Annotated in this window: 56 protein-coding genes and 7 pseudogenes (1 of these 63 only partly in view); 31 read left to right on the top strand and 32 right to left on the bottom strand. The window is 69.5% G+C overall.

What is annotated here, in order from left to right; genetic code table 11:
- Window positions 1-7, top strand: a pseudogene (locus tag ACGFT2_RS06455) (transposase) (its annotated part extends 343 nt beyond the left edge of the window); the annotation flags it as partial.
- Between the two features lie 22 nt (window positions 8-29).
- Here ACGFT2_RS06455 and ACGFT2_RS06460 read toward each other — a convergent pair.
- The 3 genes from ACGFT2_RS06460 to ACGFT2_RS06470 form a co-directional block, all read right to left on the bottom strand.
- Window positions 30-1,319, bottom strand: coding sequence for an MFS transporter (locus tag ACGFT2_RS06460; protein WP_393274101.1), 1,290 nt, complete (start codon window positions 1,317-1,319; stop codon window positions 30-32).
- 272 nt (window positions 1,320-1,591) lie between these two features.
- Window positions 1,592-2,479 carry a GNAT family N-acetyltransferase gene (locus ACGFT2_RS06465; RefSeq protein ID WP_393274103.1) on the bottom strand — a complete coding sequence of 296 codons (888 nt, stop codon included), beginning with the start codon at window positions 2,477-2,479 and terminating at the stop codon, window positions 1,592-1,594.
- A 107-nt stretch (window positions 2,480-2,586) separates the two neighbouring features.
- On the bottom strand, window positions 2,587-2,715 hold the full coding sequence (locus ACGFT2_RS06470; RefSeq protein WP_393274106.1) for a hypothetical protein: 129 nt from the start codon (window positions 2,713-2,715) through the stop codon (window positions 2,587-2,589).
- Between the two features lie 213 nt (window positions 2,716-2,928).
- On the opposite strand from ACGFT2_RS06470, the pseudogene ACGFT2_RS06475 reads away from it, so the two are divergent.
- A pseudogene (locus tag ACGFT2_RS06475) lies at window positions 2,929-3,156 on the top strand (ATP-binding protein); the annotation flags it as partial.
- A gap of 242 nt (window positions 3,157-3,398) precedes the next feature.
- Here ACGFT2_RS06475 and ACGFT2_RS06480 read toward each other — a convergent pair.
- On the bottom strand, window positions 3,399-3,929 hold the full coding sequence (locus ACGFT2_RS06480) for a hypothetical protein (RefSeq protein WP_393274110.1): 531 nt from the start codon (window positions 3,927-3,929) through the stop codon (window positions 3,399-3,401).
- A 348-nt stretch (window positions 3,930-4,277) separates the two neighbouring features.
- Between ACGFT2_RS06480 and ACGFT2_RS06485 the strand changes: the two genes are divergently transcribed.
- Window positions 4,278-4,748, top strand: a complete 471-nt coding sequence (locus tag ACGFT2_RS06485; protein ID WP_393274113.1) for a hypothetical protein — start codon at window positions 4,278-4,280, stop codon at window positions 4,746-4,748.
- A 205-nt stretch (window positions 4,749-4,953) separates the two neighbouring features.
- A pseudogene (locus ACGFT2_RS06490) lies at window positions 4,954-5,262 on the top strand (IS701 family transposase); the annotation flags it as partial.
- A gap of 587 nt (window positions 5,263-5,849) precedes the next feature.
- Here ACGFT2_RS06490 and ACGFT2_RS06495 read toward each other — a convergent pair.
- The 3 genes from ACGFT2_RS06495 to ACGFT2_RS06505 form a co-directional block, all read right to left on the bottom strand.
- Complete coding sequence (locus ACGFT2_RS06495; protein ID WP_393274116.1) at window positions 5,850-6,167, bottom strand: hypothetical protein; 318 nt, start codon at window positions 6,165-6,167, stop codon at window positions 5,850-5,852.
- Window positions 6,168-6,540: 373 nt separating this feature from the next.
- Entirely contained in the window at window positions 6,541-7,014 is a 474-nt protein-coding gene (locus ACGFT2_RS06500; protein WP_393274119.1) for an ATP-binding protein, read from the bottom strand.
- 214 nt (window positions 7,015-7,228) lie between these two features.
- Window positions 7,229-7,465 carry a hypothetical protein gene (locus ACGFT2_RS06505; RefSeq protein WP_393274122.1) on the bottom strand — a complete coding sequence of 79 codons (237 nt, stop codon included), beginning with the start codon at window positions 7,463-7,465 and terminating at the stop codon, window positions 7,229-7,231.
- Between the two features lie 632 nt (window positions 7,466-8,097).
- Here ACGFT2_RS06505 and tap point away from each other — a divergent pair.
- From tap to ACGFT2_RS06535, 6 genes and pseudogenes are all read left to right on the top strand, one after another.
- Window positions 8,098-10,320 carry a telomere-associated protein Tap gene (gene tap, locus ACGFT2_RS06510; protein ID WP_393274124.1) on the top strand — a complete coding sequence of 741 codons (2,223 nt, stop codon included), beginning with the start codon at window positions 8,098-8,100 and terminating at the stop codon, window positions 10,318-10,320.
- A 13-nt stretch (window positions 10,321-10,333) separates the two neighbouring features.
- A complete protein-coding gene (gene tpg, locus ACGFT2_RS06515; RefSeq protein WP_393274126.1) occupies window positions 10,334-10,891 on the top strand; it encodes a telomere-protecting terminal protein Tpg in 558 nt (185 codons plus the stop codon).
- Between the two features lie 469 nt (window positions 10,892-11,360).
- Entirely contained in the window at window positions 11,361-11,840 is a 480-nt protein-coding gene (locus ACGFT2_RS06520) for a hypothetical protein (RefSeq protein WP_393274129.1), read from the top strand.
- 65 nt (window positions 11,841-11,905) lie between these two features.
- Window positions 11,906-12,225 (top strand): annotated as a pseudogene (gene tpg, locus ACGFT2_RS06525) (telomere-protecting terminal protein Tpg); the annotation flags it as partial.
- Window positions 12,226-12,482: 257 nt separating this feature from the next.
- Window positions 12,483-12,812, top strand: a complete 330-nt coding sequence (locus tag ACGFT2_RS06530; RefSeq protein ID WP_393274131.1) for a hypothetical protein — start codon at window positions 12,483-12,485, stop codon at window positions 12,810-12,812.
- 410 nt (window positions 12,813-13,222) lie between these two features.
- Window positions 13,223-13,486 (top strand): annotated as a pseudogene (locus tag ACGFT2_RS06535) (IS5/IS1182 family transposase); the annotation flags it as partial.
- An 18-nt stretch (window positions 13,487-13,504) separates the two neighbouring features.
- On the opposite strand, the gene ACGFT2_RS06540 reads toward ACGFT2_RS06535, so the two are convergent.
- Window positions 13,505-13,933 (bottom strand): VOC family protein, encoded by a 429-nt coding sequence (locus tag ACGFT2_RS06540; RefSeq protein ID WP_393274133.1) that lies wholly within the window; start codon window positions 13,931-13,933, stop codon window positions 13,505-13,507.
- 320 nt (window positions 13,934-14,253) lie between these two features.
- On the opposite strand from ACGFT2_RS06540, the gene ACGFT2_RS06545 reads away from it, so the two are divergent.
- Window positions 14,254-14,775: a Ku protein gene (locus ACGFT2_RS06545; RefSeq protein ID WP_393274135.1), complete on the top strand. Its 522-nt coding sequence runs from the start codon at window positions 14,254-14,256 to the stop codon at window positions 14,773-14,775.
- Between the two features lie 65 nt (window positions 14,776-14,840).
- Window positions 14,841-15,649 (top strand): IS5 family transposase gene (locus tag ACGFT2_RS06550; RefSeq protein ID WP_393274926.1). Its coding sequence is split into 2 segments (ribosomal slippage): window positions 14,841-15,180 and window positions 15,180-15,649, totalling 810 coding nucleotides; the frame shifts between segments, so codons are not numbered across the junction.
- A gap of 9 nt (window positions 15,650-15,658) precedes the next feature.
- On the opposite strand, the gene ACGFT2_RS06555 is transcribed toward ACGFT2_RS06550, so the two are convergent.
- The 4 genes and pseudogenes from ACGFT2_RS06555 to ACGFT2_RS06570 form a co-directional block, all read right to left on the bottom strand.
- Complete coding sequence (locus ACGFT2_RS06555; protein ID WP_393274138.1) at window positions 15,659-16,186, bottom strand: GNAT family N-acetyltransferase; 528 nt, start codon at window positions 16,184-16,186, stop codon at window positions 15,659-15,661.
- A 367-nt stretch (window positions 16,187-16,553) separates the two neighbouring features.
- Window positions 16,554-16,652: pseudogene (locus ACGFT2_RS06560) on the bottom strand (VOC family protein); the annotation flags it as partial.
- Window positions 16,653-16,702: 50 nt separating this feature from the next.
- Window positions 16,703-17,287, bottom strand: coding sequence for a dihydrofolate reductase family protein (locus tag ACGFT2_RS06565; protein ID WP_393274141.1), 585 nt, complete (start codon window positions 17,285-17,287; stop codon window positions 16,703-16,705).
- A gap of 84 nt (window positions 17,288-17,371) precedes the next feature.
- Entirely contained in the window at window positions 17,372-17,713 is a 342-nt protein-coding gene (locus ACGFT2_RS06570) for a hypothetical protein (RefSeq protein ID WP_393274144.1), read from the bottom strand.
- Window positions 17,714-17,774: 61 nt separating this feature from the next.
- Between ACGFT2_RS06570 and ACGFT2_RS06575 the strand changes: the two genes are divergently transcribed.
- The 5 genes from ACGFT2_RS06575 to ACGFT2_RS06595 all read left to right on the top strand — a co-directional run bounded on the left by ACGFT2_RS06575 (window position 17,775) and on the right by ACGFT2_RS06595 (window position 22,074).
- Window positions 17,775-18,509, top strand: coding sequence for a MerR family transcriptional regulator (locus tag ACGFT2_RS06575; protein WP_393274147.1), 735 nt, complete (start codon window positions 17,775-17,777; stop codon window positions 18,507-18,509).
- A complete protein-coding gene (locus ACGFT2_RS06580) occupies window positions 18,506-19,345 on the top strand; it encodes a hypothetical protein (protein ID WP_393274149.1) in 840 nt (279 codons plus the stop codon). The genes ACGFT2_RS06575 and ACGFT2_RS06580 overlap by 4 nt, the downstream gene beginning before the upstream one ends.
- 1,271 nt (window positions 19,346-20,616) lie before the next feature.
- Window positions 20,617-21,516 (top strand): NADP-dependent oxidoreductase, encoded by a 900-nt coding sequence (locus ACGFT2_RS06585; protein WP_393274151.1) that lies wholly within the window; start codon window positions 20,617-20,619, stop codon window positions 21,514-21,516.
- A gap of 121 nt (window positions 21,517-21,637) precedes the next feature.
- Complete coding sequence (locus tag ACGFT2_RS06590) at window positions 21,638-21,880, top strand: hypothetical protein (RefSeq protein WP_393274154.1); 243 nt, start codon at window positions 21,638-21,640, stop codon at window positions 21,878-21,880.
- Window positions 21,877-22,074 (top strand): hypothetical protein, encoded by a 198-nt coding sequence (locus tag ACGFT2_RS06595; protein WP_393274156.1) that lies wholly within the window; start codon window positions 21,877-21,879, stop codon window positions 22,072-22,074. Before ACGFT2_RS06590 ends, ACGFT2_RS06595 begins: the two co-directional genes overlap by 4 nt.
- A 228-nt stretch (window positions 22,075-22,302) precedes the next feature.
- Here ACGFT2_RS06595 and ACGFT2_RS06600 read toward each other — a convergent pair whose 3' ends face one another.
- From ACGFT2_RS06600 to ACGFT2_RS06610, 3 genes are all read right to left on the bottom strand, one after another.
- Entirely contained in the window at window positions 22,303-23,130 is an 828-nt protein-coding gene (locus tag ACGFT2_RS06600) for a maleylpyruvate isomerase family mycothiol-dependent enzyme (RefSeq protein WP_393274157.1), read from the bottom strand.
- A 241-nt stretch (window positions 23,131-23,371) separates the two neighbouring features.
- Window positions 23,372-23,821, bottom strand: a complete 450-nt coding sequence (locus ACGFT2_RS06605) for a ricin-type beta-trefoil lectin domain protein (RefSeq protein WP_393274160.1) — start codon at window positions 23,819-23,821, stop codon at window positions 23,372-23,374.
- Between the two features lie 399 nt (window positions 23,822-24,220).
- Window positions 24,221-25,444, bottom strand: coding sequence for a hypothetical protein (locus tag ACGFT2_RS06610; protein WP_393274162.1), 1,224 nt, complete (start codon window positions 25,442-25,444; stop codon window positions 24,221-24,223).
- A 716-nt stretch (window positions 25,445-26,160) separates the two neighbouring features.
- Between ACGFT2_RS06610 and ACGFT2_RS06615 the strand changes: the two genes are divergently transcribed.
- Window positions 26,161-26,694: a GNAT family N-acetyltransferase gene (locus ACGFT2_RS06615; protein ID WP_393274165.1), complete on the top strand. Its 534-nt coding sequence runs from the start codon at window positions 26,161-26,163 to the stop codon at window positions 26,692-26,694.
- A 283-nt stretch (window positions 26,695-26,977) separates the two neighbouring features.
- Here the strand turns inward: ACGFT2_RS06615 and ACGFT2_RS06620 are convergent, their stop codons facing one another.
- A complete protein-coding gene (locus ACGFT2_RS06620) occupies window positions 26,978-28,246 on the bottom strand; it encodes an MFS transporter (RefSeq protein WP_393274167.1) in 1,269 nt (422 codons plus the stop codon).
- 132 nt (window positions 28,247-28,378) lie between these two features.
- Here ACGFT2_RS06620 and ACGFT2_RS06625 point away from each other — a divergent pair, with 132 nt between their 5' ends.
- Entirely contained in the window at window positions 28,379-29,314 is a 936-nt protein-coding gene (locus tag ACGFT2_RS06625; RefSeq protein WP_393274168.1) for a LysR family transcriptional regulator, read from the top strand.
- A 133-nt stretch (window positions 29,315-29,447) separates the two neighbouring features.
- Here ACGFT2_RS06625 and ACGFT2_RS06630 read toward each other — a convergent pair whose 3' ends face one another.
- From ACGFT2_RS06630 to ACGFT2_RS06650, 5 genes and pseudogenes are all read right to left on the bottom strand, one after another.
- Window positions 29,448-30,152: a hypothetical protein gene (locus ACGFT2_RS06630; protein WP_393274171.1), complete on the bottom strand. Its 705-nt coding sequence runs from the start codon at window positions 30,150-30,152 to the stop codon at window positions 29,448-29,450.
- Between the two features lie 434 nt (window positions 30,153-30,586).
- Window positions 30,587-31,111, bottom strand: coding sequence for a GNAT family N-acetyltransferase (locus tag ACGFT2_RS06635; protein ID WP_393274173.1), 525 nt, complete (start codon window positions 31,109-31,111; stop codon window positions 30,587-30,589).
- 184 nt (window positions 31,112-31,295) lie between these two features.
- Window positions 31,296-31,502: a cold-shock protein gene (locus tag ACGFT2_RS06640; protein ID WP_393274175.1), complete on the bottom strand. Its 207-nt coding sequence runs from the start codon at window positions 31,500-31,502 to the stop codon at window positions 31,296-31,298.
- Between the two features lie 378 nt (window positions 31,503-31,880).
- Window positions 31,881-32,087 (bottom strand): annotated as a pseudogene (locus tag ACGFT2_RS06645) (amino acid ABC transporter substrate-binding protein); the annotation flags it as partial.
- Window positions 32,060-32,308, bottom strand: coding sequence for a hypothetical protein (locus tag ACGFT2_RS06650; protein ID WP_393274177.1), 249 nt, complete (start codon window positions 32,306-32,308; stop codon window positions 32,060-32,062). The gene ACGFT2_RS06650 and the pseudogene ACGFT2_RS06645, both read right to left, overlap by 28 nt.
- A gap of 835 nt (window positions 32,309-33,143) precedes the next feature.
- On the opposite strand from ACGFT2_RS06650, the gene ACGFT2_RS06655 reads away from it, so the two are divergent.
- The 6 genes from ACGFT2_RS06655 to ACGFT2_RS06680 all read left to right on the top strand — a co-directional run bounded on the left by ACGFT2_RS06655 (window position 33,144) and on the right by ACGFT2_RS06680 (window position 39,210).
- Window positions 33,144-34,781, top strand: a complete 1,638-nt coding sequence (locus ACGFT2_RS06655) for an FG-GAP-like repeat-containing protein (RefSeq protein WP_393274180.1) — start codon at window positions 33,144-33,146, stop codon at window positions 34,779-34,781.
- A 190-nt stretch (window positions 34,782-34,971) separates the two neighbouring features.
- Entirely contained in the window at window positions 34,972-35,352 is a 381-nt protein-coding gene (locus tag ACGFT2_RS06660; RefSeq protein WP_393274182.1) for a hypothetical protein, read from the top strand.
- A 534-nt stretch (window positions 35,353-35,886) separates the two neighbouring features.
- Window positions 35,887-36,405, top strand: a complete 519-nt coding sequence (locus tag ACGFT2_RS06665; protein ID WP_393274184.1) for a toxin-antitoxin system HicB family antitoxin — start codon at window positions 35,887-35,889, stop codon at window positions 36,403-36,405.
- Between the two features lie 108 nt (window positions 36,406-36,513).
- Window positions 36,514-37,356, top strand: coding sequence for a DUF4097 domain-containing protein (locus ACGFT2_RS06670; protein WP_393274186.1), 843 nt, complete (start codon window positions 36,514-36,516; stop codon window positions 37,354-37,356).
- Window positions 37,357-37,420: 64 nt separating this feature from the next.
- Window positions 37,421-38,425 carry an ATP-binding cassette domain-containing protein gene (locus ACGFT2_RS06675; RefSeq protein WP_393274189.1) on the top strand — a complete coding sequence of 335 codons (1,005 nt, stop codon included), beginning with the start codon at window positions 37,421-37,423 and terminating at the stop codon, window positions 38,423-38,425.
- Window positions 38,422-39,210: an ABC transporter permease gene (locus tag ACGFT2_RS06680; RefSeq protein ID WP_393274192.1), complete on the top strand. Its 789-nt coding sequence runs from the start codon at window positions 38,422-38,424 to the stop codon at window positions 39,208-39,210. Before ACGFT2_RS06675 ends, ACGFT2_RS06680 begins: the two co-directional genes overlap by 4 nt.
- Before the next feature lie 289 nt (window positions 39,211-39,499).
- Here the strand turns inward: ACGFT2_RS06680 and ACGFT2_RS06685 are convergent, their stop codons facing one another.
- On the bottom strand, window positions 39,500-40,429 hold the full coding sequence (locus ACGFT2_RS06685) for an NADP-dependent oxidoreductase (protein ID WP_393274195.1): 930 nt from the start codon (window positions 40,427-40,429) through the stop codon (window positions 39,500-39,502).
- A 110-nt stretch (window positions 40,430-40,539) separates the two neighbouring features.
- Window positions 40,540-41,178 (bottom strand): HD domain-containing protein, encoded by a 639-nt coding sequence (locus ACGFT2_RS06690; RefSeq protein WP_393274197.1) that lies wholly within the window; start codon window positions 41,176-41,178, stop codon window positions 40,540-40,542.
- A 164-nt stretch (window positions 41,179-41,342) separates the two neighbouring features.
- On the opposite strand from ACGFT2_RS06690, the gene ACGFT2_RS06695 reads away from it, so the two are divergent.
- On the top strand, window positions 41,343-42,287 hold the full coding sequence (locus tag ACGFT2_RS06695) for a GlxA family transcriptional regulator (protein ID WP_393274927.1): 945 nt from the start codon (window positions 41,343-41,345) through the stop codon (window positions 42,285-42,287).
- A 265-nt stretch (window positions 42,288-42,552) separates the two neighbouring features.
- Entirely contained in the window at window positions 42,553-43,077 is a 525-nt protein-coding gene (locus ACGFT2_RS06700) for a VOC family protein (protein WP_393274199.1), read from the top strand.
- Between the two features lie 115 nt (window positions 43,078-43,192).
- Here the strand turns inward: ACGFT2_RS06700 and ACGFT2_RS06705 are convergent, their stop codons facing one another.
- The 5 genes from ACGFT2_RS06705 to ACGFT2_RS06725 all read right to left on the bottom strand — a co-directional run bounded on the left by ACGFT2_RS06705 (window position 43,193) and on the right by ACGFT2_RS06725 (window position 48,133).
- Complete coding sequence (locus ACGFT2_RS06705; RefSeq protein WP_393274202.1) at window positions 43,193-44,479, bottom strand: MFS transporter; 1,287 nt, start codon at window positions 44,477-44,479, stop codon at window positions 43,193-43,195.
- Window positions 44,476-45,015 carry an ArsR/SmtB family transcription factor gene (locus tag ACGFT2_RS06710; protein WP_393274205.1) on the bottom strand — a complete coding sequence of 180 codons (540 nt, stop codon included), beginning with the start codon at window positions 45,013-45,015 and terminating at the stop codon, window positions 44,476-44,478. The genes ACGFT2_RS06705 and ACGFT2_RS06710 overlap by 4 nt, the downstream gene beginning before the upstream one ends.
- A gap of 354 nt (window positions 45,016-45,369) precedes the next feature.
- A complete protein-coding gene (locus tag ACGFT2_RS06715) occupies window positions 45,370-45,888 on the bottom strand; it encodes a transglycosylase SLT domain-containing protein (RefSeq protein WP_393274208.1) in 519 nt (172 codons plus the stop codon).
- A gap of 446 nt (window positions 45,889-46,334) precedes the next feature.
- Window positions 46,335-46,913, bottom strand: coding sequence for a Type-2Aa cytolytic delta-endotoxin (locus tag ACGFT2_RS06720; protein ID WP_393274210.1), 579 nt, complete (start codon window positions 46,911-46,913; stop codon window positions 46,335-46,337).
- Between the two features lie 209 nt (window positions 46,914-47,122).
- Window positions 47,123-48,133, bottom strand: coding sequence for an NADP-dependent oxidoreductase (locus tag ACGFT2_RS06725; protein WP_393274212.1), 1,011 nt, complete (start codon window positions 48,131-48,133; stop codon window positions 47,123-47,125).
- A 113-nt stretch (window positions 48,134-48,246) separates the two neighbouring features.
- On the opposite strand from ACGFT2_RS06725, the gene ACGFT2_RS06730 reads away from it, so the two are divergent.
- A complete protein-coding gene (locus ACGFT2_RS06730; RefSeq protein WP_393274215.1) occupies window positions 48,247-48,840 on the top strand; it encodes a TetR/AcrR family transcriptional regulator in 594 nt (197 codons plus the stop codon).
- Window positions 48,841-49,182: 342 nt separating this feature from the next.
- Here the strand turns inward: ACGFT2_RS06730 and ACGFT2_RS06735 are convergent, their stop codons facing one another.
- Window positions 49,183-49,920, bottom strand: coding sequence for a class I SAM-dependent methyltransferase (locus ACGFT2_RS06735; RefSeq protein WP_393274218.1), 738 nt, complete (start codon window positions 49,918-49,920; stop codon window positions 49,183-49,185).
- Between the two features lie 655 nt (window positions 49,921-50,575).
- Between ACGFT2_RS06735 and ACGFT2_RS06740 the strand changes: the two genes are divergently transcribed.
- Window positions 50,576-50,707 (top strand): hypothetical protein, encoded by a 132-nt coding sequence (locus ACGFT2_RS06740; protein ID WP_393274221.1) that lies wholly within the window; start codon window positions 50,576-50,578, stop codon window positions 50,705-50,707.
- Window positions 50,708-51,426: 719 nt separating this feature from the next.
- On the opposite strand, the gene ACGFT2_RS06745 is transcribed toward ACGFT2_RS06740, so the two are convergent.
- On the bottom strand, window positions 51,427-51,771 hold the full coding sequence (locus tag ACGFT2_RS06745) for an ANTAR domain-containing protein (RefSeq protein WP_393274224.1): 345 nt from the start codon (window positions 51,769-51,771) through the stop codon (window positions 51,427-51,429).
- Window positions 51,772-52,109: 338 nt separating this feature from the next.
- Window positions 52,110-52,466 (bottom strand): helix-turn-helix transcriptional regulator, encoded by a 357-nt coding sequence (locus ACGFT2_RS06750; RefSeq protein WP_393274226.1) that lies wholly within the window; start codon window positions 52,464-52,466, stop codon window positions 52,110-52,112.
- Window positions 52,467-52,597: 131 nt separating this feature from the next.
- Between ACGFT2_RS06750 and ACGFT2_RS06755 the strand changes: the two genes are divergently transcribed.
- Complete coding sequence (locus ACGFT2_RS06755; RefSeq protein ID WP_393274228.1) at window positions 52,598-53,107, top strand: STAS domain-containing protein; 510 nt, start codon at window positions 52,598-52,600, stop codon at window positions 53,105-53,107.
- A 359-nt stretch (window positions 53,108-53,466) separates the two neighbouring features.
- Window positions 53,467-53,709, top strand: coding sequence for a hypothetical protein (locus ACGFT2_RS06760; RefSeq protein ID WP_393274230.1), 243 nt, complete (start codon window positions 53,467-53,469; stop codon window positions 53,707-53,709).
- Between the two features lie 272 nt (window positions 53,710-53,981).
- On the opposite strand, the gene ACGFT2_RS06765 is transcribed toward ACGFT2_RS06760, so the two are convergent.
- Entirely contained in the window at window positions 53,982-54,935 is a 954-nt protein-coding gene (locus ACGFT2_RS06765; protein WP_393274232.1) for a GNAT family N-acetyltransferase, read from the bottom strand.
- Between the last annotated feature and the right edge of the window lie 203 nt (window positions 54,936-55,138).

The raw sequence follows: 55,138 nt of genomic DNA on the forward strand, positions 1-55,138 counted from the left end.
GCGATAGCACTTCCGAGCGGCGGTTGATGTCAGCGGCACCTCAGTCCTGTTCGGTCGTTTCGGAGCGGGCCCGAGGTCAGACCTGTGAGCCCCACACCGACGAGCATGACGGCACAGGCGACAACGATGACGGTGGCGCCCTGAAGGTCGACGAGGACACCAAGCACGTTGTTCATCAGCAACAGGGCCAAGCTCTGCACGAGTACCAGCACCGCCTGGATCCGCGACAAGTGGGAGTCAGGCGATGACGCGAGAAGCAGCGGCGCGATGTGCGCGGAGAAGGTCCCGTTACCGATTCCGATGACCAGGCCGGCGGCGACGGCTACGGTCGCACTGGGAGAGAGACCGAGTGCGAGCACGCCCACACCCGCCAAGATCAGCGCGTTCGCCGCCATCAGACCAGGCCGCCCCAGCGGGCCGCGCTTCACCACCACCAGGGTGACCGCCACCATGCCCACGCCCTGCGCTCCGAGCACCAGCCCGGCAGCTCCCGCGCTCCACTCCTCCTCGCGTGCGAGCAAGGGTAGTAGCAGCGACAGCACGGGCAGCAGGAAACCGGCCGCTGCCCCCGTGAGCCACAGTCCTGGGCGCAGCGCCGGATGGGAGAAGGCCACCTTCACGCCGCTCAAGGCTTCCTTGAGGAGACCGTCCGTCTTCGGAGCCGGAGGCACGTCGTGCTGGGGCCGGACGGTAATCAGGACAACCAGAGTGAGGGCGAAGGTGACTGCGTTGACGAAAGCGGCGCCCCCGAACCCGGCCAGGCCGACCAGCACGCCGGCCAGCGGACTGCCTCCCATGTCGATCACCTGGCCGCCGACCTGCCTGAGGGACAACGCACGAGGCAACTGGGCCTTGGCCACCAGTCGGCGGGGCATGGACCCCGAGGCTGGCAGATAGAACGCGTCGACGACACCGACGACAACGCCCGTTGCGATGAGCAACAAGGGCGGAGTCCCCAGGTAGTAGGCGAGGGTCACGAGAACGAGCGAGAAGATCAGCATCGTCGCGTCGCCGGTGATCAGCACGCGGCGTGCGCTGATGCGGTCGCTGACCGCTCCTCCGACGAGGAGGAGGAGAACGCGGGGCAGTGTGATCGCGCTCAGGGCCAGCGCGGCGAAGCTCCCGCCGTACTCGCTGGCCGCCCAGCCGAGGGCGAAGTAGAAGACCGTGTTGCCCACGAGCAACACCAGGATGCCGACGAGCCACAGCGTGTAGGCCCGAGGCAGCCGGTCCTGGCCCTGCTTCTCCTCGCACACCTCTGAGACCAGGACGCCGCCAGCTTCCACAGTCTCTTCGGCAGCCTCATCACTGGCCGACATTGGGCCCCCCGATCGATCCGACGATGACGATGATCACGGGGCCGACAGTGCCACACGGCACTGACATCGGGCCCGCTCGTCGTGGTGGCCCGCCTCGGGGGGGGGTGGGGGAACTGCTGTACACCGCTGGAGATTTGCTCGCTCTGGTCAACCCCCAGGTCAATTCGTTAGGAGTTCTAAGCAGGTGTTTTTCTTTCTCCCCGCTGTGACGGCAGAGCGGCGTCCGCGGTGTAGCTCCCTGACAGCAGGTGCGTCTGGCGCCAGTCGTGTCCCTAACCGGCTTCTGGGGTGCCGAACGAGAACTTGTATCCGGTGAAGTCTGCGAGACGGACGTAGCCGATGCGCTGGTAGAGGGCGTTGCTGGTGGGATTGGCCGGATCCGTGAACAGAACGACGTCCGTCGCGCCTGCGGCCAGCGCGGCCCTGTTCACCTCGACCGTCACGGCGCCCGCATAGCCGCGGCTGCGGAGGTGGGCCGGGGTGTAGACGGGGTCCACCCGGACCATCCCGCCGACGATCGATGTCGCGGCCGCCATGGAGACGGGGGTGCCGTCCGGGGTCTCCCAGAACGTGAAGTGTCTGTCGCCGAAGCGCGAGTCTGCCCAGGAGCCGGCGTCAATCAAGTCGACGGAGGCCTGTTCCCCGACAACGACGCAGAACTCACGACACCAGCGCACGACTTGCTCGTGGTCCTGTGCGCCCGTCACGCGACCCCGGCCCTGAGCCTGCGGCTGCGGAGGGGTCAGCGTGCCGAGACGATAGAGATGCGTACGCCAGAAAGGATTCAGCGCTGCACCCGTCTGTCGTTGCCATGCATCCGCGAAGGCTGTGGCGGTGTCGTGGTCGGCGAGGACTCCTGTGGGAGAGTGGCCGAGGTCGGCCAGGTGAGCCGCGAGGGCGCCAGTCGGCTCGGCAGCAAGGGGAGTGATCCACAGGTCTCCGCGCGGCCTGCGATAAAAGATGGCACGGACCTCACCCCCCGACTCCAGCCGACCGAAAAGGTTGGCTTCGGCACTATGGGCGCCAGTCTCGCGTGTCCGCAATTTCTCGATGTCCGTCAACGGCGTGTTGTGCAGGGCAGGCCGTGAGCGCAGGAAGTCTCCGGCTCGGGCGAGGAAGTCGTTGACGTCTTCAGTGAGGTGCCAGTCGTCCGGGAGCATGATTCATGATCTCGGAAGTGCTCGACTCGGGGAGCAGTTCGTTCGAAGGTGTTGTCGCCACCGCGGCCGATGCCACGCCTTCCAGTCACGTGACGAGCTGCTCCTGATCAGGCACGGATCTTCCTCGCCCACTCGCTGGTGCGGGGGCTCTTGCGGGTGAGGCGTCGCGTCAGCACAGTGATGAGGGCCCAGTTCAGGTGGGCTTCGGAGTGCTGGGGCAGGCGTTCGGAGAACATGCGGCCCTCCGACGTGTCCAGGTGATCGGGGTCAGGTTCTCTGCGGCGACGACATCGCGGACGTGCCGGATTCCTCGGCTGATCTGCCAGCGGGTCAGACGGGTCGCAGCCATGAGTTGGTAACTGTGCAGGCCCGCGGGACGTGCTTCCATCAGGGCGACGCGGACCAGGTCGCCGTAGTACTCGCCAGCGACCGAGCCTCCCGGCGCCGCGGGCTACATGGAACTCGGCCGGCACGGCGCCGAACTGCCGTTCCAGGTGCTGCCCGAGCGGGAGGAGAAGAACGGCGTCGCCATCGCCTTCAACGAGTCCTTCGGCGGCTGGACCAAGCCCTGCACCGACCCACGCCTCTGCGCGGCCATCGCCGACCGCCTCACCTTCAACAGCACCGTCATCGAAACCGGCACCGACTCCTACCGCCTCGCCAGCACCCGTGCCTGAGCCGAAGAACCTGGCCAAGGCCGGCTGATTCACTGGAAGTCGACTCGGCCAACGGTGCATCTGGCCCGGGGATAGGGTCGGCGGATGCGGCAGTTCACGGATAGTGAAGCCTTGTCGGGGATCGTGCATGAGGCACTCGGGGCGGAGGCCCGCGTCGTCGGAGCTGACCGGTTGCGCGGCGGGAGCAGGAAGGGGGTCTACCGGGTTCACACGTGTGGATCACGTGCAGCAAGTGTGATCGTCTAAGCGTGTCGGGAGTGCTCAAATCTTGCTCGTTGAAGATGACCTCGGTAGCCCTGTTGTAGAGCCAGATAGTCCTTGGTGGAGAACAGGTCCTCGATGTCGGCCGTCTCCGGGAGCCCTTCGATCTGGCCGATGACGATGATGTGGGACGTGTCGACATTGACGGCCTCGGCAGCGCTGAGAATCTTGACGGTCACCTTGGTGGTCTCGGCTCCGTCGATGAGTGCGCGGACGGACAGCCGGCGTCCCGTGACGGCGATGAAGTCGCTGCTGCCGTCCACGGCCAGGAGCGGGCCAGCTCCGAGGAACGGACGCTGCGCCACGGATTGTCCGAGCGCCGCTTCCACCGGAAGGATCGTCTTGGGGTCCGCGGACAGGCTGACCGAGGTGATGACCACACCCAGGTTCGGAAGCGCACCGGGCACCTCTTCGTCCACTCCACCGTCAACGAGCACGCCAACGCCACCGCGTGGAATCACGGCGACTACACCCACCAGAGCGACCCCGCCGCCTTCGGTGTCGGCGTACAAGTGAACGAGCGGTACCGGTTCGACGGCGCGGAGACCCGAGCGCCGCCGGCAGATCCTGGACGAGAAGTACGCGGGTATCGGGATCAGCGACCGAGGAATGACCAGCGCCGTTGCCTACGCGGCGCAGGTTCCGGCTCGATCTCTTTCGCGGCGCGGAGCGATCCGGTCCGGCGCCAGCCCCACCTTGTCGGGGTGTACAGAAGCGGCCAGCGCGTTAATGCTCGTCGCGGCTATAACCTGCTCGGTCTCGGTCTGGTCGGTGCCACCGTGGTCGAAGACGTCCAGGACCAGACCGTGGCTGTGCCGGATACCGGGACGGGCGACTGAACGAGCGGATACGGTTCCGCCATGACGAAAACCGCCCGGACCATGAAACGTACGGGAGCCCTCGTCGCGGCAGCCGCCGTGGCCGCGCTCGCCTTCCCCGCCCAGGCCCACGCCGCTGCCGTCGCCTGCGGCGGCGGGGTCTCGACGCAGAACATCGGCGCCCGGGGCTGTATTTCCGCCGAACGCTGGAAGGACGGGAAGATCTTCTGGCGCGACATCACCGCCCACGCCCTCATCACCAACTCCCGCTCCCACGCCTCATGGGTCGAGTACGAGGCGTACCTCCACGTGCAGGGGGACGGCGACGACTGGATGAAAATGGGCAGCGGCCGGACCATCGTGCAGCGGCGTTCCACGGTCGGCCCGATCGCCGTCGCCACCGCCACCCGCATCTGTGGCCCGGTCAAAATCACGATCCGCGTCCACGTGAGGCCGGCGGGGGGCGCCTGGTCGAACTGGTCCAGCGCGGCGACCTCGCAGTGCCAGACCTGACGCTGCCAGACCTCGCACACCGCAGCGCCCCCGCCTCCGCGACCAGGAGGACGGGGGCTCTAGTACCAATGTTGTGTAGTAGGTCTGCAGCTGATGCGTCAAGCCGACTGCAGCAAACACGAAGCCCCTGCTAGAACCGTGTTGACCAAGATCATTGCTAAGCAGGAGCTCCGTTGGATGCGGGGCCGCACCTCGACGCGGGCCCAGTCGAAGATCCGTTGGCCGTAAACTCAGGCCCGAGGAGATCTCCTACTACATCGCCCACTGTCCCGCCGACATGACGGTGGACGAGCTGATCCGCATCGCGGGCAGCCGCTGGGCAGTCGAGGAATGCTTCCAGACCGCCAAGCAGGAATGCGGCCTGGACGACTACCAGGTCCGCCGCTACCCCGGCCACCACCGCCACATGACCCTGGCCATGGCCGTCCAGGCTGTCGGCCGGGCGCTGCGGATGCAGCCCGGGCGAGGGGAAGACGGCCAGTTTGGTCGTCCCGGTACTGCTCGGTCCGGGTGAGACGGCCGACAGCATGCTCACCTGGCGGGCGTTCGGCGGGTTGGCCAGGCTTTTGGAAACGCTCCGGGCACACGACGCCCGCATCCTGGAGACCCTCGCCGAACCGCAGGCTCCCAGCCGCTCGGCCAAAGGGCGGGAAGCCGACGGTGAAGCCGGGGCAGGGGCCGAGGGCAGAGGCGGCGTGAGCGGGCCGCGAAGGCGCTGCTGAGGTTCAGCACGCCGCGCGACCCGGCGCAGCTTGCCGCGTTCATCAACCTGCGGGTTCTCAGCCCGGAACACGAGCACTGGCGGCGCGGCATCGAGGCCGCGGTCATCTACGCCCGCGAACACGGTGACCTGAAGGTGCCCTTCACCTGCCGGGTGCCCGGCGGGGTGGACCAGGCGGTGGATGCCGAGAGGTGGCCGGCTTCGCTCGCGAACTTCCCCCTCGGGCAATTGGCTTTGTTCATTTCCAGGGGCAGCGTTTGTCGGTCGCTTTGGACAGCAGGTGGCAATCAGCCGCGTCTCTGGATGTTCACGATTTTTGACACAACGGATACCGGAGGGGTAGCCAGCCACTTCCTGGGGTGCCGCGGGCAGGGCGAAGGTCAGATTCCTGGTCCGTAGCCGGGGTCCGGGTGCTGTCGAGGGGTCCACCACTCCAGAAGTCCCCAGATTCCGAGCGCGAAAGCCGTCACGGCTGCGAGTGCCGCCACCCATGGCCTGCCCGTCCAGCGTGTGGTCAGAGCCCAGGCCAGTAGCGGAACCAGGGCGCCGCCGAGCACGACGAGCGGAAGATCGACGAATATCACGCTCAGGTCACGGGCATGTGCCTCGAACCCGCCGTCGATGCTGAACGCGGCACGCGGCGCCCACACAAGCGCCGCGGTGACCGCCCCGAGGCCTTCCAACTCGTCCGCCAGCACCTGGAAGCCGACGGCGCGCTGCCTATGACGCCGGGCGACGTTGTACGGCAGGGCGAGGATCTGGGGCGGTGGACACGAGCACAGCAGCTCGGCTGGAAACGGCTAGAGGCCTGGTTTGGCCCTTGCGGCCCCGATTCGTCCGATTCGAATTGGGGGGAGGGTTCTCCTCCTCCGTCCACAGGTCAGCGCGCAGACCATGCGGGAAAGACGCCGCGAGTCACACGGCGCCATCGTGAGGGAGAGTCTGATGGCGTACCTGCCCCCGTACCGCACACCCCTGCCCCCAAGCAGGTGGAGCGGGGCTTCGACCACCTTCCGGCGCTACAGATGGGTGACGGCGTTCATGAACAGCGATCTGGGCCTGGCGGCCTGATCAGCACACCTGATCGCCACCCTGGTCCCCGACGGCGTCGTCGGCCAGTACCACGGCGGCCGTGATCCGCTTGCCGACTGGCTCCCGGTGCATCTCGAAGCTGCGGCAGACCGCCACGACAATCTCCAGCCCATGCTGGCCCACCCGGCCCGGGTCGGACGCCTGGGGGACGGGCAGACACGGCTCGCTGTCCCACACCGTCACTTCCACCGCACCCTCACGTACCTCCAGTGTCAGCAGGCACGGGCTCGGCGCATATTTGCGGGCGTTGGTGACCAGCTCGCTCACCACCAGCTGGACTATGACCTCCGCGCGGGCAGACACCGCCATCCCATGTACCAACCGCACATCTGAAAGAAACGACCGGGCCAGGTCGCGGGCCGCGGCGATGTCCTCGCTGCCCTGGAACGGCGCGGAAACCGCCACTGAACGGTCCGCGGACGGCTGGGACTCGTTTTTCCCAGGCGTGTCCATTGGGTTCGCCTCACTTCCGAAGCGTTGTCCTTGCCCGGCCCGCCTACCCACCAACCGCACCCTCAGCACCTGCTGAGGTGAAGTCTCTTTCCTGTATTTTCCAGCGGATATAGCCGCTGAGGCAGGAAGAGAAGGAGGCGCGCCGTGGACCGACAGGCCAGAACCACACATGTGTATTACTGACCATCGCCCATACCTCTGACCTGCGCCTTCGCTATATCTCTGCGGCCTGCCACACACCGAGCGCACCGCCCAGAGCATCGTCACCGGCCTCGAACAAGTCGGCTTCCTCAGCCCCCAGCGCGACGGACGACAAACCCGTTACAGCCTCCACCTCGACGGCACCCTCCGCCACCCGGCAGAAGACCGCCTCCCTGTCCGGGACCTGCGGGTATACCTCACCAGTCACTGCAGTCCGACACCGATGCTCGACGAGCTGTAGCAGCACCACTGTGGGAGTGAATGCCATCGGTGCGGCCGGCGGCGCGGGAGTGGTGTGCGGGCTGGTGGTGACGCGTTGCCCCTGACACGGGTCGTGGTCAAGGGGAGACACGCCGGGTGGATGCACGCCATCCCGGCGATGTCGTCCACTCTCAGGCCGGTGGGCTCCGCCCAGTGGAGTGGAGGCCGAGATCGGTGTTGTCCACTCCCGCCCGGTGGACTCCACTTTGTGGTGTGGAGCCCACCGAGTGGAGTGGATGCGCGGCATCGCCGGTGAGATGCACCGCATCGGATGCGCGGCATCGGATGCGCGGCATCGAAAGCTGCTCGGGCATTGCCGCCTGCTGGTGGCGGGCGACGTCGTACGCCCGGCCGCGCGTGGCGACGGTGGATGTGGTCCTCCCCCTCCCCCACGACCGATATCAGGCCGGCCAGCGCCTACGGGGCGGCGGTCGAGATGACGCGGGCCGCCACCGGATCGGCCCGGCCTTCGACGTCCGTCGAGAACACGATCACCACGCCTTCCGTGCTGGCACTGTACCGCCCGGTCAGAACCCATCGTACGCAGGTTGCACGGGATCAGTACGCTGACCGTGCGGAGCTAGTACGTTTCATCGGTTAAGGTGAGGTCGGAGGTGCTTCATGTCGGAGTTGTTCGACGCAGTGGACGCGCTGGTGGCGTCCCGGTCACCGCTGCCGCCGCCGGCAGAGCGCAGGCGGCTGCGCCAGGCGCATGCGCTCACCCTCGACGAAGTAGCCGCCGCCCTGGGCGTGCGCCGCGCGACCATCGGCGACTGGGAGGCGGGCAAGACCGAGCCGCGACCGCCGCAGCGGGACGCGTACGCGCGCCTGCTAAAGCAGCTCACGCAGCTTTATCCCGCCACGGAAAGCACCGGCGGGCCGCAGGAGCACACCGCTGCGCCGCAGACCCCCTCCACAGTGCCGAAGGCGCCGCCTGCGCCCACGGGCCCGGAGCCCGCTGCCGCGGCCCCCGCGGCGTCCGACACCACCGCGCCCGCTGCCCCCGCTGCTATCCGCGCCCCGGCGGCGACGTCTCGGCCGGCGCCCGCCTCCCGCCGCACGGGCACGAAGAAGGCGGCCCCGGCAGACCAGCCCGCGGTCAGCGGCGCGTACGCGCACGGGCCGCTGCTCGTCCTCGACGCCGACTCCGACCGGAACGTGACCGGCTACGGCATCGGCGGACTGATCCTCGACGTGCCCGCCAAGTCCCTGCCCGCCCTGGTCGAGTGGACGCTGACCGAGGGGCGGCTCGGGGCGGAGCGGCTGCACGGCTCGGGTAAGGACGCCGATCCGCTGCTGGTGCTCACCGAGGCGGCGTGCGAGCGCTACGGCCTGCCCGCCGCGCTGTCGCACGAGGAGCGGCTCGCCGGGCGGCTCCCCCAGGGGCACAAAGCCGTCAAGCACCTTGAGCGCGCCGAGTGGAAGCTGACCAAGCGGGGGCTGGGACCGTGGGCGCGGATTTACCGCCCCGCCCACGGCGGGCGGCGACAGTGCGTGCAGCTGTGCATCCCTTCCTGGGGCGCCCTCGAGGGCCGCGCGTGGGGGCATGCCGCCCAGCTTGAGCCGGCGGAGTTGGCGCAGGTGCTGGGTGCGTACGCGACGCGGGTGATGACCCCGGTCGGGTCTGCGGCCGTCACTGGGCTGCAGCTGATGACCGCGCTCAACCCGCCGACCCGCGCCGGCCAGCCGGACGCCGACGGCAGGCGCCACTCCGAGCACCGGCCCGGCTCTCTCGGTACCGAGCCGATGAACCCGGCGCCGTGCGAGGCGACCGACGGGCACCCCGTCCTGGCCGACCTGCCCCGTTTCCATGTCCGCGGCCCCGACGAGAAGCTGTTCGAGGAGGCCTACGACTGGGCACGGGACCTGACCGACGCCGAGTGCATGAAGCGCCACCTGGTCGGCCTCGATGTGAACCTGGCGTTCGCCGCAGGCGCCAACGGTGCCGTCGTCGGCCTGGCATCACCGCCTGTCCACGTCACCAACCCGGTCTTCGATGCGGCGCTGCCCGGCTCGTGGCTGGTCGACCTCTCCCACGTCGACGCGTCCCGGGTGAAGGTGGGCAAGCAGTGGCGGGACCTCGACGGGGACCTGCTGCCCAGCCCGTTCACGCCGACCGGCCGGCGCCCGACGGGTCCGGCCTGGTACGCCACCCCGACGGTCGCCTATGCCGTCGAACTCGGCTACGACGTCGCCCCCTCGGAGGCGTGGGTGCGCCGCGAGAGCGGCCGCTTCCTGGACGGCTGGTACAAGCGGCTGCGCGATGCCTACGTCACCACCATGGCCGAGTTGGGTGTCGCCGAGAAGCTGCCCCCGGGCGAGTTCCTGGAGGCGATGGACGGCTACAAGAGCCGTGATCCTGAGCTGGGCATCGTCGTGGACGCGGTCAAGATGACCGTCAAGGGCGGCATCGGCAAGCTGCGGGAGAAGGCCCGCGGCGGCGGCTGGAAGCCGGGGCAGCCATGGCCCGCTCTGTCCCGGCCGACGTGGCGGCCGGACATCCGCGCCGCGGTAATCTCCCGGGCCCGGATCAACATGCACCGCAAGATGCTGCACCTGGCCGCGGCCACCGGGCGGTACCCGGTCGCGGTCCTCTCGGACTGCGCCGTGTACGCCGCCGACGGACCCAGCGCGCTGGACGTCCTGCCCTACGACACCGACGGCAAGACCGTGCCCGGCTCCTTCCGGCTCGGCGTCTCCCCCGGGATGGTCAAGCACGAGGGCACCCAGAGCGTGCTGTGGGGCGCCAACGTCCTCGAGGAGCTCGCCGGTGACGGCCACGTCGCCAACCTCGCCCGCTACATCAAGACCGGCGAGGTCACCACCAAGGACACCGGAGAATAGGTCGGTTACGGCGATGGTCACGATCGGCGAAGAACTCGACAAGGCGGTGCAGGGCGCGTTCACGCGCCCGATCCCGAAGACCGCCGGGGCACAGATGCGCTACCTGGTCAGGCAGCACCAGCGCAGCACTAGGCGCGTGGCCGACCTGCTCGGCATCAGCCAGCGCACCGTCGAGCGGTATGTGAAGAACCAGATCAAAAAGCCCCGGCCGGAACTCGCCGACCGTCTCGAGCGTGAGGTCCGCGTGCGTTGGCAGCCGCAGATCAGGACCAAGGCCAAGCAGACCGCGGCCACCACCGGCGGCATCATGATCGACGTCCGCGCCCGGTTCGGCTACACCGCCGCCCCCGGCAGCACCGACGACGCCCGCGTACGCCACCTCACCCTCGCCCTGCCACCCCACCACACCGCACGCCTCTTCCAGGCCCAGGAAGCCGGGCTCACCGACGACCAGCTCCGCCGACTCGCCGCCGAAGCACTCGGCGAGGTCTACTTCCGCGACAACGGCCGCCGCGCCCACGGCCTCGAAGTCGAGCTCACCGACCTGATCGACCTCGAATTCGAGCTGTAGCCGGGCCGTCGCGCGTGCGGGCTCGCCTCGGCGGCACTATGGCGGCCGGCCTCTGGGCAGGGACCCGCTCTCCCCGAGGGCGAGCGCGGGTCGCGCTTCAGCGGGTAGGGCCTGCCCAGATCGGCGCGTGGGGCACCAGCTCAGCGCCGCGCAACACCCTCGGCATGCGCGCTTTGGCCCTGTCGGCATGCGCTGGGGAGCAGGTCCCGACGCTTTGGCCCTGTCGGCATGCGCTGGGGCGCAGGTCCCGACGGTTTGGCCCTGGAAGCGCACCCCGACCCGATCCGTCGGCGAGCAAGCGGCCGCCAGTGCGGCGGCAGGTCGACAAGCCGTGGACAACGCGGCGGCGTCAACGGCGGTGTCAAGCCCCGAAAACCCGGCGCATGACGCCGCAGGGGTGGCTCCGGCCTACTGGAACCGAGGCCAAGGGCACCAGACGGGCGCCCTTCACTACCAGCGGGAGACACCCATGGCTCACAAGATCCAAAAGAACTCCGTCCGCCTGAGGGTCGCGACGATCGCGGCGGCGGCCGCGGCGGTCACGGGAGCCGTCGTCCTCCCCGCCACCACCGCGATAGCGGCACCGACGACCGAGGTAACCACCGCCCCGGTCGACACCGGCGCGCCGGCGGATCCGGTGGACCCCCCGATGGGCCCCTTCCCCGCAGACCCCCCGCCCCCGGCCGACCCTCCGACGGAGCCTGACGCGCCGCTGGAAATTCCCGACAAGGCCCCGCCCAACCCCTACGAGGAGCCGGCCGACCCCCCGGTGGTGACCTGGGGATATACCCCTCCGGCGGAGCCGCTGGACATTCCGGAAAAGGCCCCGCCGAACCCCTACGAGGAGCCGGAAGGCCCCCCGGCAGAGCCCGAGCAGCCCAAGCAGCTCGAGCAGCCGGACGAGCCTGTGGACCCCAGCACCATCCTCGAAAAGGGCATCACGGGCTGACTGAGACCGACGACGGCGGTGAGCCGGGGTCCTGGTCCCCGGTCCTCGCACCGTCCCCAGACAGCCGGCCGCAGGTCCGGGCGAAGGCCCGGCAGAAGGCGGCGACCACCGACGGCATCGTCATCGACACCCGCGCCCGCATGGGCTACACCGCGCCGATCGGGTCGACGGACCAGGACCGCATCCGGCACCTGACCGTCGCCCCGCCGCCCGTCTACGCCGCCCGCCTCTTCGAGGCCCAGGAGCAGGGTGCCAGCGACGCCCGGCTCCAGGAGATCGCGACCGAAGCGCTCAAGGAGGTGTACCTCCAGGACTGCGGCCGCCGCGCGGCGGCCTGGAAGAGGTCCGGTTCACGGACATCGCGCACCTCGAGTTCGACCTGTAGCAACCGCGCCCCGCACAGGCTACGAGCCCGGGCTGTGACTGAGCGCTTCACCTGGCGGTTGAGCGCTTGAGTCGGCGAGTGTCCTGCGAAGCAGGTCTCGACTGGTTGCAACTCAAGGTTGGCCACTGCCCGCAGCTCCGTGGGACGGCCCGGCGTCGACGCACGGCCGGCTGCCCGTTGCAGGATGAGTACGAAGACCTGCCGACCTGAGTACTCCCGCGCAAGCGAACCGGCGCCGGAGCCGATTGGCTGTACCCATGCACGAGACGACCTTCCTGACCACGGACCGCGCCGCCGCGACCCCTGTCACCGACGTGGTGTTGCGGTGGGTCACGACCCTGGCGCTGGCCCTGATTCCGATGGCGTTTCTCTTCGGGGCCTTTGCCGGGATGGCCGCGGAGGTTCACTCTCGAACCGTGGCGGTCGTCACGGTCTGCTGGTTTGGGTCCTGGACGGCTACTCCACTGCTTGTAGTGGCCTTCTGGCTGTGCCGGCGCCGCCCCGCCCTGGCCAGGGCGGGGCGCTGGGCGGGCTGGGTCGCACCGGTCCCGCCGACGGTCACGATCCTGCTGGCCCTTGGCCTGTGAACGGCGGCCTTGCAGCGGGTGCGGATTGCCGCCCGCCGGTTCGTCAGCGAAGACCGGCCGTCTCATCGGCGTTGCCCTCTGCCCACGTCGCCAAGCGACCGCTCACCCGCCAACTGAAGCGCTCAGTCGCACGGACCAGTTGGTCCGGGGCACTCGCGTTTCCGGTGGCCGGATGGCTACCCCGTCGACGCTGTGGACCAGGAATGCTGTGCCTTGCCCGACGCCGATCAGTGATGCGAGGCAGGCCCTCGCAAGGCGACTTTCGCTTGAGGGCGTTGGGGTCAGTTGACGCGCCGCCAGATCTGGGGGGTGACGCGGCAGAACCTGGGCGGGAGCGGTCTGTCCTAGAGTGCCGCCCGGCTGCTGCCTAGTGCCGCTGGATGCAGGCGGTGGGAAGTTGCTGTGAGGCTAAGGAGGGCATCAGGGCCGTCATCCCGGAATAGTCGGACCAGGCCACCAACCGGAGGAAGAGAGGTTCCGGAGGCGGCCGGCCCGTCAGCCACGACGCCGACCTCTACGAGGAGAGGAACACCGTCGAGCGCCTGATGAACAAGCTCAACGCCTGGCTAGGCATCGCCACCCGGTACGACATGACGCCGGACAGCTACCCCGCCGGACTCCACCTGCGCGCCTCGATGATCTGGATCAAGCACCTCACCCGACGCGCCTCTTGAGCACAGCCTTGTCACCCCCTATGGACGGGCGTAAGGCCGCGTCATGACCTCCATGTTGTGACCGTCCGGGTCGCCGAAGTAGGCGCCGCGACCACCGAACAGGCCGTTGATCCGGCCGGGCTCGGTGTGGCCGGGGTCGGCGTAGTAGGTGACCCCGACCGCCTCCAGGCGGGCGATCACAGCGTCGAACTGCTCGTCCGGGATGAGGAAGGCGTAGTGCTGTGACTGGATCGGCTCGTTCCTCTTCTCGTAGTAGTCGAGCGTCACGCCGTTGCCGAGGTCGACGGGCAGGAACGGCCCGAACGGGGCGCCGACCTTCAAGCCCAGGACCACGGCGAGGAACTCGGCAGACAGGTACCGGTCGCTTGCGTAGACGGCAGTGTGGTTCAGCTGGACGCCAGCCGTCGGCAGCTCGGGTTCATGCGGGTACTGCTGGTCATGGGACATCAGGGGTATATCTCCGGTCTTGGGATCCGCTGGAACGAGGCGCCGGATGCGGGCGCCGGGAGCTAAGACTCGAAGAAGGGGGGCGGGCCTCTTGCCCGCCTCGGGCTCACGCCGAGGCCGGGAACCTCACTCGTGCGTGGCCCATGGCCGACCCGGCAGTCACCCGACCGACCCTAGCGATCACCACAGGCGGGGACAACGCCATTCATCAGCCACGCTGCGGCCAAAGATCGAGCTGCCGATGGAATCCGGCGCAGCACGGTCATGAGTGGAGGCAGACGGCGAGGGGCGGCGGTGAGGGGACCGAGGTAGACATATCCGTGGGCTACTGCCTCCAGCCCGCCGGCCAGGCCGCGGCCAAGCCCTACACACTGCTCGTCAAGGCGCTGGGCCGCTCGGCCAAGGTCGCCGTCGTCAAGTACGCCTGGTCGGGCCGCGAACGCCTGGGACTGCTGCGGGTCCGCGGCGCCGTCCTGGTGCTGCACTCCATGCGCTGGCCCGATGAGATCCGCGACCCCACCGAGCTGCTCCCGGCCCCGGTGGAGGTCAGCGAAGAGGAGATCAAAGGCGCGCTCGCGCTGATGGACACCATGACCACCGACGACCTTGAGGGCGAGGCCTTCCAGGACCGCTACACCGAGGCCGTCGCGCAGATCATCGAGGCCAAGCGGGAGTCCAGGCCGCTGCCCGAGGCGCCCGAGCCGGAAGAGCCCGCCCAGGTACTCGACCTGACGGCGGCACTGAACGCGTCGGTGGAAAAGGCGAAGGCCACCCGCGAGGAGACCGGCCCCGCCGAGGTGCACGAACTGCCGAAGCCGAAGAAGGCCACCGCGAATAACTGATCGTTTCAGAATGAGTTGAGCTGGGGGTCTTGCGCTCGGCGATCTTGGTCGGCAGGGTGTCCGGGGTGCGTGTTGATCTTGTTCCTGACGACCTGTGGGAGCGGGTGGCTCGGCTGCTGCCCCCTGCTCCCGAGCGGCGCCGTCGCCATCCGGGACGGTTGCGAGTTCCCGACCGAACGGCGCTTGCTGGCGTCATGTATGTGCTGCGGACCGGTGTTGCCTGGCGTGACGTTCCCGCAGAGAGTGTGGGCTGCTCCGGTGTGACGGCCTGGCGTCGACTGCGGGACTGGACCGATGCCGGTGTCTGGCCCCGCCTGCACGCCACCCTGCTGGGCGAGCTGCGCCGCGCCGACCTGCTGGACTTGGACGACTGTGCCGTGGACGGCTCTCACATCCGGGCTCTCAAAGGGGGGACCACGGCGGTCCCTCACCGGTCGACCGGGCCCGCCCCGGCTCCAAGCACCACCTGATCGTCGACCGGCACGGAACCCCGCTCGCCGTCACGCTCACCAGCGGAAACCGGCACGACGTCACCCAGCTTCTGCCCCTGCTGAACGCGGTTCCCTCGATCCGGGGCCTGCGGGGACGCCCTCGGCGCAAGCCCCGGCGACTGTACGCAGACCGGGGCTACGACTTCGACAAGTACCGCCGCCTGCTGTGGAAACGCGGCATCAAACCCGTGATCGCCCGACGTGGTACCGCCTACGGCTCCGGACTGGGCAAAGTCCGCTGGGTAGTCGAGCGCGCCTTCGCCTGGCTTCACCAGTTCAAACGACTCCGCATCCGCTACGAAAGACGTGCTGACCTCCATCAGGGCCTACTCGAACTGGCCTGCAGTCTCATACGCCTTCGCCGCCTACGGACCTCGTTGTGAAACGATCAGTCAGTCGCCCAGGACCCGCTCCCACAGCAGCCCGTCCCGCCAGCTCCCGTCGAGAAAGATGGACGAGTGCGCGACGCCGTACGGGCTGAACCCGTTGCGGCGTAGCACCCGTTGCGACGGCAGATTCTCCAGATTGGTGGACGCCTCAGCGCGGTGCAACCCGAGTTCGTCCGTCATCACCTGGAGTACAAGCCCGACGGCGCGCCCGGCGTGCCCTTGATTCTGGGCGACGCTGGCGATCCAGTATCCGACGGAACCGCGGCGAAGGTGGGGCTGCGGCAGGATGCCTCCGACGGTGACCTGCCCGATCACCTGGTCGTCGGCGAGTACCACGCCCGGCCAGACCGTGCCGGCCCGGTATCCGGCCAGCAGCCTGTCGATCCGCTCCGCCTGACCCTTCGGGGTGAAGAAGTCGGCCGGCTGGGCAGGTTCCCATGGCCGGAAAGTCTCGAAGTCCCGCACCCTATGCGCGGCGATCGGGGCGGCGTCGCTGAGCTCTATCAGGCGGATCCTGGTGCTGTTGTACATGGGCTGATCCTCGTGGCGGTGCGTCGGATGAGACCTGCCAACCTATGCGAGCCGCAGGAGCCAACACTTCTGGCCAAGCGCTTCATTCTGAAACGATCAGTAAGGCCACCGCGAAGAAGCAGCCGGCCAAGAAGACCGCGGCGAAGAAAACGGCAGCGAGAAAGACAGCCGGCCGGCGTCCGCGCAGCGCCTGACCCCAGGAACCGCCCGGGCGAGGCGCCCGATGCGGCCGGCGTCCGAGGACCGGCCCGGCCGGAGCAGCCCCTCGAGTAATCGTCAAGACCTGTGGATGGGGTGGGGTGTCGCCTCGCGTTTCGCCGCGATCGCGCCGAGGGGTGGCTACGTCGCTCCGCAGACCGTGGCCGCCTCAGGCGAAGTCTGCTGCGGTGATGCCGTCGGGATGTCCGGACGGCCACTCCACCAACTCGATCCGGTAACCATCCGGGTCCGTGAGCCACGACGTCTTCGCGAGCGAGCGGTCCAGGTCGGTGACGCGGTAGGAGACGAAGAGAGTCTTCACACGGCCTCCTCGGGTCGACGCACCCGGTAGCGGAGATGAGTGACGTCTCGATCCTCGAGCCGTCGGACGAGGTCGAGTTCGATGTGATCACCACCCAAATGGTCGCACAGCCGTCGGCCGTCCCCGAGGAGCACCGGAACCAGGTGGATCTCCATCTCGTCCACCTGCCCGGCTCGCAGAAGTGCTTGGGCCGCCCCCGCCCCATGGACCATGACCGGCCGGTCTCCTGCGGCTGCGCGAGCCTGCCGGGCGCAGTCCTCGGCATCGGTGACGAAACGCGCGTGGCCGGGTGGCACGTCCCCGTCATCCACCTGGTGGGTGAGTACGAAGATGGGCACGCCGTCGTGGTGGTCGCCCTGCCAGCGTCCGGCGAGCTCGAAGGTCCGACGGCCGGAGATCACCGCGCCGGTCGCCAGCGCTTCGCGGTAGACATGGCCGCTCGGACCGTCCGACTCCCGGTCGTCGAGCCAGTTGAAGAGCCGTCCGCCGTCGCGTCCGAGCTCCTGACCTGGCCGATCGTCCGGGCCGGCGATATAGCCGTCGAGCGACATCGACATGTACAGCCGAATCGGATTGTTCACCCTGAACTCCATCTCTGCGCCATGACACCGGGATCCGGCGTTTCCCGATCCGCCGACGGTGCGGGCTTGTCCTAAGGAAAGACCTCAGCCACCGGCAAACTCATCGGTCGGGCGCGCCAGCCTGCCGCCAGGCTGAGGGGGTAGGAGGCATGACCCGTGGATCAATCGCGGTCGTTCAGGCCGCGTGGCTCTCAGAGCGTTCGACCAGCACTCCAGTGCGACTTCGTGATCTAGCTGGGCGTCGAGGTAGTGGTAATCCCCATCAGGAAGGCCGATCACCAGGCCGCCGTTGTGAACCCTCGCGGGGAAGGCCCAGTCCCCGCTGCAGGTGCGCTCCGGATCGTCCGCTTCCACGATCTCCTTGATCTGGGCCAGCTGTCCGTCGTCACACTGCAGCCAGCCCCTGACCGAGACCATGGTTCCCATGGCCGTTGCTCCTCATTCGTGCGCTTGACCTTGACGCAACGGCAGGGTTTCTACTGGCGGCATGCGAATCGGAGAGATCGCCGCGCTCCTGGGGCTCACCACCCGGGCGATCCGGCACTACCACCATGTCGGGCTGCTTCCGGAACCGGAGCGGCGCCCCAACGGCTACCGGGCCTACAGCGTCCGCGACGCCGTCCTGCTCGCCAGGGTGCGCCGACTCACCGAACTCGGCCTCAGCCTCGATGAAGTGCGCGACGTCCTCGCCGACGATGCCGAGCGCGAACTGACCGAGATGCTGGAAGAACTCGACGCCGACCTGGCCCGCCAGGAAGCCGACATCAAGGAGCGCCGCCGCCGGCTCAGCGCCCTGCTCGCCGAGCCGCCCGGCGCGACCGGGCCCGTCTCGCCCGCCCTCGCCGCGCTGCTGGCACAGGCCCCCCGAACAGACTCGCCGAGCGCGGCCAAGGACCGCGAGTACCTCACGCTGCTGGACGCCACCAGCACCGGTAGCCAAGAGATGCTCGGGCTGCTCGGGACGCTGGTCGCCGATCCCGCGGTCGTCGAACTCTATGAGCGCCTCGACGGGCTCGCCGAAGCCCCCACCGACGATCCGCGGATCGCACCCCTGGCAGCCGACCTGATGGCAGCCGTCCCCGAGGAACTGTTCGCCGCGATCCCCAAGGACGGGGTGGTCGTGACCGGGTTCAAGGAGGCGCTGCTCGCCGAGTACACCCCGGCGCAGGCGGAAGTCGTGGGCCGGCTCATGGCGGCTTTCGTGGAAAAGGGCCGGGGATGAGTGGCCGGCCAAGGGGCGTACGGGCGGCGCGGGTCGCAGTAGCTGCCGTGCTGCCGGGGGAACTGGCCCTGGTGGCCTGCCTGGTGGCCGGTGTCCGGCCGCCCGGTTGGGCGCTGGCAGGCGCCGGGACGCTGGTGTTCGCAGTGCTGCTGCTGGAAGTTTGGGTGCTGCGCTCTCTGTACGTCGCCGCGCGCGCCCGCGGCGCGGACCGCGGGGCGGCGCGGCAAGCCGCCGTACAGGAGGCGGTACCGGTGACGGTCCGCCGGCTGGTACACCACGAGCTGCGCGCCCTCGCCTCCCTGGGGCGGTGGGTCCGGCGCCGCACGCACGGGGTACGCCCCGGGGACCTAGCTGCCGCGTACACCGGGCCACAGACCGCGATGATGTACGGGCTGCTCTTCGTGATGGTGATCGAGACGGTGGGCCTGGCCTTCCTTGTCCCTTGGCCGGCAGTCCACCGGGTGATCCTGGTATTCGACCTGTACGGCGTCGTCCTCGTACTGGCACTGCACGCCGCCTGCGTCACCCGACCGCACGTCGTGCGCCCCGACGGTTCCCTGCGGATCCGCTACGGAGCCCTTTTCGACCTCGCCGTACCACCGGACGCGATCGCCTCGGTCCGGGTCGACCGGCGCTATCCCGAGGGCCGCCTGATCACCCTCTCCGAGGACGGGGTCCTCGACCTCATCGTGGGCGGCCAGACCTCGGTGACCCTGGAGCTGAACCGGCCGCTCCCCTTCACCCGCCCGCTCGGCACGACGGAAGAGGCCCACACCATCCGCTTCCACGCCGACGACCCGCGCGCACTGGTCAGCGCACTCCGTCAGCCCGCCTGAGCACCCAGTTCGGTCTTCGCCGCGACGTGACGCCGGGCCCGTCCCCGAGATCGCGAAGAAGCTGGTCATCAAGACAGGGAAGAACGCAGGCGAAAACCCCTCGGTCGCCTCGCTCTACCGGGTGCCGGCCGAAGCCGAAGAGGCCGCGGCGGACGACGGGCCGCCACTGCGGCCCAAGCCCGTCCGCATCCGCCGGCCGTCAGCGTTCGCTCCCCCAGCCAAACGTCGCAATGACTGAGTATCGATTACCTACGACACACGTGCAGGTTGACACTACTCTTCGAAATTAATATTTTGCGCTCTGAAGGAATCGCAATGATGAGAAAGTTTTTGGCGATCAGTGCCATGATGGGGAGTCTCGGCCTCGGACTGGTCGGGCAGGCGAATGCTGCTGATGCGCCGTCACCCGACCCGTTCGTGAAGGACATCAAGTGCACGGGGAACTCGCAGGTAGTGGGCCACTATGCCAATGTTGCGTGGCCGTACCCCGTGGACATGTATGTGGACCGGTGGGGGGCTTGGGCCGTTGGCGGCTCGGCGGGTAAGTGGTCGTACGGATCGGCTGCAGCCCCGTTTTACAACAGCGGTAATCTCGAGGCCTTTTCGGCGAAGTCCTGGTACGTTGAGTCAACTGGAAAAAGGTTTCCGTACATAGAGAGCCACACCAGGGTTTGGCTTCCGCCGAGCTGGGAGACGGAAATGCACATATCCTGCCCTGTGGGTTGGACATGGAGCGTCAATTAGGCCCTTTCGGCCCTACACTCCCAGGTAGTCGCCGGTGACATGCCGCTTTACCCCGGCGATAGAGAAGCATGACTCCCACGCCGGGAGTCATGCTTTCTTTCAAGGTTCATCTGCGTGAAATCCTCAAGCACATACCGGCCGGTGTGTGCTGTGCCGCCGACCCTGACCGATTGCCACCGAAGATTGGCGGCACCGGACACCCTGACGGAACCCGTTGAGCTCTGGCAGCCGGCGCAGGCGTGCGGGCTGGAAGACGGTTCGGCCCGGCGACGGTCTGATCAGGGTGCATACGCCCTGCCCCGACCGAAGTCCTACTCCACCGATTGACCCAGTTAGTCACTCTGCAAATGGACCGCATGTCCGGGCCACTAGCTGCATGGGCTCGACACCAGTGCGGCTGAGACCGCGAACGCCCCCCGCCGGGGATCTCGAGGTCGACACTGGAGCCTGCTTCGGGTTTCCGGCCCGTACCTCCCGGTCGGCCGGACTGAGTGAGAGGACAAAGATCTGCTGTGAAGGCGTGCGGAGTGTCCGGGGCCGAGGGGGAAGTCGCCCTGCTGGAGTTGCCCGAACCGTCATCTCCCGGGCCCGGTCAGATTCTGGTGGCGGTTGAGGCGGCCGGGGTCGGCCCGTGGGACGAACTGTTGAACGGCGCCGGCTGGGATGTGGGGCTGCGCCCCCCGGCAGCGCTCGGAGTGGAGGGCGCGGGCAAGGTGCTGGCCGTCGGCATGGGTGTCACCGAGTTCGCCGTAGGCGACCGGGTGCTCGCACACGAGGCCCCGCTACCCGGGGGAAGCGGCTTCTGGACCGAACGCGTTCTGATCAACGCAGATCACGCGGCGGCCTGCCCACCCGGGCTGGGCTCCGTGCACGCGGCGGCGCTGCCGGTCAACGGACTCACCGCGGCGCAAGCCCTGGAGAAGCTGGACCTCGGCCGAGGACAGCGGCTGCTGATCACCAACGGAGGCGGGGCCACCGGAACCCTGGCCATCCAGCTCGCTGCGGCCAAGGGCATCGAGGTGACCGCGACCGCGTCTCCTGCCGCCGCAGAGCGCCTGCTCGGTCTGGGAGCGATGGAGGTGGTCGACTACCACGACCCGAACTGGCCCTCCACGGTACGCGGCGGGTTCGACGCCGCCCTCACCATCGCCGCCGGTACGGCGGACGCCGCTCTGCCCTTGGTCCGGGACGGCGGCCGCCTGTGCTCCTTGACCTCGGACGCGCCTGCGGAGGAGCGAGGCGTCACGAGTTGGGACCTCTACCTCGAGCCCAACGCCGCGCAGCTTGTCCAGCTGGCGGAGCAGGCCGCCGCGGAAACCCTGAAACTCGCGCCGGAACCCCTGCCGCTGAGCGAGGGACCGGCTGCGTTCGCCCGGGTGGTTACCGGACGGGCCGGTGGTAAGAAGATCGTGCTCACCCTTCCATGACCCGTCCGGGTGGCCTCTGAGCACGCTGGTTGGCACGTGAGCGTGATGGCTGGCTCCGCAGGGCGGCGGGCGGGGCTCCCGCCGGAGGCGTTACGGGATCCCGTCACTAGGCTCCAGCCCTATGACCAGTGATCTCGGGTCCACCTGCGCGTGCTGCGGAGCCCACCACTCTGAGCCGCCGATGGACTACACGGCCGAGGCCCCCGCCGTATGGGAGCACGGTCAGGCACCCAGCGTGCAGGAGGTCGGGGAAGGCGTCGGACTGCGGAGCCGCTCATCGGTTCACCACCAGCTGGTCGAGCTGGAGGCGAAGCACGCGATCCGCCGCGAACGCGGCCGGTCCAGAGGAATCCGCCTCACATGACGACTGCCGGGCGATTTCACGTGCTGCTCGCTGCCGAGGACCGGCCGGTACTGCACGGCTGGTGGAACCGGGAGGCCACCGCCCGGGGCACGTTCCGGCGCGGGATCGGCGTGTACGGCGACATGGCCGGCGCCCGGATCATCCTCGCCGACGACGAGACCACACAGGTGCTGGCAGCCTGGCCCGAGCAGTAGGAGACAGGCCCCGTGTGCCGGGTGGTGGCGGAGGTGGGGGTGTCCCCAGGCCGCGCGGTGGGTCTGCCGCTGCGCGGCTGTAGGCGCCGTGATGTCGGCGGGCGGGGGTGACGGTGACGGGTACGTTCGGGCAGGTGTCGAGGACCCCGGCGAGGGCTGCCTGTTCGGTGGCGTCGATGGTCAGGCCCCACCGGGTCTTGTCGGCGACCCAGTCGGTGGCGGTGCGGCTCAGGGGGCGGTGAACAGAGTGGGGAAGCGGGGGGCCAGCCATGGCTTGGAGCCCCAGGCGAGGACCTGTCCCAGTGCCATGGCACGCCAGGGGTTGCGCCGGCCCAGCGCGATGAGGAGGAACGTGGTCGGCTCGATGAGGATGGTGCACTCCGTGCGGTGCGCCGGTGGGCCCGGGGTCACCTGCACGGCGCCGTCGGCGAGGGACACGCCGAACGTGTCGCCGCCACGCAGCCGGATCCGGTACCTGGCCGTCAGACCCGCGGTCGCCGCGGTGTCGGCGACGCGCGGCATGACCGAGAGCATGAACGGCATGCACAGTCCCACCCGCACGGGGTCGATCATGTGCGGGCGGCGCAGCGCGCGGGCGAGGTCGTATCCGTGGCCCAGCATGTGCGTGAGCAGGTAGGACGCGAGGACGGACCGGCGCATGGGGCCCAGTGGTGTGGCTGGTGCCGGTCCGTCGGGCGTGGGCCCGGTCATGACGTCGAGGAACGCCTCGGCCTGGTCGGTGATGATCCGTGCCAGGGGCTCGGCCCCGCGTTCCTCGAAGGCGGTGAGCGACTTGGCGTTGGCGACGGCCAGGCTCTGGGGCGTGCCGTCCCCGTAGGGTCGCTCGCGCCCTGCGGCGAGGTCGGCCATCAGTTCGTTGGCCAGAGCCAGATGGGCGGCCACCTCACCGACGGTCCACTCCGAACCCGGGACGGGCAGTGCGGTGCCGGATGTACTCCGCAGGAGCGCGGCTATGTCCTCGGCCGTCTCTCGTATCGCCTGCCCGAGCCCTTCGGGCAACGGTCCCGCGCTGTCCTGTTCCACCGTCTCGTGCACGCTGCCTGCGCTCCTCCCGCCGCCAGGCACCGCATGCCGGTGGCGCGGGTACCCAACCAGACCCGGGGGGCGTACGGCAAGACCTTCGTCCGCCGGGCCTCCGTGCATGGCATTGGCCGGGCCCCAGAACGATGTGCCGTCCGTCTACGGGTGCCGGTTGTGTACGACAAGAGCACCTACGACGTTCCCGGGACGGTCACCGCCGCTTCGATCCGGCTTCGGCTGCGTACATCGGTTCGCTTCAGGGCCACGGATACCAGCGCTGCGAGTCGCCGCCGGAACACGAGGGCAGATTGACCCGATCGTTCTTCATCCGCCCCAGACAGGAGAATGGATAGTAGTCGTTCCGGATCGCCAGCGTCGTACTGCTCTCCACGTGCCAGAAGGCCGCCGGGTCCGACGCGGAGCATGAACGCATCGCCGGCTGCCCGCTGCGCACCGTCAGACACAAACCGGTCGCCCTCTGCCGCAGCGCCGTTTTCGGGACCTCCGGATCGTAGTACCACTCCTGGTAGTAGCCATAGTTGCAGGTGGTGACGTACACGCCGTAGTCCGACCGGTAGTCCAGGCACGCCTTGGGGCCCGCGAAATTCCCGAACGATCCGGCCGTCGCCGCAGCGTTCGCCGGTGTGCAGCTCAAGGCCAGCGCGATGCCGGACGCAACCACGGCCGCCAGCCACTTCGACAGCACAGCACTTCCCACCCCTCTGTCTTCGCAGTCGGGTTGCCAGCATAGAAGGCCCCGCCCCCGCCAAACAGCCCATTACCGGCGAACTTCACACCTGGGCGGACGCGGCAGCCGCACAATTGCTCACGGCTACAACGAGTTGGCCAGCCGCGAGCTGGCCCGAGAGACGTGGTCGCGAACCACGCGCATCGAGTATGCGCCCGGAAAGGCCCGCGACGACCTGCAGCTTCCGGTGGAGGTCGTGACGACAAGGCCCTCGCGCAGCTCGACGCTGAGCCGAGCGAGGGCCTTCCACGACGGGGCCCGGCCGTCGGACCGGGCCGGTGATCTGCTGCAGCTGTGGCGGCTCCGTCGAGAAGCCCCGGCTGCGACTCGCCTGATCTGCCTGCGACTTCATCCAGCCTATGCGCTGACCGTTTCGTCCCGGACGGTGTGGGCGCGGGCCACGAACGGGCGGGATACGACGGTGAGGGCAACGGAGGTTGCGGCCACAGCGGTGATGGTCGCGGCCGGGGTGACGTACTGGGCGGCGCCGCCGGCGATCGCGGCGCCGATGCCCTGCCAGGTCATCCGGCCGGCGGACTCGACACCCTGGACCTGGCCTCGAACCGGATCCGGCGTCAGCGCGAGAAGCTGCTCCTGGAGTGGCAGGGTGGCGGCGAATCCGGCACTGGCGATGAACACCGCGGCCGTCGCCAGCGACAGGGGCGGGTGCGTGGCGAACAGCAGGTACGGGGCGGCGAGCAGCAGTCGCAGGGCGAACGCGTACCGCCGTCGCTGCTCGGCGGTGAGCAGTCGCCCGACGGTCAGGTCACCGAGGAGCATGCCTGCCGATCCGGCCGCCAGGAGGGCGCCGGCGTGCTCCGGGGCATAGGAGATGAACAGGGCCTCGCAGCCGACGATCAAGCCATTGGGGACCCACAGGTTGAGCAGCAGCGCGCGCCGGCCCGAGTGGGAGAAGAGCGCGACGTTGGCCGTCCAGGTCTGGCGCAGTCCGGGGCGACGGGTCAGGCGGATCGAATGTTCCCTGACGGTCGCTGACACCACGATCAGCCCCGCCCCGGTCAAGACCGTCGCGGTGACGAAGACGCCCTGCGGACTCAGGTACCGCAGCAGTACGGCCCCGATGGCATAGCCGATGACGGCCATGCCGCCCGAGGTGATGTTCATCAGTGATCGTGCCAGCGCATACGCCGATGCCGGCACCACCTCGGCGAGCAGTCCCATTCGGGTTCCGGTCCCCAGGGACTGCAGGAACCCGAGCACCAGGAGCAGACCGAATCGGGCGGCCAAGGGCAGCCCGGGGACCGCCTGTGCGGCGACGCCCACCAGCGAGACGCTATGGAGCACGACGAGAGTCCGGCGCGGACGGTTCCCATCAGCGACCGACATCAGTGTCAGTGCACCGAGGACCGTCGCGAACGTGGCGCCGTACATGCTCACGGCCGTCAGAAACGGGGACCCGGTCTGGTGATCGACCAAGGTGCCCAGAGCGAAGCCCGACAAGGTGCTCGCGGCGACCGTGAGAGTGAAGCCGGCGTACAACCCGGCGAACTCCCGGTTGCGAAGCAGAGCGAGGTAGCCGGTGGTGGGAGACGTGATGGACTCGGAAGTGTCAGAAGGCATGAAAAAAGCCTCCGAACGCACCGGTTGGGGCGCCGAAGGCCAACGCGTTCATTCTAGCAGACTGCGGCCCAGCCCGGCCCACGCATCGGCGTGCCATCCGTGTGGATCGGCGTGGGGCCGCCCCGCGGGCCACCACGAACCGGGGCCGCCGGCTGACCGTGCCTGTGCCACCGCCGTGTGCTGGGTTTGCTGGCTCGGCAGACGAACTCGTTTCCCGAGCAGGGCCTTCAGCATGGTCGGTGTCGACCCGGCCGAGCGCCGGAGAGTGCCCGCTTCGGCGTGCAGCAGACCGTCGGCCCCGAAGGAGACGCATGTCGCAGTTCGCGGACACCACACATCGACTGGTCCCCCGCCGGCAGGTTGGACGGCAGTTCAGTTTCCTCGGCTTCTGGCCGCTTGGTCTGCCTCCTGCGGCTCTGCTGCCCTCCCCGGTACCAGGACGCAACTGGCTGCCTGCGACGGCGGAAACAGCGCCGTCTGCACCCAGATCGCCGGTGGGGAGGGCGAGTTGAACGGAGCGGTGAGTTAGGACCGCAAGGTCCTCAAGCCCGACGCCGGGCGCCTGTGCGCCGCCCGCCGGGCCCTCATCGAGGGCGCCGAGAACGGCACGCTCACCTGCACCCCTAGCTGAGGCTCTCCGGGCCGAGCACATCGTCGGCGAGCGGCGAGCCGGATGCAGTGTGCGGGCCGGGTACCGCAGCAGGCAGGATGGGGCCATGACCGAGATCCACACTCCCCGTCTTCTCCTGCGCCGCTGGCTGGACGACGACCTGCTCCCCCTCTCCGACGTCCACGCCGATCCCGATGTGATGCGGTGGATCGGCGACGGCGCGCCGCGCTCGCTGGAAGAGACCGCCCAGGACATCGAGGACTGGGAGGAGGAGTGGGACGACGAGGGGTTCGGCGTCTTCGCCGTCGAACTCCTCGGTTCAGGGGAGCTTGCCGGGGCGGTAGGCCTGTACCGCGCGGACTCCCCGCCCGCGATCGCGGATCAGGTGGCGATCGGCTGGCGGCTCGGGCGCCAGTTCTGGGGGCAGGGCTACGCCTCGGAGGCGGCCCAGGCCACACTCGAGTTCGCCCTGCAGGACCGCGGCCTGGACCGGGTCGTCGCGGCGTGCCGGACCGGCGACACCGCCTCGGCGAACGTGCTGGGCAAACTCGGCATGCGCGAGACGGGCACCACCCAGGATCCGAGCGGCGGGTACGACCTGCGGGTGTACGGGATCGATCTCACGGAGTACGAGGCGTAGCGGCAGCGGCAGCGGCTGCGCGCCCTCAGCCCCCGAGCCCCTGGGCTCCTGGGCTCCTGGGCTCCTGGGCTCCTGGGCTCCTGGCCTCCCTAGGCCCCTAGGCCCCCGAGCCCCTAGGCGCCTGGGCCCCTGGGCCCCTGGGCCCCTGGGTGACGTCGTACCCCGGCCCCCGGTCCTCTCCCGGGGCTGCCTTCGCCGGAAGTCGTACGGCCGGCGTGTGACGGACTTGCCGCGTCAGTGGACGGGGTACGAGGCCCGATCGCGGTGACGGCCGTGCCGCCCGTCAGGTGCGCGTCGGCACCGGCTTCGGCTCGGCGGGAAGCGCTGCCGCGCGGCGGGGAAGCAACAGCGGGGTCGCAAGTACGAGCACGCCGGCCAGGCCGATGGCCGTACGCGGGCCGAGCAGGACGCCCAGGCCGCCCCAGAGTGCCGTCAGGAGCGCGGTGGAGGCCTTGGTCGTCACCGTCCAGGCGGTCAGCGTGCGGGCGACGCGGTGGTGCGCGGTGCGTTCGAGGCGGTAGGTGGCGTAGACGGGGTTGAAGACCCCGCAGCAGGAGATGAGCCCCAGCTCGACGCCCATCACCAGCAGCAGCCCTCCGGTTCCCGGTCCCGGGAAGGCAAGGCCGACGGGCCAGAGCGCGCGCAGCGTCCCGGACACGACCAGGACCCGGTGCTGCCCGAACCGGGTGACGAGCGGCCGGGCAAGCCGCGCACCGAGCAGGCCGCCGATCGAGGGCACGGCGAAGGCGAGGCCGTACTGCCACGGAGCGAACCCGAGCCGTCCGAGCATCTGTACGGCCAGCAGCGGCTCGGCGGCCATCACCAGGCCGTTGAACAGAACGGTGTTGCAGAAGAGGGGACGCAGCGTCGCGTCGGCGAGGATGTACCGCCACCCGTCGAACAGGTCCCCGGCCCGCATGCGCGCGGCGTCCCGGCGCTCGGGCGGGGGCTCGTGCCCGCCGATCGCGCCGATGCCCAGGGCCGAGATCAGGTAGCTGACCGCGTCGGCCACCACCGTCGCCACCGGGCCGAGCAGCCCGATCGCCGCGCCGCCCAGCGGCGGCCCGATGATCGTGGTCGTCCAGGCCGTGGACTCGAATCGGGCATGGGCCACGAGCAGGTCCTCGGCCGGTAGCAGCGTCTTCAGGTACGCGCCGGAGGCGGCGCGGAAGGTGACGTCGGCCCCCGCGACCACCACCGAGACCAGCAGGAGCTGCGGGAAGGTCAGCACGCCGAGCGCGAAGGCGGTGGGGATCGTCAGCAGCGCGGCGCACCGCACCAGGTCCATCACGATCAGCACCGGTCGCTTGTGGCGGAACTCCACCCACGGGCCGAGCGGCACCGCCACGGCCGCGCCCACCGCGGCTCCCACGGAGGCGAGCGTCGCGACCTCGGCCGGCCCGGCGTGCAGGACCTCGATGGCGATGAGCGGGAACGCGCCGAACGCGAGCCAGGTGCCGAGCGCGCTGGTCCCGTAGGCTCCCCAGAGCCACCCGAACCGCCGCCCCAGCCGGTGTCCGGGCAGATGTCCCAGACGTTGCCCGCTCCGCATTCCGACGCCCCTCGCCACTCACCCGTACAACTGATCCGCGACCACGGACATCAAAGCGGGCGCTACAGCCAGGGATCAAACAACCGCCGGGGCATCAGCCACAACCAGTGGTTGTGGCCGTAGGGTGTCGGCATGGACCTCGACGCCGTCCGGACCTTCGTCGCCGCCGCCGACGCGGGGCGGTTCCAGGAGGCCGCCGCCGAGCTGGCCGTCACCCAGCAGGCCGTCTCCAAGCGCATCGCGGCGCTGGAGCGCCACCTCGGCGTGCGACTGTTCACCCGCACGCCGCGGGGCGCCGAGCTCACCATCGACGGGCAGGCGTTCCTGCCCCACGCGCGCGAGCTGCTGCGCGTCGCCGAGCGCGCGGCCACATCCGTGCGCACCGGCCGCCGGCCGCTGCGGGTCGACATCATCGCCTCGCGCGGCGCCGCTTCGGGACTGATGCGCGGCTTCCACCGCGCACACCCCGAGGTCGACCTCGACGTGGTCATGCTGTTCGACATCGAGACGGCCGTCGCCGCCATCCGCTCCGGTGAGATCGACGCCTCCTTCCGCGCCGTCACCGTTCCCGGCCGGCCTCTGCCCGAGGACATCGAGGCCGTCCGGGTGCTCGACGAGCCGCTCCAGCTCCTCACCGGCCCCGCCCACGCCCTGACCGGCGCCCGGTCGGTGACCGTCGCCCAGCTCGCCGGGCACCGGATCTGGATGCCGGGCATCGTCCCGGGTACCGAGTGGGCCGCCTACTACGACGACCTCGTCGCCGAGTTCGGGATCACGATCGAGGCGACCGGCCCCAATTTCGGCTCCGACGCGCTCCTCGACACCGTGGCCGACACTCCGGCCCTGGCCACCTTCATGGGCGAACACACCCGTCTCGTCTGGCCCGCCGACCACGGCCTGCGCCGCATCCCGGTGACCGACCCGACGCCCGTCTACCCGCACGCTCTCCTCTGGCACCGCGACAACCCCCACCCGGCGCTGGCCACTCTCCGCAGCCACCTCGCGCGCACCGTCGCCGGCCACGACGCCTCGGGGACCTGGAGGCCGGACTGGGTGCTTCCGCGCTGAGGGCCGCTGTGTCCTCTGCCCCCGGCCGCCTCCGCCGCTCCCGGGACGGCCGTTTCGAGGCCAGGGCGAACCGGACCAGGCGCGATCCGGCTCGGCTCCTCGAGGACGAACCCCGACGAACCCCGAGGTCCGGTCATCGGCCCTCGGGATGCGCACGGACGCCCGGCGAGCCGCCTGAGGCCTGTGCCCGGGGTGTGCCGTCCCATCGCCATCCGGCCAGACGTGGGTGCCCCGGTAGTTCGGCGCGTCCGGTGGCCCACAAAAGGGTGGGCCAGGGATCCGTGGACGAGGGGGCCTCCGGGAACAGCCGGGCGAGCACCCGGGAGCACAGATCGGCGGGCGGGGTCCATGCGAGGCCGAGCCCTTGCGCAAGGTCGTGTGTGTGCACCAGGGTCTCCACGATGCCCATCGCGGCGAAGCCCTCCGGGTCCGAGATCCCGAAGGCGTGGTAGGCGCGGGTCTGCGGAGGCGTCGTGCGCACCATGGCGATCAGCAGTGCACCAGTCGCTTCCAGGACCTGCAACAGGCCGGCGGCCCCCGCCCTGCGGTCTGCGTGGATGGCGTTCGCCGGGCCGCCGGACCGTCGGCTCTCCCATACGAAGGGCACTTCGCCCGCCAGGGGCGGCGCCTTGGGGCCCAGCTGAGCGGCGTAGGCGAAGAGGTCGTCACTGAGGTGCTCGACCGTTTCCCAGCAGTCCCATTCCAGGGAACCGGCCTTCCCTTCCCAGGCGGCTGGGGGCGCCTCGCGTAGGACCGCCACAGCGAGTCGCACGGCGAGGTCGAGGTCGTCCGCGGTGACGGGGGGCTGCGGGAGAGCACTGTCGAAGGATGAGGACACGGCAGGACCGTACCGCGACCGGACGGAGCCACGCGCATGAATTGATCACCGGCGTCCAGCCCAGGACCGTTCGGCCCGGACAGCCGGTTCGGTGCGCCGGTTCGGTGCGCCGGTCGGTTCCGCCGGACTGTTCCGCCGGACGGTTCCGCCGGACGGGATCCCGTGCGCGACGGGAGAGCACATGTGTCGCGCTCCGGCCGGAGACCTAGAGGGGCAGTCCCGCTCCGGGGTGCGTGGGGCTGCGACGTCCATGCGTCGAACTTATCGAAGGCGGGCCCTAGTTCGCGCACAGAAGCGCGGAGGTCGAAAGGACCGCGAGCGCGTCCTGCTCACCGCGGAGGACGAGCCCACGACGGTGCTGAGGGCGGCGGCCGCGTTCGCGGGTGCGTCCGCCTTCGTCGATAGGGGTGGTGGAGACCGGCCCCCCCGAACGGTCAGGGCCTGTCGGCGCGTGACCGCGTCGGGAGCTCCCACCTGACCTCGCCCTCGTGCGAGTGGCCGGTGGGTGCCAGGCCGGCAGCCGTGGCGACGGCGGCGGACGCACGATGATCCGGATGGACATGGGCACGGATCACCCGCAGGCCTTGGTCCTGCAGCCACGCGACCAGTCCCCGTGCCGCCTCGGTGGCGATTCCACGCCCGTGCCACGGAGTGCCGATCACCCAGGCGACCTCGGCCGTACGCCCATGCTCCCCGGTGGTGATCGTCGCCTGCACCGTCCCGGCCAGGCACATGTCCGCACGGAGCCGGACGACCCAGTTCCACCACGTCTCCGAAGGGTCGGGTGAGCCGGCCACCAGGCGTTCGTACCTTGACCGCAGATCGCGCGCGGTGAGCGGGACACCACCGATGAACTCATGGAGAGCCGGATCGGAGAGCACTTCGGCCATCTCGTCCGCGTGCTCCACAGCGAGCGGCAGAAGGCTCAGCCTGTCGGTCTCGAAAGGCTCGATCTTCATGGCTCCCACGCTGTCTCCCTGTCCGGCTGCCTCGCTCCCAGCGCCCGTCTTACACTACGTCGCCGTCGAGACGAGAGTTCCGGTTCGCCGGCCCGCGGATTCGTTGCAGCCGGTCGCAGGCCGGGGCGTGCTCGCGCAAGAGTGTCCCGCCGGCGTCGGCCGGCGGGACGGGACCAGCCGCCGGTCAGGCGATCCTGGCAACATTCTCCGCCTGGGGGCCCTTGGGGCCCTGAGTGACGTCGTACTCGACGCGCTCGCCCTCGTTCAGCTCCTTGAAGCCGGTGCCGCTGATTGCAGAGAAGTGAACGAACACGTCCGGTCCGTTGTCGTCCTGCTGGATGAAACCGAAGCCCTTTTCGGGGTTGAACCACTTCACGATGCCAGTTGCCATTGCTGTGGATCCTTCTTGATCTCCCACGGCACCGAGTCGTGGTGCCGACCGCAGCCGTACAAGGCTCCGGCGATCTCAGTCTCCACCCCCTTCGGCCGCACCGCCCGCATTGGCGGCCCGTGCTCACCCTCAGTGGCCACCGACCGAGGGTTCGGGGAGCCGGGCGGCCACAGCCGTCGTGGCCGTCCCGCCAGGGCTGATGATGCTCGGAGCGCACCTGTCGCCGACTCGCGCGTCGGGCCGGACCGGGGAGACAGCGGGACTGGTCCGTCCGGATGAGGGCGGCGGCCCCGTTCCGGCCACCTCGAAGAGTTCACCCCGGTCGCGGGGCCGGAAACACCTCGTCGGCACGAGCCGTGCCGGCGGCGTCGGAGGGCGCGACGATGCGTGGGCGAGGCGCGCGACCCAGTCCGTCGGCTGTTCGGTGAGCGCGTCCAGCACACCGGACGAGCACGGGAAGCGCAGGCCGAGGGCGTCGGCCCTGGCAGCGGCGGCGCGAGCGACGACGCTGTGATACTCCCCCGCCAAGGCAGCCACGCCCAGACGGGACAGTTCGGCTACGGCCGCCGCGGCCCGCTGCGGGTCCGTCCGCTCGGCTTCACGTGCCGATCAAGGGCTTCGGCGAGGGCAAGGCCCGGGCCGAACAGCAGATCGCTGATGGCTCGGGTGGTGTCGGTCGATGTCATCGCTGTCTGCTCCTGAGCTGCGCGGTCCGGTAGGTGTCCGGACGGGCCGATGGAAAGGTGCCGCTCCGCCGCCGCAACGTCGTTCGATGCCGTCGCGAGGTGTCGGGTGGTCAGGAGCATCGCTCTGCGGGTAGGTTCGGGATCCGGCCGGAGATGACCGGCCGTAGAGGCGCGTGCCGGGGCCGCAGTACGCGGGGCTGACCACCCCGCCCATCCGGCCCGGGCACGCAGGACGGGGGAACTCATGACCAGGTACCGGAGCGTGTTCGCCGTGGCGAGACCGCCTGCCGCCGGCTCGGCACGCGTCTTCGGGCGGGCCACGGCCGGCGTCTCGACCGCCGCCAAGGACAGTTCTCGCTGCTGACGGCGGTAGGGACAAGGGCGAGGCCCACCTTCACCTCGCCACCTGCGACCGCCGTGCAGCTCGTGCCGCAGCGCACGTCTGCAACGGCCGCGTGGCTCCTGCCGCCGCGCAGCGTGCGATCGCGACGACCCGTCCGTGTCGACACGGCGAAGTCCGGCTGCCAGGCAGTGTCCGCGGCCGCTGGCCATCGCGAGCCGCATCCCAGTGCCCTGCCACACGCACAGGTGGCCGGGGCGCGGCTGTCGAGCCGGCGGCGCCGCACGGCCCTGGCAGCATTCCAAGAAGGCCATACCGACTGAGGAAGAAGTGCGTTTCACTCACATACGTAAGCTGTTGAGTTCAGCCGGCCTGCTCGTGCTGACGACCGCCACGCCGGCCATGGCTCACACACCCCACCCGGCATCGAGCGCGCAGCCATCGGTCCCGGCCGCCGCCACCATCCGTGCCACGCCCCCAGCGCCGTCCCCGGTTCCCTCGGCTCCTTCAGCTCGCTCGCGTCCCTCGACCCCTTCATCGCCTTCCGCCGAGGGTCCGGGCACAGCCGGCCCATGGACGAGCGAAGCGGCCGAGAGGTTCTGGACACCCCGGCGGATGGCCGCGGCCACGCCGGACTCCCCGCGCTCCGAGGCGCCCGCCGGCTGGCAGCCCTCATCCCTGTCAGGCCGGGCAGCCGCCAGGAACGGCTCCTACTTTTCCGGCGTTCCCACCGTGGGCACCTTCTTCCACTACGTCAGGGACCCCGCCACCGACAGACTGGTGGGACGCTTCTGCTCGGCGGGCGTCGTCGACAGTCCGCAGGGCAACGTCATCCTGACCGCGGCGCACTGCTCGGGCGGCACGAAGGGCATGTTCGTGCCGCGCTATGACGGCGCGTCGAGGAACCCCACCCCCTATGGGCGGTTCGCGGTGCAGAAGTGGATCCGCGACACCCGGTGGTACCGGGCGGGTGAGAGCCCCACGCGGGACGCCTACTCCGAGTTCGACTACGCGTTCGCCAGGGTCGGCGCCAACAGCCGCCGCCAGAGCCTGCAGAAGGCGGTCGGTGCCGCGCTCAAGCTCGGTCAGGTGGGCGGCGATTACCACCAGACCGTGACCGTCGTCGGCTATCCGGGCAGCCACAACCCGAAGAACCGGCCGATCATCTGCCCGGACGTCACGACCCGGCAGCTTCCCGGTTACCGGCAGATGCGCATGGAGTGCGGCGGCTTCTACGGCGGCACCTCCGGAAGCCCCTGGATCACCGGCCTCAACCGCAGGACCGGCAGCGGAACCGTGATCGGCAACCTCGGCGGCTACTTCGGCGGCGGCCTGGAGAACAACAGCGACCGCATCTCCTTCGCCGTCACGTACGACAAGCGGGCCCGCGAGATCTACGACGCAGCGAAGACCGACCACGCCCCGCGCCAGTATCGCCGCGGCTACAGCATGTACCCCACCGGCGGCGATCTGTGGACCCACGCGAAGAAGATGGCCTCCGGTGACTACAACGGCGACGGCAGGACCGACATGATCGTGGTCTGGTCCGACGGCGAGGTCACCCTCTACGCCGGGAACGGACACGGTGGGTTCTCCGGCGAGAAGAGGATCACCAAAGCCGCGATCTGGAAGGACGCCGTGGCCGTCACCGGCGGCGACTTCACCGGCAGCGACTCCTCCGACCTCATCGTGGTGTGGAAGGACGGTGAAGTCACCCTCTACACCGGCAGCGGGCACGGCGACTTCTCCAAGGAGACTCAGCTGGAGAAACCCGACGGCACCTGGAAGGACGCCGTTCAGATCACCGCCGGGCGCTACAGCTCCAACCGGTGGACCGACGATGTCATGGTCCGCTGGGTCGACGGGGAAGTCTCGCTCTACACCGACGTGGACGGCCGAGGATTCCTCCACGAACACAAGCTCAAGGACCCCAGCACGACCTGGACGCACGCCACCATCCTCACCGCCGGCGACTTCACCGGCGGCGCCAACTGGGACGTCGTGGTGCGCTGGTCGGACGGCGAACTCTCCCTCTACCGCGACGCCGGCGCCTCCGGTGTCGGAACGGAGACCCGGCTGAAGGCGTCGAACAAGCTGTGGACCCACGCTTCCGTCATGACAGCGGGCTCGTACACCCCGGGCCGGCCCAACGACCTCCTCGTGCGCTGGTCGGACGGCGAGACCACCCTCTACACCGACACCGGCACCGCCCTCGGCCGTGAGCACATGCTCGTCGCGCCCAAGGCCCGCTAACCCCTCCCTGGAAGGCTAGGCACCCGCGATGTACCTGCGCACGGCAGCGGCTACTCTCACCGTGACGATCATCGGCCTGACGAGTCCCCAGGCAGCCTCGGCGGCGGACGGTCCCGGCCTGAGCGTCAGCGTCCGCGAGAACGACGGCGACAGCTCCGCGGAGGGTCCCCTTCGACAGGGCGCACCCATCGTGGTGACCTCCGACGTCGACCTGACCTCGCTGGCCGCGGACGGCAACGGCAGATTCACCGTGAGGTCCCCCGCGTTCGCGAAGGCGGTCACCGTCGAGATGCAGAAGAACAGCTTCGGTCAGGGCGATGGCGCCATCCGCTGTGACGCCAAGCCCGGAAGCTACCCGGTCGACGTGACCGGGCAGCACGCGACGTCTGAACTGATCGGTAGCCGTGGCCATTTGACCATCACCGTCGAAGGCGACGACCACCGTTACTGCAAGCAGGCCGCCGGCTCTTCCGGACATATCGGCACCATGACAGTCGTCGGCGGCGGTGTGGCAGTCCTCGTCGCAGCCGGGTACGCGGCCGCGCGACGCCGGAAGACCAGGGGCGTCTGAGCGGCAGCGGACCGGTCTGCCCGGCATCCCGAGCCGTGAGGCCCGGGATGCCACCGCGACGCCAGTGGATGCCACTAGACGCCACTAGACGCCACTAGACGCCACTAGACGCCACTAGACGCCACTAGACGCCACTAGACGCCAGTGGACGCTTCGTATGCCCGCCAGGTTCCGCGAGAGGCCCCCTTCATAGACGCCGACTCCTGGACCGGCGCACGTTTCGCGGACAAACCCTTCGCGTTCCGGGAGACGCCGGACGGCACTCCCGTCGGATGGCACACGCTTGGCACCATAGAGCGCCATCCGGCACCACTTAGCGCCAGCTGGCGCCACCCAGCGCCAGCTGGCGCCACCCGACGCCCATGGTGCGTACACGGCTCCCATGCACAGCCTCCCAAGTCCCCACGGCGCCACAGCGGGCCGGGGCGCCGTCTGGGCATGTACGCAGGCAGAAAGCTCTTCCCCCGAGGCCCCCGTCAATCATTGCGCGGTTCGGGCTTGCACATGGCACCACAGTGGTGCCATATTGGCGTCATGGATCTCACCCCGTATGTCGACAACCTCCGCCGCGAACTCGCGGTGGCTGCCGAAGCCGGCGGCGAAGAAGCCCGCGAGCTCGCCGAGAGGCTCACCGCTCCCCTGGAGTCGGCGACCCGGCTGACCATGCTCAACGTCCTCTCCGCCGCGATGGACGAGATCACCCGCGAACTCGCCCCCGGCTCCGTCGACGTACGGCTGCGCGGGCTCGACCCCGACTTCGTGGTGACACCGCCGCCCACCGACGGGGGTGGCCACGCGGAGCCGGCCGCCCCCGCCGAACCGTTCAGGACACAGGCCCCGGCCGACGTCGACGAGGGTGGCACCGCGCGCGTCAACCTGCGCCTGCCCGCCCACCTCAAGGCCCGCGCCGAGGAGGCCGCGAACCGCGAGGGCCTGTCGGTCAACGCGTGGCTGGTGCGCGCCGTGTCCGCCGCGGTCGACGGCGGCACCCGGCCCCGTACGACGGAGAAGACCCGGACCGTCGGCCAGAGCTTCACAGGCTGGGTGCGCTGACCGCGCCCCAGCTCCCGCACCCCACCCGCACCACCTCACCCCACCACCTCACCCACTCCACGTCCCACCAGCGGGGACGCTCCGAAGACCCAAGAGGACGGAACAGTCATGCCTGCTTTCGACACTCCGCAAGCGATCTCGGCCACAGCGCACGTGGATGCCGGTTCCATCCAGTTCACCGCGAGCGACCGCCGAGACACCGTCGTCGAGGTGCAGCCCCGCGACCCGAAGCGGGACCAGGATGTGCGGGCCGCGGACCAGACGGAGATCACGTACGCGAACGGCGTACTGACCCTTCGGACTCCCAAGCCCAACCTGTTCGGCCGCACCGGCACCGTCGACGTGACGGTCGAACTGCCGACGGGCTCGCGCATCGACATGACCGGCGCCTGGACCCAGGTGCTCGGCGAGGGCCGGCTCGGCGAGGTCCGCGTGAAGACCTCCTCGGGCGACGTCCGCCTCGACACCACCGGCCCGCTGAAGCTGACCGCGTCGCACGGCTCGATCACCGTGGACCGGGTCGAGGGCATGGCCGAGATCACCACCAGCTCCGGCAGTCTGCGCGTCGGTTTCATCGACGGCCCCGCCGTCCTGAAGAACTCGCACGGCACCACGACCGTCGGCGCGGCCACCGGCGAGCTGCGGGTGAACGGCGCCAACGGCGACATCGAGATCCGGCGTGCCGAGGACTCGGTCACCGCGACCACCGCCCACGGCACCCTGCGGGTGGGCGAAGTGGTCCGCGGTACCGCCCAGCTGGAGACGTCGTACGGCGCCATCGAGGTCGGCGTACGCGAGGGCACGGCCGCGTGGCTCGACGTCAGCTCGAACGCCGGCCAGGTACGCAACGCGCTCACCGAGTCGGAGACCCCGGAGCCGGCCGAGGAGACCGTCAAGGTCCGCGCCCGCACCCGGTACGGCAACATCGACGTCCGTCGCGCCAAGGCCTGAGCGCCGCGTCTTCCGCCGGCCGGCCCCCTCCCCCACCCACATCCGCCTTCGTACGGAGGGCTCCATGCCTCTTTCTGTCATGCCCACGCAAAGTCGGGACGATCACTCGTCGCCGGTCGCCGTATCCGCCCTCGGTCTGCGCAAGTCCTACGGCGACAAGACCGTCCTCGACGGCGTCGACCTGCGCATCCCGGCCGGGTCCGTGTTCGCGCTGCTCGGCCCGAACGGCGCCGGCAAGACCACCGCCGTCAAGATCCTCTCCACCCTCGTCACCGCCGACGGCGGACAGGCGCAGGTCGCGGGCCACGACCTCGCCACCCACCCCCAGGCCGTGCGGGCCGCGATCGGCGTCACCGGCCAGTTCTCCGCCGTCGACGGCCTGATCACCGGCGAGGAGAACATGCTCCTCATGGCAGACCTGCACCACCTGCCCAGACACGAAGGACGCCGCACCGCCGCCGAACTGCTGCAACGGTTCGACCTCACCGACGTCGCGAGGAAACCCGCCTCCACCTACTCCGGCGGCATGAAGCGCCGCCTCGACATCGCCATGACCCTGGTCGGCAACCCACGGATCATCTTCCTGGACGAACCCACCACCGGCCTCGACCCCCGCTCCCGCCACACCATGTGGCAGATCATCCGCGAACTCGTCACCGACGGCGTCACCGTCCTCCTCACCACCCAGTACCTGGACGAGGCCGACGAACTCGCCGACCACATCGCCGTACTCCACAACGGCAGGATCGCCGCCCAGGGCACCGCCGAACAACTGAAACGACTCGTCCCCGGCGGCCACGTCCGGCTCCGCTTCACCGACCCGGCCACCTACCACCGCGCCACCACCGCACTGACCGCCGCCACCCGCCACGACCAATTGCTCGCCCTGCAGATTCCCAGCGACGGCAGCCAACGCGAACTACGCGCCATCCTCGACCGGCTCGACGCAGCCGGCGTCGAAGCCGACGAACTGACCGTCCACACCCCCGACCTCGACGACGTCTTCTTCGCCCTGACCGGCGGCGGCGCCGGCATCGTCCCCAACCAGCCCAAGGAGGCTGACCGGTGAGTTCCCTCTCCCACACCGTGCGCGACTCGGCCACGATGCTGCGCCGCAACCTGCTGCATGCGCGACGCTATCCGTCCCTGACGCTGAATCTGCTGCTCACGCCGGTCATGTTGTTGCTGCTCTTCGTCTACATCTTCGGCGACGTGATGAGCGAGGGCATCGGCGGCGGGGCCGACCGGTCGGAATACCTCGCGTACGTCGTCCCGGGCATTTTGATGCTGACCATCGGCGGCACCACGATCGGCAGCGCGATCTCCGTCTCCAACGACATGACCGAGGGCATCATCGCCCGCTTCCGCACGATGGCGATCCACCGCGGTTCGGTCCTCATCGGGCACGTCGTCGGCAGCGTGCTGCAGTGCGTGCTCAGCGTGGTGCTCGTCGGGGCCGTCGCCGTGGCCATCGGCTTCCGGTCCATCGATGCGACCGTCCTCGAGTGGGTCCTGGCGGTCGGGCTGCTGGCGCTCGTCTCCCTCGCGCTCACCTGGATCGCCGTCGGGATGGGCCTGTCCAGCCCGAACGCCGAGGCCGCCAGCAACAACGCCATGCCCCTGATGATCCTGCCGCTCCTGTCCAGCGCCTTCGTCCCCATCGACGCGATGCCGGGCTGGTTCCAGCCCGTCGCCGAGTACCAGCCGTTCACGCCCGCCATCGAAACCCTGCGCGGACTCCTGCTCGGCACCGGGATCGGCAACAACGGGTGGCTCACGGTGGCCTGGTGCGTGGGTCTGGCCGTGCTCGGCTACGCCTGGTCCAAGTCCCTCTTCGACCGCGACCCGAAGTAGGGGCCGGCAGCGGAGGGGGGCCGGAAAGGGCCCTGACTTCGGCGGCCGGGCACGGTCCGGGGAGCGGTGTGAACCACCGAACGTGCAGGAGGGACCACCCGGCCGGAGGGGCGAGGCCGACCGGGTGGTCCCTCCTCCGGTCTGCGGCGTGGCCGTGTTCAGAAACGTCGGCCGAAGAAGTCCCGGCTGACGTCCAACCGGGCCGCTTCGGACGGCGCCCTGGACACGGACGGCGGAGAGCACGCCGTCGGCGATCTCGATGGTCCCGAAGATGGATATGGCCGACGCTTCACACCGGGTCTTTCGCGACCTGGATGATCGTTCTGCCGGGGACAGAGCGTCGACGGTGGGTGAAGGCGGCCGGCGCTTCGGACAGTGGCTGCACGTCCCCGACGAGGAGCTTGAGCCGGCCGTCGCGCACATGCTGGACGAGGTCCGCGAGGCGGGCGCGGTCGGGTTCGACGACGAAGAAGACGGCCCGCCCGCTTTCCGGCTGGACGGCAGGCGGCGCGGCAACGGTGACGAGGGTTCCTCCGCCACGTACCAGGGCGGTCGAGCGGTCGAGGATGTCACCGCCGAGTACATCGAACACCAGGTCGACCTCGCCGACGTCTTCGAGCCGGTCGGTCTCCAGGTCCACGAAGGCGTCCGCGCCCAGACCGAGTGCCGTGTCCCTGTGCGTGGCCCGTCCGGTGCCGACCACACGGGCTCCTGCCTCGCGCGCGAGCTGCACGGCGATCGATCCGACACTGCCGGCGGCACCGTGGATGAGCACGGTCTGGCCCGTCATCAGGTGGCCGTGGTCGAACAGGCCCTGCCATGCGGTCAGTCCGGAGATCGGCAGCGCGGCGGCCACCGTGTGGTCTACGTCCGCCGGGAGCGGGGCGAGATTGCGGGCCTCCACCGCCGTGTACTCGGCCAGTGATCCATCACGGGCCCAGTCGGTGAGACCGAACACCCGTTGCCCGACGGTGAGGCCGGTGGTGCCGTACCCCAGTTCGGCCACGACGCCCGACAGTTCGTGCCCGGGCACACTCGGCGTCCGGTCACGCCCGGCTCGGTCGGCCCACGTCGCCGGCCAGTCGAGCTCCCCCGGCGTGAAGCCCGCGGCATACACCTGGACGACGACGTCGTTCTCAGCGGCGTGAGGGTAGGGCACGTCCGTCACGGACATTCCCCCCACACCGGCGTCAGGGCTTCGTACGGTGATGGCTTGCATGGTGGGTCCTTCCTGTTAAATGCCCTGTTTCGCGAGCTCAGCAGGAAAATCCGGTCCGCTCCGTGATTCATGATCACACTATCGCCACGTCCTCTTCCGTGCCGTCCTGATCAGCTGGGCCAGGGAGCGCTCATGATGCGCTCGACCGTGGTCGTGCGGCGGAAACCGGGTACGAAGTGCTCCAGCACATCCGAGTTCACGGTTCCGTTGGTGGTCTCCGGGCGGTGCTCGAGTCCGTCGACGAAGGCCTGCAGGAACTCGTTCTTGAAGTCGCCCCGCGGATGAACGGCGGTGATCTCATCCACCTGATCGCGATCCAGCTCGTCCAGACCGAAGCCGAGCACGTCGGTCAGAACACCGAAATTCGTGATGGCGATTTCCGGGCCCATCCGCCCGGGAATTCCGGGGGTCGTGTGCAGCGCGATCGCCGTCCACACCACGTCCGCGACCGGGGCCGAGAACCCGCGGTCGAGCATGAACTTGCGTGCATGATCGGCCCCATCGACCTCAAAGCGCTGCTCCACGTCGGAGAACGGCGTCGAGAGGCCGGTGTCATGAAACATGGCGGAGAGATAGAGAAGCTCCGGATCAGGATCCAGGCCCATCCTGCGAGCATGCATGACGCCGAAAACGAAAACGCGCCGGGAGTGATGGTAGATGAGAGGGCTGGTCATCTTCTGCATAAGACGGGTTGCTTCTACAACCGCCTCCGTTTCGGGAATTTCCACTCCCGCGATGTTCTCGCTCATGACCTCTGCGCCTTCCGGTATCAGTGTGCTACGAATGGACGGTGCGTCCGTCTTCCACACTGCCCACGAACCGGCGTCCGGCGCCGCCTCAGTCCGGCCACGAGTCACCCGAATCCGGACGTGCGGACGGCGGGGAGGCGCACTCCGGCACCCATCGGGTCGCGATCCTCGTCTACGACGGGGTCAAACTGCTGGACGTCGCGGGTCCCGCGGAGGTGTTCGCCGAGGCGAATCGGCTCGGCGCCTCATACAAGATCGTGCTGGTGTCACCTACCGGCGCCGATGTCACCTCGTCCATCGGGATCCGCATCGCGGTCGACGCCGCCGCCGCAACGGAACGTGCTCCCGGCACGCTCCTTGTGGCCGGCGCGGACCGCTACCCACGCACTCCTGTTCCCCGCGATCTGGCCGAGACCGCTCGAACGCTGGCGGTGCGGGGCGGCCGGGTCGCGTCCATCTGCACCGGGGCATTCGTCCTCGCCGCCGCCGGCCTCCTGGACGGCAAGCGTGCGACCACTCACTGGAAGGTCGCGCACGAGCTCGCCGTCCGCTGCCGGGCCAGCCGAGTCGAGCCCGACGCGATCTACGTCCGTGACGGCACCACCTACACCTCAGCGGGCGTGACCGCCGGCATCGACCTGGCACTGGCACTCGTAGAGGAGGATCACGGCCCCGATCTGACCCGAGACGTCGCCCGTGCCCTGGTGGTCTACTTGCAGCGTTCGGGCGGCCAGTCGCAGTTCTCGGCACCGCTGCAGGGTCCGGCGCCCCGGTCTCCGGCCCTCCGAAAAATCACCGACCTGGTGACAGCGGATCCCGCGGGAAAGCACTCCCTCAGCGAACTCGCCGCGCATCTCAACGTGAGCCCTCGACATCTCACGCGGCTCTTTCGCGACGAGCTGTCCACCACCCCGGCCCGATACGTGGAGACGATCCGGTTCGACCTGGCAAAAGCGCTGCTCGACCAGGGCCATACCGCAACGCGCGCGGCGTCCCTTGCCGGATTCCCGAGCTACGAGAGTATGCGGAGGGTTTTCGCGAGGAAATTGTCGATCAGTCCCGCCGCGTATCAGCGGCGCTTCGGCACGGCACGGAGAGCCGACGGATAACGGGGAAAGAGGTCGGCGTCGACGGCGAGCGGCCAAAGGACCGCCACGAACCCTGACAGCGGCCGTGGGTCACCGACAGGAGGGATGATAAAGGCTCACCGATGTCGGCAAGGTGGTCGGTGGTCGGTGCCTTCCGGGTGCGCCACGGCTGCTGGTTCCCGGGCGCTGACGCGATCGCGCTGATTCACGGCGCATCTAGGAACGATTCTGTCCTAGATGACCACTAACGTCGTCACGTCACGAAGACCACTGGAGGGGGAAACCGATGAGTCAGACTGCGCCCGAGGGCTACACCAGTGTTGCGCCGTGGGTGGTCACCGACGACACCGGCGCGCTGCTCGACTTCATCACCGGCGCGTTCGACGGCGAAGAGATCGCCCGGGTGCCGGTCGAGGACGGCACCATCGGTCACGGCGAGATCCGTGTCGGCGACACGGTCGTGCTGGCCTTCGACCGACGGCCCGACTGGCCGGTGATGCCCTCCCTGTTGCGGGTCTATGTCCCGGACGCGGACGCCGCCATGGCCGCTGCCGTTGCGCACGGGGCACAAGTGATCACCGAGGCTGCCGACAGCGCGTGGGGGGATCGCGGCGGCAGGGTGCGGGATCCGTTCGGCAACATCTGGTGGGTGATGAGCCGGGTCGAACACATCGCACCGGACCTGGCCTGGCAGCGCATGTCCGAGCCGAAGTACGCCGAGGCGATGCGCACGGCCCAGGAGACCCTGGACGCCTCGCTCAGCGGCCGGGCGGCAGGGGTGGCCAGCACCCCGCGGCGCCCAACCCCCTGAGATCAGCTTCCGACCGGACTACCCACGACATCGCATCCACCTGACACTCGGTCAACTACCCGGCACGCGTCGGGATCCGATCGCTTTGCACCGGCTCAACGGCCTCGCGGAACCCCTAGACGACAGCCTCTTGAGCGGTACCCACGGGTGCCGGCTGTTCCGGGGCACTGGTCGGTGCGGCGGCCCGCAGTGCCGCCTGGACCCGGCGGTTGCCGGTCATGGTCGACGTGACGGCGGTCATGGTGAGCAGGAGGCCGGCAGCGGTGTACAGCGGGGTGCGCACGTCGTAGGTGGTGGCCAGCCAGCCGCCGAGGAAGGCGCCGAACGGGGCGGCGCACATGGCGAGCATGCGGGAGGTGGAGGCGACCCGGCCCATCAGGTGGGCGGGGACGATCGACTGTCGGAGGGAGGGGCCGAGCACCATCGTGGCGCCCACGCCCGCTCCGCAGACGGCGAGCGAGAGACCGGCGACATACGGGTTCGGGGCGGCGGCGAGGCCCAGGATGGCGAGTCCCTCCACTGCGGCCGTGCAGGTCAGTGCGGTGCCGGTGCCGAGGCGTCGGCCGAGGAATGAGGCGATGCCCGCGCCGAGCAGGCCGCCGGTGGCCTCCGCCGTGAGGAGCAGGCCGTAGCCGTGGGTGTCGATGCCGAGGCGGTCGTGCGCGAAGAGGGCGAGGACGGTCTCCACGGCGAGGAAGGCGATGTTCCCGACCGCCGGGCGGAGCGCGAGCCCGAGCAGCAACCGGTTCCGGAAGACGTACGAGGCGCCGGCCCGTGCTTGCCGAAGCAGCGTCTCGCGGCCCTCCGGAACGGGCCGGGGTATGGCGGGCAGCGACCGTACGAGCAGCGCGGAGAGCATGAACGACACCGCGTCGGCGAGCAGCGGAACCGCCCGCCCGAGCGCGAGCAGCGCACTGCCCGCAGGCGGCCCCGCGAAGCCGGACATGGCGGTCTGGGCGCCGCGCAAGCGGGAGTTGGCTCGCTCCAGGAGTGCGGGCTCGCGGCCGAGCAGATCCGGTAGATAGGCCGTGGCGGCCGTGTCGAAGAAGAGTCCGCCGAGACCGAGCAGGAAGGCGACGGCCGCGAGCAGCGGAATGCTCAGCACGTCGAGCGCGGCCGCTGCCGCCGGTATGGCGAGCAGCACCGCACGCGCCGCGTCCATGACCCACATCGTGCGCCGACGGTCCCAGCGGTCCACCAGCGCACCTCCGAGCACCCCGAAGAGCAGCCACGGCAGCGTCCCGGCGGCCGTGACGACGGCGAGCGCCATCGGATCCCGTGTCAACGTCAACGCGATCAGCGGCAGCGCGGCATGCGACACCCCGTCACCGAGCGAGGACACCGTCTGCGCAGTCCACAGCCGCCCGAACCCGGTCGGCAACTTCTGTACACCTGAGGTCACTTGGTGCCTCCTTCGGCCTGCTCGCGCGGCGCCGGGTGGAACAGTGCGAAGACGAGTGACGCGTCCGGCAGCGACGGATCGGACAGTTCCCGGTACTCCTCCGCCAGCGCCTCCAGCCGCGCCCCCAGCTGCGCGAACTGCTCCTCGGTGAGCCGTAGATGCGCCATGCGTACGTGCCGCTGGGCATCCACCGGCGACGCTTCCAGGTCCGCCACCGCATGCCGCATCAGCACATCGGGCTGCCCGACTACGGGGTCCGGCAGCTCGATCGACCGTGCAGCCATCGCGTAGTACCGCTCGGTGACACCGCGCACCTTCCGCGTCCGTACCACCTTCACCAGGCCGGCTCGCTCCAGCAGCCGCACGTGGTAGCTGGAACTCCCCTTCGCAAGGCCCACCCGCTCGGCGATCTGCGTGATCGTCGCCGGCTCGAAGCGGAGGACGGCCATGATCCGGTGGCGCGTGAGATTGGAGACGGCGCGCAGCTGGTCGTCCGTGGTGACGTGAAACGTCTCGGGAAGATCATCGGTGGGCATGCGAGCAATGGTCAACGATTCTTGACCATTAGGCAAGGGGTTTAGCTCGGTCACCCGAAGCCGCCTGTCCAGTACGTGGCGCCGGCTTGGGGTTCACCCGGGGCGTTCGGGTGGGGCCGGATCACGGAGGTGGATCGCACCTGGGTGATGGCACATGCCAGTGCGCCCGTCGGCGACGAGCCGACGGGCGTTGTTCGACATGCGTTCTTCGATGAGCGGGGCACACGACCGAGCAAGCGTGGTGCACGCTCCGGTCCCCGGCGGGCTTCCCTCGTCAGGGGGTCGGCGCGGCCGGAGCCCGGGCCTGCCGACCAGGTCGGCGGCGTGGAGCGGGTGCGTCGGGCCAGGGGTGGCTCAGTACGCGGAGTCGACGTTGTCGATGGAGCCGTAGCGGTGTGCGGCGTAGTTGGCGGCCGCGGTGATGTTGGCGACCGGGTCGGTGGCGCTGTGGGCGGTCCCGTCGACGTGGTAGGCGTTGAAGGTGGGGTCGATCACCTGCAGCAGGCCCTTGGAGGGGATGCCCTTCTGCGCGTTGACGTCCCAGTTGTTCTGGGCGTTGGGGTTGCCGCTGGACTCGCGCATGATGTTGCGGTGCAGGCCCTCGTAGGAGCCCGGGATGCCCTTGCTCTTCATGATGGCCAGCGACTTCTTGATCCAGCCGTCGAGGTTGTCGGCGCTGCCGGTGGTACCGGCGCCGCTGTGGCCGTCCTTCGAGGGAGCGGTGACGCTGTGGGCGCTGTGCGGCGCCTCGGCGGCGTGTGCGGAGGCCGGCATCAGGGTGAGGGCAGCGGCCGCGGCGCCGGTCGTGGCGATGCCGGTCAGAGCGAGGGAGCGGAGACGGGCAAGGCGGCGGGTGGCGGTGATCGCGGTCATAAGGAAGGGACTCTCCTGTGGGACGTCTTGTGAGGCGCCGGCCGGTGCAACCGGTCGCGGCCTGCAGGGCGTCGGGCGGGCCCTGTCGTGCCGCACACCGCGGCGGGCTCCTGGGGCGTTTCCTGCCCCGGCGGCCCTGCGGCTTGCGGCACGACCAACATGGTTAACGTCCCGTCGAGACCACGGCAAGAGTGTGACGTACTACCCAGATTAGGAGAACTTGCCCAAAACGGTCATTTAGTGAGGTAGAGGCCTGTTCGGCGTGGTGTTCCTCTACGATCCCGCTTAGGACGTGACATGGCCCCTATGGGCTGCGTCACCCGTTTTCCGAGGGAACGGCTCCCGAACCCCGCCCCCGAGAGGTATGCGAGGGAGCCGGTCCCGAGCGGGGACCGGTCCGAGCGGGAGCCGGTCCCGGAGGGAGCGGGCGGGTGATGACCGGCAGGTCAGACCGCGTTCGCGAGTTTCTGGCGCACGACGATCGCGTTGAGCCGAACCGCGAAGGGTGCGGTGTCCCTCGGACTCAGGGCCCGAACGCGGGAGGTGCCGAGGTCGACGGTGACGTCGGCGCAGAAGGCGATGGCGTACAGGTACGGGCCGGCTTCCTCGTCCTGGAGGGCGAAGAGCAGGTCGCGGTAGTAGCTCGTGCGCTCCGGCCCCTCCTCGTAATAGGCGAGCCCCGGTTCGCCCTCCGTCGCCTCGAGATTGGTGAAAGCGGCCACGAGTTCGCGTTCGACGGTGTCCCAGAACGAAGCCTGACCCGTCTCGGGCGGGAGCGCCTGGCGGACCGCCTCCTTGAGGGAGAGCGCCATCACGACGATCGGCGCCTGCTCCCGCAGCGTCCAGCCGCGGACCATCCTGACGATGTCACTGTCGGGGAGCCTGGCGGCGGCGTCGCGTATGTGACCGAAGTCGTAGTCGACGGTGGCGGGCGCGATCGCCTCCTGGAAGGCGCACCCCAAGGCGTCCGCCTGGGCGCGATGAGCATCGGCCACCACGGTGACGGTCCTGAAGCTGGCTGCCACATCACCCTCCTTAAACATTTTGTTGAACTGGTGAGGCGTCAGTATGCCCTAGACCCGTGACATGAGCACCGGGCTTGTGTGCGCAAAGGGCGTCTGCGGATGACCGCAGACACGATCACACTCTGTCCGGCCGGCACGCGTACCGGATGACATCGGCAGGCCCGGCCTCTCTCCGGCAGGCCGAGGCCCGTACTCACGCGGGACACGGGTCAGGCGGTCGTGAGCACGATCTTGCCCTGGACGTGCCCTCGGGCGGCACGTTCGTGCGCTGCTCGGGCATCGGCGAGCGCGAACGTGCTGTCGATCGCGACGCGGACCGTGCCCGCGTCGAGCAGGCGCCCCAGTTGGGCGAGCTGCGCGCCGTTCGAGCGGACCTGGGCGCTCGAGACCGTGACGCCGAGCTTCGCGGTCTCCTCTTCGTCGAAGTGGCCCGGGAGCACGGGGAACTGGGCGCCGCCGCGCTTGAGCACGCGCAGGAGGCGACTGCTGTCGGGGCCACCGACGGTGTCGAGAACGAGGTCGACGTCGTGCACGAGTCCCTCGGGACGACTCTTGGTGTAGTCGATGAACCGATCGGCGCCGAGTTCGCTGAGGAAGGTCTCATGCGCGCCCGACGCCACCGCGATCACACTCGCCCCCCTCCACTTCGCCAGTTGTAGCGCGAGGTGCCCCACGCCGCCGGCGGCGCCGTTGACGAGCACCGTCGTTTCGGCGTCGAGTGCCGTCGGGCGATGCCGCGCCTCCTGGAAGGGCGAGGGGTGATCGTGTCCCACCTCGATCAGGAACTGCCACGCCGTCAGCCCGGCCATGGGCGCCCCGGCGGCGTGCACGTGGTCGATGCCGGCCGGCTTGCGGGCGAGGTCCGACGCCGGCGCGGCCACGTACTCGGCGTATGCCCCGCCGCCGAAGCCGGGAAAGCGCAGAAGACCGAAGACTTCTTCACCTACGGCGAGGACGTCCACGTCCGCGGCCACGGCCTCGACGACACCCGACACGTCCGTCCCCGGAATCACCGGCAGGCTGACCGTCGATTCCGTCTCCCCGGGCATCCTGGTCAGCCCGTCGCGCAGATACCGGTCCGGAGGATTGACGCCGGCCGCGTGCACGCGCACGAGCACCTCGCCCGGCCCCGGCTCGGGGATCGGCACCTCGTCGTACCGCAGAACCTCGGGGCCGCCGTGCTCATGGAGCCGGACCGCCCTCATCGTCTTCGTCGGCATCGCCTTCTCCTGTCCGCGCCGAGCGGGATACGCTTATCCGGATCAGCGATCCACATAAGCGGATCACTGATCCGAATATATGGACCACTGATCCGGATAGTCAAGAGGGACCCATGCGGGCCGACGCCAGGAAGAACCGCGACCACCTGCTAGCAGTAGCGGGCACCGCCATCACCGAGCAGGGGGTCGACGTCTCACTGCGCGACATCGCGCGCAAGGCCGATGTCGGGCTCGCGACACTGCTGCGGCACTTCCCGACGCGCGAGGCGCTGCTCGACGCCCTGCTCCGAACGAGCTTCGCCGAACTGACGGCGAAGGCGGGCGAGCTGGAGTCGTCGAGCGCGCCCGACGACGCTCTCGTCTCATGGCTGCGCGACTGCGTCGCGTGGACAACCGAGTACCGGGGCGTGACCGTGCTCATGGCAGCCGCCATCGAGGACACCGAATCCGCACTCCACGCCTCGTGCGTCACCCTGCGCGCGGCCGGTGCGCGGCTCCTGGCCCGCGCCCAGGCCGCGGGCACGGCGCGAAGCGACATGGATGGCGCCGATCTGTTCGCGCTGGTGGCCATGTTGGCCTGGCTCGGTGATCAACCCTCGCTCGCGCCACACGCCGATCGTCTCTTCGAGGTTGTCGCGAGCGCGGTTCTGACGAGCGCTGAGAGCAGCCACGCCGAGGAAGAACGCCATCCTCGGACCCGTGACTGACATGGCCACACGCTGACCGGTGAACTGCGCGCGCGCTCGGCGGGGAGGGATTCGTCGCCGTGCTCGCCGCCGACCGAGGATCACGGCGACGAGTCGCGCCGGTCGCCGGGTGCACCCCGTGACGGCAACGGGCACAGGCCGCCACCGAGGTGCCGGTGGCACCGGCGCCGGCCGCCCGCGTCATCCACCACCGGGCCGGCCGGCTCGGGCGCCCGCGCCGTGCGACGCCGAGTGGGCCGCCCCTTCCGGCGGTCCCACCGCCATCGAGCGACTTCCATCGAGCGACTTCACGTCGCACCGTACGGCGAGGACCACTCCCCCACCTACCGGCGCGGAACGGGATCAGGCGCGGCAACGCAGCATCGTCAGCGGAGGGTTGGCGGCGTAGACGTCCCAGAAGTCCTCGCCGTACTCGCGCACGCCTGCGGCGGAGACCTCCAGCGGAACCCAGGTGACCTCGTAGAATCCGGCCGCCCGCAGGCACTTCTCGAAGACCTCCCGGCTGGGCGGGTTCGCGACGAACGAGATCGGCGGGTCGACGAGCGCGGTGATCCGCACGCGCGGCCCGATCTCGGTCTGGTCCAGTGATTCACACAGGAAGCCGTACTTGGCCAGGGACGGCCCGTCGAGACGCAAGTCCGGGTTCTGAGTGAAGACGAAGAACTCACCCCCGTCGGCGATGCTGCGGTGAATGTGGCGGCACATCCGCTCGATGGTGTCGACGTCCTCGGCGTAGTTGAACAGCTGGACCGCGACCGCGATGTCGAAGCGCTGCTCGAAGGTGCGCAGCTCGGCGACGTCCCCGACCTCGTAGTGCACGCCCAGCGGGTCGCCGCCCTCCCGGGCCCGGGCCGCGTCGACCATTGCGGAGGAGATGTCGACGCCCAGCACGTGGGATGCGCCGCCACGCTTGAACTCACGGCTGTAGAAGCCGGTTCCGCAGGCGAGGTCGAGAACCGACTTGCCGCTCACGTCGCCGACGAGGGCAAGGAAGCCGGGCACCTCCGCGAAGCGCGCGAGAGGCAGGGCCTTGATGCCCTCGAACGCCTCGCCGATCTCGTCGTACAGCTGACCACTCATCCTGCTGTTCCCCCTCTGTCCACGGCTCGGCCTTCGGGACGGGCCACAGCCTTGGCGGGAAGTCTCCCCCGCGCCGGCCGGGAGACCGTACTGGCGGAAGCCACGAACATGCCGTGCCTGCCGACCGTACGGTTCTTGTGTTCCTATCGGATGACTGATGGGGGCGTCGTACGACGGCAGGCACAGGGCGGGCCACGAGCGCGGGCCGTGCGGCGGGTCGTTGGGTGCCTGCCGCCCTCGCGCGCCCCTTCGCCGGTACCCGCGCGGCCCGCTGGTTCACGGGGGCAAGGGGGGCGCGCGTTCACTCGTGGCACGCGCTTCACGTGTGAGCTTCAGCACGCCGGTGCGGGGAACTGGCACGCCGTATCAGACGTACCGTCACTTACTTGACCAGCTGGGGGGCTTGAGCACCGCTTGAGATTCGGGTCGCGCGCCTATGCGACCGCTTGGCATGGCACAGGGTGTCACATACCCGTTTGGTAGTGGGGGGTTGACGGGAAACGGGATCCGTTGCGCTCCGGTACCCTCACCTCACCCCTTACCCCAGGGGCCCGTGCACACGCGTGGACTTCCCCGCGCGGGGTCCACGAACGCTGTGGGCGTCCGCGGAGCTGCGAAATCCGCAGTCTCCAGAGGAATGGGGTGAGAGGTCCTGATGACTGAGCTGGACAAGTCGGAGGGGCATTGCCGGTGTTGCAGCAAGCGGGACCGGTCCAAGCGGACCGCCCGGTGGCTGGGGCTCCTGGGCCACGTGATCTACGAGATCGCGCGGAACTGGCCCTGGTAGCGGAAAGCCCCGACCTGACGGCCGGGGCCCGACCGACCTGACAGGTCGGCCGCACTGCACACGGTGTGCGAGGAAGGCCTCACCTGGATGCTTCGCGGGCGTCGGGTGGGGCTTTCCTTATGTCCGAATGCGGTTACCGTCGCGTACGGCAAGCGAACCCCGGCTTTTGTGATGCCCGTCACACTTGGCCACGGCGGTGCCCCCACTATGCCTTGCCTTGCCGCCCTCGTGCGACTGGTAGTCACATGTTGATCAGCGCCCTCCGGGCGCCCCATCTCGGGAACCGTGCAGGTAGTTCCCGATTTTTCCCATGTGGGCGTGAGTGATGTCACATACCGGTTCGGGTGAACGACCGCACACGAGCACGGATGATTTTCGGGTGATTTGCCAGGGGTTCACCACCGCGGTAACCGTCATCGGCACGAGCCGGCGGTGAGCCGCCGAACTCTACACGCCCCTTCTGACAATGAGCTGCCCGCAGGACCAGTTTCCTCAAGGTCTTTGCACAAATCCCCGGCCGGCCGCTCGTACGACTCGCCATAGCCCTCAGGGGCGTTTCCCAGCCACGCCACCGGGCGCCCGCGGCGCGGACGCACTCGATGCGGGTCGGCTGCGCGGCCAGAAGTGGGCACCGGTGCCTCGTGCACCGAAGTAGGACTCGACGGCCGCGGCGGCTCGGCAAGGAGATGCGGCTCGCTGCTGCCGAGTGGTCGCGTCCTTCATGGACCGAGAGAACCCTCGGCGGACGACCGCGTCCCCGACTCGGGCGACGCCCTGCGCTTCAGGGCGGAATCCAGGACGCCGTGGATCTGAGGCGGCGGCTGCGCGGAGCGCGGCCACTGCACGAGGCGGGTGGCCACGTCCGGCAGATCGATGTCCGTGTGCTGCGAGACCTCCTCGAGAACATCCCAGGCCGTCTCGGGCGGGACGCCGCCGTAGGCGATCACGACGCCGATCGCCTGGTGGACGACCGCGTGCGAGGTGACCGCCTCTGTCAGCTGCTCGACCTGCTCCTGCAGCACGGCGATCTGGCGTTCACGATCATGGGTGTCATGCTCCGCCATGTCTGGCCCGCTCCCCTCCGAACAACCACACCCGTCGGAGTTCTCCTGTCCCCGAGGAGCACGGAAATGCGGCACCGACCGCCGCCATACAGAGACCGGTAAAGGAAGAAAGCGCAGCTCACGGCGTCGTTCACCGTGGTCCGCGGTCCCTGGTCGCACCGACATCGACGGGCCGCAGGCACCCGGTCCGCAAGCACCACTGCCCGCAGGCGCGGCCGGCACAGCAGGCAGGCCAGCCAGTCGGCGGCTCGACACCCTGCAGCAGAGCACTGTCCGCGCGACGCGGCCTGTCGCGGGAGTGGCCCTGTGGCCGGTGCGGCAACGGATCGGACCCGACGCTAGGCGCGCTCGACCGTGGCCTGCTGCCAGCTGGGCTGATCGGCGCGGTGCGCCTCGTCGTGCGCCAGCAGGGAGAGCAGCGAGGCCACCGTCAGACCCAGCACGGCTTCCGTCGGATGGCGAAGGATCTTCGTGGGATCGATCCGGTATGTGTTGCCGCGGCCCTCACGCGTGTGGGAGAGGTAACCGTCCTGCTCGAGGTCCGCGATGATCTTCTGCACGGCGCGTTCGGTGAGCCTGCAGTGCGCGGCGATGTCGCGGATGCGCGCGCTTTGGTTGTCCGCGATGGCAGCGAGTACGCGGGCATGATTCGTGAGAAACGTCCAACCGGTGTGTGGCTCGGGCACTCCATCCATGACCCGAGTTTACCAACCCCTCGTTCACGCATCCTAAAACACGTACTACTATTCGTGTATCAGTTGACGCATCCCGGGTTCTCGGGGGAACGTTGCTGTACACGTCGGGCGAACAGACGCGGGAGTGGACCATGCATTTCTCTGCTCACGGCGGCCGGGTCGGCTCGGCGCCGTGCTCCCCCGGCGGAGGCAGCGGGAGCGGTGGAAGCCGGATCCTGTCGCCCAGCCTGGCGACCGCGACGTACGAGGCGAGCGGGAGCCGGGTGCGGGTGACGGTGACGGGTGAACTCGATCTCGACTCCCAGCAGTCACTGCGCTCCGGTCTGTTCGAAGCGCTCGCCGACTCGGTCACCGGCCTGGACCTCGACCTGAGCAGAGTCGACTTCTGCGACTGTGCCGGCCTCAGCATCCTGTTGGAGCTCCGCCAGCGAGCCCTCAACCAGAGCAAAACTGTCGTCATCCAGGCGACGAGCCCCGCGATGGACCTGCTGCTCACCCTTCTGCAAGCCCGCGAGCTGTTCCAACCGCAGTCTCCGCGCTCGATCCAGATGCCCCGTCCGGCACCGGCACCCGGCCCCGCTCGATGGCAGCGGCAACGCCACCGGGCTCCCTGTGAGCCCGAAGGGAACCCGAGGGATTGAGTCGCATCGAGGGCGCCGGCGGAGGAGGCGTCCCGGATGTGCGCGGCCGACAGGTCGATGACGATCTCGTCGGGGTCGCCCGCGTAGTCGAACCGGCCGACAGGCGACGGCGATCATCGTGACGGTGATCTCGCCGGCCGGCATCCGCGGGATCAGGACTGGGGACGGTGCCGACGCTTGCCGGAAGCGACCGCGCGGTGCCGCGCGTGACCCGCCACCCCTCGTGGGACCTCCACGTGCGGAAGTGGCAGCTCCACCGCACCGGGGGAACTCGTCCACCATTCCATTTGCGGCTGTACCCGATCGGACGGCGAGTCCGGGCGTCGCCGTGGCACACCCGCCGCTTAGGATCCGTGCCCGTGGCAGAGGTTCCCGATGAGTTGGTCAGGCTGGAACGATCCGCCGAGGAAGAACGCGCGAGGCTCGCGGGTCTCACCGGCGAGGAGTACGACGCGCAGTGCACCCGCTGGCAGGAGGCGTTCGAGGCGGTGCGGGCGGCCGTCACCACGCACGCCGAGGCCACCGGGACGAGCCGGTGCGAGGTGGAGCAGGCCGTGAAGAAGGCCGTGTGGCACGCCCAGGAGGACCCGGCCGTCGAGTAGCCGGCGTCCACGAGGCCGACCTTGCCGAAATCGCCCGCACCCCGGTGACGTCCTCGTGAAGGCATCGCGTGGGGCCCGGTGTGCACCGCCCCGCGCCCTTCGGCCCTGGTGGGCACGGACCGCCGCGGCCACAGGGAGCGGGGAGTATGGAGTGGAGCGTCATGGCCAGCCGCTGCGTCATCCGGCGGAACCGGCACGCTGACGACACCCGCCGACGTCGTGACGTCACCGGAACCGAGGTGCCCTGACCAGCGACCGCCCACGACCGCTTCTCAGAACGCAGTTCTGGTTCTGATGAGCGGCGCGTCCCGCGAGAGCTCCCGGAATCCGACGCCGTAGTACAGCCCGCGCGCCTTGGGGTGCCCCGGCGCGCCCAGGCAGGCGACCGTCATGCGCGTGGCGCCGGCCGCCCGCGCCACGTGCATGCCGTGCAGGACCATCGCTCTTCCCAGTCCCATTCGCCGGTAGTCCGGGTGTGTGCCGACCGGCTCGAACTCAGCGGTCCTGTTCGCCTCGTCGAGCCACATGATCGTCGAGGCAGCCATCGTCCCGTCCGGTGCCTCCACGAGGATGTGCAGGTCGCCGCGGTACGTCGCCGTCTCCCGGACGCCCTCGTAGCTCTCGGCCGAGTACGTCGACGGGGCCCAGGCGTCCATGTGGGCCTGGACCGCGGCCTCCGCTCCGGCCTCATGGGCGGTGCGGAAGCGGAATCCGTCCGGAAGCACCGGCTGTGCCACGTCGGTCAGATCCCGCTCGTTGAGCTGGGTCCAGTGCGCCGTGTCGCCGAGGGAGGCCGGGTCGGTCCCGTACCCGTGCGCCGCCCACCGCTCCAGGGCCAACTCGTCGGCGGCCGACGGCGACACCCTGTGCTCGACCTCCCCCGCCGTACCGTCGTACCAGTCGATCACCTCGTCGATCAGCTCGGCGTGGTCGGGATGGACCTGGTACACGAGATTGGCGCCGGTGACGTCCTTCACCGACCCGTCGCTCCGCCTCGCCCGGTGTGGAAGCCAGGCCCAGCCCCACGCCACCAGGTCACCGCCGGAGAACCACAGCCGACGCGGCCAGATAGCGCCGAGGGCGGCGTGGCCCTTGCCCCAGTTCCAGGCCAGCTCGCCGAACGTCGCTTCGCCGTTCACCAGGTCCAGCCGGGTGGCGGTGACGCGCTGAGCCAATCTCTGCATGAGCCGTACGTCCGCGGCGGTCACGAGCTCGAAGTCCGTCATGGTCGGCCACGCTGCCAGGCCGCCGCAGAGCCGTCGAATCCTTTTCAGGGCCGCGCGATCGCGGCAGCCGGCAGCACGATGTCGGCGGCGGTGACGACTCCTCCGAGACCGGCCCTTGTGGCCGATGGCCATGTGTACGTGGAGGACGGCTACGGACGCCTCGGCGTGCGCCACCAGGAGGCCGCCAGGGTGGCCTGGTCACA

This window comes from Streptomyces sp. NPDC048514, assembly GCF_043199955.1.
GTDB lineage: Bacteria > Actinomycetota > Actinomycetes > Streptomycetales > Streptomycetaceae > Streptomyces.

Bases quoted from the DNA above. Each gene is read 5' to 3' on its own strand.
- ACGFT2_RS06460 (WP_393274101.1), bottom strand. From the start codon at position 1,319: ATGTCGGCCAGTGATGAGGCTGCCGAAGAGACTGTGGAAGCTGGCGGC.
- ACGFT2_RS06465 (WP_393274103.1), bottom strand. From the start codon at position 2,479: ATGCTCCCGGACGACTGGCACCTCACTGAAGACGTCAACGACTTCCTC.
- ACGFT2_RS06470 (WP_393274106.1), bottom strand. From the start codon at position 2,715: ATGTTCTCCGAACGCCTGCCCCAGCACTCCGAAGCCCACCTGAACTGG.
- ACGFT2_RS06485 (WP_393274113.1), top strand. From the start codon at position 4,278: ATGACGAAAACCGCCCGGACCATGAAACGTACGGGAGCCCTCGTCGCG.
- ACGFT2_RS06500 (WP_393274119.1), bottom strand. From the start codon at position 7,014: ATGGACACGCCTGGGAAAAACGAGTCCCAGCCGTCCGCGGACCGTTCA.
- tap (WP_393274124.1), top strand. From the start codon at position 8,098: ATGTCGGAGTTGTTCGACGCAGTGGACGCGCTGGTGGCGTCCCGGTCA.
- tpg (WP_393274126.1), top strand. From the start codon at position 10,334: ATGGTCACGATCGGCGAAGAACTCGACAAGGCGGTGCAGGGCGCGTTC.
- ACGFT2_RS06520 (WP_393274129.1), top strand. From the start codon at position 11,361: ATGGCTCACAAGATCCAAAAGAACTCCGTCCGCCTGAGGGTCGCGACG.
- ACGFT2_RS06530 (WP_393274131.1), top strand. From the start codon at position 12,483: ATGCACGAGACGACCTTCCTGACCACGGACCGCGCCGCCGCGACCCCT.
- ACGFT2_RS06540 (WP_393274133.1), bottom strand. From the start codon at position 13,933: ATGTCCCATGACCAGCAGTACCCGCATGAACCCGAGCTGCCGACGGCT.
- ACGFT2_RS06555 (WP_393274138.1), bottom strand. From the start codon at position 16,186: ATGTACAACAGCACCAGGATCCGCCTGATAGAGCTCAGCGACGCCGCC.
- ACGFT2_RS06570 (WP_393274144.1), bottom strand. From the start codon at position 17,713: ATGGGAACCATGGTCTCGGTCAGGGGCTGGCTGCAGTGTGACGACGGA.
- ACGFT2_RS06575 (WP_393274147.1), top strand. From the start codon at position 17,775: ATGCGAATCGGAGAGATCGCCGCGCTCCTGGGGCTCACCACCCGGGCG.
- ACGFT2_RS06580 (WP_393274149.1), top strand. From the start codon at position 18,506: ATGAGTGGCCGGCCAAGGGGCGTACGGGCGGCGCGGGTCGCAGTAGCT.
- ACGFT2_RS06590 (WP_393274154.1), top strand. From the start codon at position 21,638: ATGACCAGTGATCTCGGGTCCACCTGCGCGTGCTGCGGAGCCCACCAC.
- ACGFT2_RS06595 (WP_393274156.1), top strand. From the start codon at position 21,877: ATGACGACTGCCGGGCGATTTCACGTGCTGCTCGCTGCCGAGGACCGG.
- ACGFT2_RS06610 (WP_393274162.1), bottom strand. From the start codon at position 25,444: ATGCCTTCTGACACTTCCGAGTCCATCACGTCTCCCACCACCGGCTAC.
- ACGFT2_RS06615 (WP_393274165.1), top strand. From the start codon at position 26,161: ATGACCGAGATCCACACTCCCCGTCTTCTCCTGCGCCGCTGGCTGGAC.
- ACGFT2_RS06620 (WP_393274167.1), bottom strand. From the start codon at position 28,246: ATGCGGAGCGGGCAACGTCTGGGACATCTGCCCGGACACCGGCTGGGG.
- ACGFT2_RS06625 (WP_393274168.1), top strand. From the start codon at position 28,379: ATGGACCTCGACGCCGTCCGGACCTTCGTCGCCGCCGCCGACGCGGGG.
- ACGFT2_RS06635 (WP_393274173.1), bottom strand. From the start codon at position 31,111: ATGAAGATCGAGCCTTTCGAGACCGACAGGCTGAGCCTTCTGCCGCTC.
- ACGFT2_RS06640 (WP_393274175.1), bottom strand. From the start codon at position 31,502: ATGGCAACTGGCATCGTGAAGTGGTTCAACCCCGAAAAGGGCTTCGGT.
- ACGFT2_RS06650 (WP_393274177.1), bottom strand. From the start codon at position 32,308: ATGCTCCTGACCACCCGACACCTCGCGACGGCATCGAACGACGTTGCG.
- ACGFT2_RS06655 (WP_393274180.1), top strand. From the start codon at position 33,144: ATGGCCGCGGCCACGCCGGACTCCCCGCGCTCCGAGGCGCCCGCCGGC.
- ACGFT2_RS06665 (WP_393274184.1), top strand. From the start codon at position 35,887: ATGGATCTCACCCCGTATGTCGACAACCTCCGCCGCGAACTCGCGGTG.
- ACGFT2_RS06670 (WP_393274186.1), top strand. From the start codon at position 36,514: ATGCCTGCTTTCGACACTCCGCAAGCGATCTCGGCCACAGCGCACGTG.
- ACGFT2_RS06675 (WP_393274189.1), top strand. From the start codon at position 37,421: ATGCCTCTTTCTGTCATGCCCACGCAAAGTCGGGACGATCACTCGTCG.
- ACGFT2_RS06685 (WP_393274195.1), bottom strand. From the start codon at position 40,429: ATGCAAGCCATCACCGTACGAAGCCCTGACGCCGGTGTGGGGGGAATG.
- ACGFT2_RS06690 (WP_393274197.1), bottom strand. From the start codon at position 41,178: ATGAGCGAGAACATCGCGGGAGTGGAAATTCCCGAAACGGAGGCGGTT.
- ACGFT2_RS06700 (WP_393274199.1), top strand. From the start codon at position 42,553: ATGAGTCAGACTGCGCCCGAGGGCTACACCAGTGTTGCGCCGTGGGTG.
- ACGFT2_RS06710 (WP_393274205.1), bottom strand. From the start codon at position 45,015: ATGCCCACCGATGATCTTCCCGAGACGTTTCACGTCACCACGGACGAC.
- ACGFT2_RS06715 (WP_393274208.1), bottom strand. From the start codon at position 45,888: ATGACCGCGATCACCGCCACCCGCCGCCTTGCCCGTCTCCGCTCCCTC.
- ACGFT2_RS06725 (WP_393274212.1), bottom strand. From the start codon at position 48,133: ATGCCGACGAAGACGATGAGGGCGGTCCGGCTCCATGAGCACGGCGGC.
- ACGFT2_RS06730 (WP_393274215.1), top strand. From the start codon at position 48,247: ATGCGGGCCGACGCCAGGAAGAACCGCGACCACCTGCTAGCAGTAGCG.
- ACGFT2_RS06735 (WP_393274218.1), bottom strand. From the start codon at position 49,920: ATGAGTGGTCAGCTGTACGACGAGATCGGCGAGGCGTTCGAGGGCATC.
- ACGFT2_RS06740 (WP_393274221.1), top strand. From the start codon at position 50,576: ATGACTGAGCTGGACAAGTCGGAGGGGCATTGCCGGTGTTGCAGCAAG.
- ACGFT2_RS06745 (WP_393274224.1), bottom strand. From the start codon at position 51,771: ATGGCGGAGCATGACACCCATGATCGTGAACGCCAGATCGCCGTGCTG.
- ACGFT2_RS06750 (WP_393274226.1), bottom strand. From the start codon at position 52,466: ATGGATGGAGTGCCCGAGCCACACACCGGTTGGACGTTTCTCACGAAT.
- ACGFT2_RS06755 (WP_393274228.1), top strand. From the start codon at position 52,598: ATGCATTTCTCTGCTCACGGCGGCCGGGTCGGCTCGGCGCCGTGCTCC.
- ACGFT2_RS06765 (WP_393274232.1), bottom strand. From the start codon at position 54,935: ATGACGGACTTCGAGCTCGTGACCGCCGCGGACGTACGGCTCATGCAG.